The organism is Desulfarculaceae bacterium (assembly GCA_020444545.1).
Taxonomy (GTDB): Bacteria; Desulfobacterota; Desulfarculia; order Desulfarculales; family Desulfarculaceae; genus Desulfoferula.
In genome coordinates, this window is the sequence record JAHLKT010000004.1 from 338870 (window position 1) to 395890 (window position 57021).

A 57021-nucleotide genomic window follows, 5' to 3' on the forward strand; every position below is an offset into this window, starting at 1 on the left:
GAGGAATCCATGGCCAAGAAACAGCCCCAGCCCTTTTCCCTGCTCAGCGAGGACGACCTGTACCTGTTCAACCAGGGCAGCCATGCGGAGCTATACAACAAGCTGGGATCCCACCTGGTGGAAGTGGACGGCCAAGCGGGGGCCTATTTCGCGGTGTGGGCGCCCAACGCGCACATGGTCTTCGTCATGGGCGATTTCAATAGCTGGGACCAACACTCCGCGCCCCTGAAGGCCCGGGGCGCCTCGGGCATCTGGGAGGGCTTCGTGCCCGGCGTGGCCGCCGGGGCCCGCTACAAGTATCACATCGAGTCCGGAAACCTGGGCTATCAGGTGGACAAGGCCGACCCCTTGGCCCAGGCCGCGGAGGTGCCCCCGCTCACCGCCTCGCTGGTGGTGGACCCGGCTTACGAGTGGGGCGATGGCCAGTGGATGGCCGCGCGGGCCCAAGGCGACCCCCTGGACCGGCCCATGGCCATCTACGAGATGCACTCCACCTCTTGGCAGCTGGGCCCGGACGGCGAGATTCTGGGCTACCGCGAGCTGGCCGGGCGACTGGGCGACTATCTGGAAGAGATGGGCTACACCCACGTGGAGCTGATGCCCATCATGGAGCATCCCTTCGGCGGCTCCTGGGGCTACCAGACCACGGGCTACTTCGCGCCCACCTCCCGGCAGGGCTCGCCCCAGGACTTCAAGTTTTTGGTGGACCATCTACACCAGCGGGGCCTGGGGGTGATCCTGGACTGGGTGCCCAGCCACTTCCCCACCGACGGCCACGGCCTGAGCTTCTTCGACGGCACCCACCTCTACGAGCACGCCGACCCGCGCCAGGGCTTCCACCCGGACTGGAAAAGCGCCATCTTCAACTACGGCCGCGAGGAGGTGCGCTCCTTCCTGCTTTCCAGCGCCATGTTCTGGCTCAAGGAGATGCACGCCGACGGCATCAGGGTGGACGCAGTGGCCTCCATGCTCTACCTGGACTACTCCCGCAAGGACGGGGAGTGGATTCCCAACCAGTACGGGGGCAACGAGAACCTGGAAGCGGTGGAGTTCCTCAAGCGCTTCAACAAAGACACCTACGCGGCCAACCCGGGCATCATGAACATCGCCGAGGAGTCCACCGCCTGGCCCATGGTCAGCCGGCCCACCTATCTGGGCGGCCTGGGCTTCGGGCTCAAGTGGGACATGGGCTGGATGCACGACACCCTGGCCTATTTCCGCCAGAACCCCATCCACCGCCGGTATCACCACGACCAGCTCACCTTCCGCATGCTCTACGCCTTCACCGAAAACTTCGTGCTGGCCTTGAGTCACGACGAGGTGGTGCACGGCAAGGGCTCGCTGCTCAACAAGATGCCCGGCGACGACTGGCAGATGTTTGCCAACCTCCGACTGCTGCATTCCTACATGTACGCCCAGCCGGGCAAGAAGCTCTTGTTCATGGGCGGGGAGATAGGCCAGCGCAAGGAGTGGGACAACGAGGGCGTGTTGCAGTGGGATCTATTGCAATACGCTCCCCACGCCGGGGTGCAGCGTTTGGTGCAAGACCTTAACCGCCTCTACCGCCAGCAGCCCGCCTTGCATGTCGACCTGCATCCCGAGGGCTTCTCCTGGGTGGACTGCAATGACAATGAAGCCAGCGTCATCTCCCTGCTCCGGCGCAACCCCGGGCAAGAGGCGGACCTGCTGGCCATTTTCAACTTCACTCCCGTGCCCCGCCACGGCTACCGGGTGGGGGTGGACCGCCTTGGCCCCTGGCGCGAAGTGTTCAACAGCGACGCGCCGGAATACGGCGGCTCGGGGGTGGGCAACGGCGGCATGGTCGAGGCTCAGCCCCAGGCCATGCACGGCCGGAACGCCTCCCTGGAGCTGACCCTGCCGCCCCTGGGGGCCTTGTTCCTGGTGCCCGCCGAACCCGAGGCCTGAGCCCCTTGCCCCCGGCGAGGAGCGCGGCCGGCCTCCAGGCCGTGGTGTTCGCCCTGGTGGCCTCGGCCATCAACTCGGTCTATCTGACCCAGCCCACCCTGCCCCTGCTCAGCCGGGAGTTCAACGCCTCGGCCCCTAGGGTTTCGCTCACCGTGTCCATGGTCACCCTGGGGGTGTGCCTGGCCGGGCTGCCCTTTGGGGTGCTGGCCGACCGCTGGCGCATCAAGCCCATCATCACCTTGGGCGGGATAATGGTGGCCCTGTGCCTGGCGGCCGGGGCTCTGAGCCCCAGCCTGGAGTTTTTGGCCGGAGCCCGCTTCGTGCAGGGCCTGTTCGTGCCCGCCCTCACCTCCTGCCTGGCCGCGTACCTGGCCCGCAGCCTGCCGCCCCAGAGCCTGGCCATCACCATGGGGGCCTATGTCTCGGCCACGGTGGTGGGCGGCCTGCTCAGCCGCTTGCTGCCCGGCATCGTGCTGGCCGGCAACTGGCGGCTGGCCCTGAGTGTGGGCGCGGGGCTGGTGGTGGTCTTCACCCTGGTGGCCCTATTTCGCCTGCCCGCGGAGGGGCCCCGCCCGCCGCGCCACAGCGGGGACCTGAGCTACCTGGGCCTGCTCCGCTCCTGGCCCACCCTGGCCCCTTACCTGGCCACTTTTGGCAGCATGTTCGTGTTCGGCGGCATGTTCAACTACATCACCTTCCACCTCTCGGCCCCGCCCTATCTGGCCTCCACCGCCTTTATCAGCCTGATGTACCTCACCTACCTCATCGGAGTGATCGAGGGGCCCCTGGTGGGCCGCCTGGCCCGGCGCATCGGCGCGGGCAACACCCTGGCCCTGGGCGCGGCGGTGTACATGGCCGCTCAGGTGGTGTGTCTGCTGCCCTCGCTGACCGGGGTGATCCTGGGGCTGTGTTTAGTGTGCGCGGGGCATTTCATCATCCACGCCGGGTCCCAGGGTATGCTCAACACCCGCCTGCATGGCAGCCAGGGCCGGGCCAACAGCCTCTATGTGCTGGTCTACTATATGGGCGGCTGGGCGGGCATCACCTGCGCCGGCTTCTTCTGGAACCTGGCCCGCTGGCAGGGAGTGGTGCTGCTGGGCCTGACCGTATTAATCCTGCCCCTTAGCGTGGGGCTGGTGGACGCGCGAAAGGAAAAATAGGCATGGAGCCCATCGTCTACAACCCCATCGGAGTGCTGCGCACCCCCTTCGCCGACCCCAAGGGCGGCCCCATCCAGCCCCGGGGCGCGGACGGCGCCCAAGGCCGGGCCGAGCTGTTGCCCGAGCTGGCCCCGGCCCTGGCCGACCTGGAGGGCTTCTCCCACGTGATCCTCATCTACCACTGCCACCGGGCGGCGGGGTTCAAGCCCCGGGTGACGCCTTTCCTGGGCCGCGAGGATCACGGCCTGTTCTCCACCCGGGCCCCGGCGCGGCCCAACCCCATCGGCCTGTCGGTGGTGGCCCTGGAGGAGGTGCAGGGCTCGACTCTGCTGCTGAGGGGCGTGGACATGCTGGACCACAGCCCCCTGCTGGACGTGAAGCCCTACGTGCCCGGCTTCGACCACCCGGACGGAGAAATACGCACCGGTTGGCTGGGCCAGCGGGCCGGCGAGGCAGACACGGCCAAGGCGGACGATCGTTTTGCCTAGGCAGGGCGCCAGCTGCTAGACTAGGGCCACCAACTTGCCAAGCGAGGTCCGAGATGCCCTTTGACGTAATGGAACAAGGCGCGACGCGCGAGGCGCCGCCCGAGGTCAAGCAGACCCTGGCCTGGGCCGCCGGCCTACCCCCCCTGCCCGACCAGCCCATCAAGACGCCCTTTCTCAAGCGCTGCTTTGACATCGCCTTCTCGGGCCTGATCCTGGCGGCCACCCTGCCCCTGTTCGTCGCGGCCATGGCGGCCATCGCCCTGGAGAACCGCATGCGCGGGCAAAAGGGGCCCCTGTTCTATCTGGAGCCGCGCATCTCCCAGGGACGTGAGTTCCACTTCCGCAAGTTTTTCATCTTCAAGCCCGAGGTGATCCAGCGCCTCCATGACGAAGGCAAGTTCATTCACACCAAGTTCCTGGAGTGGGACGGGGTGAGCCTGACCAAGGTGGGGCGCATCCTGCAAAAGACCTATCTGGACGAGCTGCCCCAGATGATCAACATCTTCGTGGGCGACATCAGCGTGGTGGGCCCCCGCCCGGTGAACCTGGAGGTGTACCAGGAGGCCCTGGAGCGCGGGGTGCTCAATTGGAAGGTGACCCGCACCGGCATCACCGGCCCCTACCAGTCGCTCAAGGGACATGGCCTGGACCGGGCGGATCAGTATCTATTGGACCGCAGCTACATCGAGATCCTGCGCCACCAGCCGGGCAACGAGGTGCTGCGCGCGGACCTGAAGATGGTGGGGCGCACCTTCCTGGTCATGGTCCGCGCCCAGGGGCTGTAGCAGAGGCCGGCTTCGCCAGTCGGCGGGATGCCGCTGCCCGCTTTTCGTAATTTTTCTTGATTATCCCGTTCCAGGACAAGGCCCGGGGCTTGCCAGGCACCGGCACAGCCAGCCGTTGCCGGACAAGGCGACTGGCGAGCGAGGGCCGGAGGTGTAGCTGAAACTACGTCGAGGCCCGCGCGACGCCAGCAACGCCGTATGGCGTCGACTGGCGAAGCCGGGCTCCCCGCTGGCTACTTGTTGAACAATCCCTTGATAAGCCCCTCCACCGCCTTCTCGGCCCCCGGAGCCGCGCCCAGGTCGAGCTGAGGCACCGGATGCTCCACCGTGCCACCCAGCTTGATGGGGAAGGTTCCGTCCGGGGCCAGGAACTGCCGGAGGGTGTGGCCCACGGTACTGGCGTCGAACTTGAGGGTGGCGTCCAGGGCGTGGTCCAGCAGGTTGGTCTTGCCCAGGATCTGGGCGTCCATCTCGTCGTCGCCCGCCTTGAGGGCCACGTCGTAGTTCACCACCCCGCCGCCGATCTTGTACTTGGCCTCGAACTTGCCGAAACGCCGAGGCAGCTGGCCCAGGGCGCCTTGCCACAGGGAGGCCAGGCCGGCCACCTCGTCCAGGAAGGCCAGCTCAATGGTCACCCCGTCGCGGGCCACCAGGCTGCCGTCGCCTTTAAGCGAGCGGGCCAAGGCCTCGGAGGTGAGCCCCTCGCCCTTCATGGCCGTATCCAGGAAGAACACCCCGCTCAGGCCCGACAGAGGCAGGGCGAACAGGGGCAGATCCTGCTTGAGCTTGCGGAACACCTTGGGAGTGACCTGGAGCCCCTCGCCCTTGAGTTCCAGGATGCTGATCGGCGAGGCAGGGTTGAAATCCACCCCGGCCTTCATCTTGAGCCCGCCGTTCAGGAAGATGGCATGGGGCAGCTCCATCTCCACCTTGGCGTCCTTGATCCTGGCCTTGAGCTCCAGGTTCTTGAGCTCGTAGCCTGCCGCCTTGATCAGGCCCAGCTTGACCTCGGCCTCGGCGTCCACGCCCTGGAGGTCGCGGCGTATTTGGGCCGGGTCCGGAGCGGCCTTGCCCCCGCCCGAGCCCATGCCGCCGGCGGCCTTGCCTCCGCTGGAGCCCGCGCCGGGCGAAGCCTTGGCCGTGCGGTGGGGAGCGGCCTCGCCCTTGGCCCGGGGCGCGCCCATGGGCAGGCGCTCCAGGTCAAGATAGTCGCCCACCACCATGAGGCGCAGGATGGCCTGGTCGCCCTTGGCTTCCGCCTTGCCGGTGATGCCCAGCTTGGCAAAGGCGGTGTCCAGATCGAACTGCTTTATCTCCAGCTCCTTGGGGTCGTCCTTGATCAGGAAGCGGTACGCCGCGCGCATGTGGGCGTCCTTGAAGGGCGCGGGCATGGGCGGGCAGTAGATGTAGATGTCTTTGCCCTGGTTCTCGCCGCTTATCTCCAGCACCCCCGGCCCGGCTCCCTTGAAGCGCACCCGCTTGCTGGCCAGGCCCGAGGCCTTGACGGTCCAGGGCATCAGCGGCGAGACCAGCGAGGCCAGCTTGGCCAGGTCCACCCGTTGCTCGAACAAGGCGTCGCTCTTGCCCAGGGACTTACCCCAGCCGATGACCCCCTTCAGGCTCTGGGCGAAGCCGCCCTCGGGCGCGTTGAACTGGGCCTGCTTGATGTCGGCCAGTTCGCCGGGCAGGTCCAGGCTCATATCGGCCATGAACACTGCCCCGGGCAGGCTGAAGTAGCGCCTGCCCATGGCCGTGGTCTGGAGGCGCAGGTCCTTGGCCTGGCCCTGGGCCTGCACCGCCAGGGCCTTGGCCGGGCCGCTGGCCTTGCCGGTCATCTCGATGATGCCCCGCGCCTTGAGCCCGGGATAGAGCGGAGCCAGGCGCGCGGCCAGGGCGGCCAGGTCCAGCTTGAGGGCCAGGTCGCCCTGCTTGAGCACGAAGCTGTCGCCGTAGCCTTCGCTCTTGGCCGAGGATTGCACGCTAAGGCCGGGCATGGCCAGGGCAAGCTGTCCGCTGGCCCCGCCGAGGCCCAGGTCGCTGGACAGGCTGAGCTGCTCCAGAGGCAACTCGCTGGACATGCCGTTGGCCAGGTTCTTCAGATAAAGCTTGGAGCCCACGACCTGGAGCGAGCTGATCACCAGATGGCCGTCGTCGTCCTTTTCGTGGCGGCGCTCACGGTCACGGTCGCGTCCGTGCTCATCCTTCTTGCCCTTGGGCAGGTCTCGCCAGTTGAGGCGGCCGTCCTTGCCCCGCACCATGGAAAGCTCCAGGCTCTTGACCTCCACCTGGCGCACCACCAGGCTGCGGGCCAACAGGGGCATGAGGTCCGCCTCCACGGTGAGGGAGTCCAGCTTGACCAGGGGCCGCGAGCCATAGGCCGCCTTGTCCGCCACCACCAGGCCTTTGACCTGGGCCTTGAGCCCGCCCCACAGGCTGACCGAAACCTCCTGCACCGTGGCCTTGCGGCCCAGGCTGTCCTCCAGGGCCCCGGTGAGCATGGAGCCCCAGGGCATGAACATGGGGACAAAGGTTATGGCCAGCACCACCAGCAGGACCAGGGCGGCCACGATGATGCCGAGGATCTTGAAGAGCTTGCCCATGAAAACAGCCTTTCGCGTTAAAACCGGTTCAGCGCCCCCCCGGGCGGAAGATATGCCGTGCTTATCTAGAAATTATGAAAGCAAGCGCCGGGCGAGTAAAGGTGGGGGCCGCAAAAGGGGTGCGAAGATTTTTCTTGCCTATCGTTATTTTTTAATTAATATATCGCAAGACAAGGCCCGCGCGGGCGGACACCTCCCGGCGCGGGGTTTTTTAGAGCATCGTTATCTTTTGCATACTATAGCGAAACCAGCCGGAGGCCCCGGGACAACATGACCCAAGCACACCACCTAATCACGCCCGGGGCCTACTCCGGCTCCCGGTCTGGGGCCCGGCCATGAGCGCCCTGCTCCCCTGGCTCTACTACACCTCCCTGGCCGCCTGCATGGCAGCGGCCCTGCTGGCCTGGCGCGGGCCGCAATGGGCCTGGCGCGCGGCGGGCTGGGGTCTCGCCGCCCTGTCCCTGGCCCAGATCGCGGCGCTCGGCCTAGTCCTGAACCGCCCGCCTCTGGCCGGGGCCTATGAGACCGCGGCCCTGCTGCTTTTGTGGCTCTGCGCATTGGCCCTTTTGCCCTGCGGCGGCCCGGAGGCCCGGCGGCGCCTGTGCCTGTGGACCTGGGGCGGCGCCACGGTGGTGCTGGCCGTGGCCCTGCTGGCCGGACTGCGCCTCTACCCGGACTGGTACATGTACGAGCACCTCTGGTCGCGCCTGTTCTTCAGCTTCCGGGTGGCGGGCCTGGCCGTGTTCCTGCACGCCGCCATGGCCGCCCTGGCCTCCCTGGGGGCCGAGCCCAGCGACCGCACCAGCCTCCTGCGCTGGTCGCGGAACTTTCTGTTGGTGGGCACGGCGGTCTTCCTGGCCGGAGAGTTCAGCGGCTTCACCTGGCGGCTCTTGTGGCTGGGCGACTACTGGTGCTGGAACGCCAATTTCCTGGAAGCCACCATGTTCTTCCTGCTGGTAACCGGAGCGGCCCACCTGCCCCCCGCCTGGGCCGCCCGGCCCCGCCTGCGGGCCACGGCCCAGGCACTGCCCGGCCTGGTCAGCGTGGCCTTGTTCATGACCCACATGCTCATGGAATCCTGATGCAGCGTTTATCCTCACTCAAGTTCACCATGTACACCCTGTCCGGCCTCATCATCCTATTGGGCGTGGGCGTCATCCTGGGCCAACCCAAGCTCCTGGCCGCCTCCTTCGTGGACATGAACCGGATGCTCATCCGGGACTGGCTCCTGGGCCCGGCCTGGGAGCATCCCTCGGCCCCGCTGTGGTTCCTGGCCCTGTGCCTGGGCGTGGGGCTGATGCTGTTGAACCTGGGGGCCTGCACCATCACCCGCCTGTGGCCCCGCCTGCGCTCGGGCAACGCGCTCAAGGGATGGCTGCTCACCCTGGTGCATCTGGTGATGCTGGTGGTGCTGTTGGGCCACGGGGCCGAGATGGTCTTGGGCCACAAGCAGGAGGGTCTGAGCCTGGTGCCCGGCCAGGCGGCCGCCCTGCCCGGCGGCCTTCGCCTGGAGCTGGAGGACATGGCCTTTGTGGGCGACCGCTCAGCCCTTAACCTGCCCTATCGCAAGGCCCGCTGGGTGTGGACCCGGGAGGGCTTTCAGCGCGAGCACAACTGGGCCCGCCTGCGCCTGAGCCGCGAGGGCCGCGAGCTGTGGCGCGGCGAGCTGCGCATCCTGGAGCCGGTGGAGCTGGAGGGCCTGCGCATCACTCTCACCGATTTCCACGCCCCCACGGGCAAGGGCGCGCCGCCGGTGGGCATCCAACTGGCCGTGGTGCACAACCCCTTCACCACCCTTTTCTTCGTCGCCTATGGGCTGTGGATTTTCCTCTACGCGGCTCTGGCGGCGGTCACCTGGCGAAGCGGGCCCGCCAACGGGGCCGCCAAAAACAGTTAACCTAGACAACAGGGCAAGGCGGGGGCCGCTTTGCCGGCGAGGTAGGCGCAAAATGAAATTCAAACAAATTACTTGGGGAATGGCCTTGGCCCTTTGTCTGTGGGCCGCGCCGGCCATGGCCGAGGCTCCGGAGCAGATGGCCAAGGCCCCGGCGGGCAAGGACTACCAAGTCTATCAGCTGGGCGAGGTGGTGGTGGCCGGCCAGGGCGACGAGGTCAACCAGACCACCGACGTTTACTCCATCACCGCCGAGGACATCAGCGACAGCCATGCCCTCACCGTTCCCCAGGCCCTGTCCTATGCCCCGGGCGTGGTGGTGAGCTATGGCCGCAAGAACGAGCCCAGCGTGAGCATTCGCGGCTTCAACCAGCACGAGGCCCTGATCCTCATCGACGGCGTGCCCTACTATGAGACCAACTACGGCAAGCTGAACCTCAACCAGCTTCCCACAAGCATGGTGGCGCGCATCGACATCATCAAGGGCGCGGCCTCGGTGCTCTACGGCCCCAACGCCATGGCCGGCGTGATCAACATCATCACCAAGAAGCAGGGCCTCAAACCCTCCCTGGACGCCCTGGCCGAGATCGGCGAGGACGGCGCCTACCACCTGAACGCCTCCCACGGCAACAGCCTGGGCAAGTTCAAGTACTGGATCAACGTGGACCAGCGCGAGGCCGACGGCTGGTATCTCTCCGACGACTACAGCCCCAGCCTGGGCAGCACCATCAAGAAGCCAGGCGGCACCACCAGGGAGGTGATCCAGGGCGAGGGCGAGCGGCTCAACTCCGGCTTCAACCAGACCAGCGTATGGGGCAAGATGGGCCTGGAGCTGGCCAAGGATTCCGCCTACTACCTGAGCGGCTATTACATCGATTCCAACTGGGGCATGCCGCCCTCCACCATCTCCAACATGGTCTACCCCAGCCGCCCCGCCTTTTCGCAGTACGGCACCATGAGCAAGTACGAGGACTGGGGCCTGGACCTGAGCGGCGAGCAGGGCATCGCCAAGAACTTCGCCCTGCGCGGCAAGCTTTTCTATCACAACCACATGGACGACTACACCAGCTACGCGGACAAGAACTACGGCGAGGTGATCGCGGTAAGCCGCTACAAGGACTACGTGGCCGGCGGCGCCCTGTTCGGCGATTGGGAGATCGTGCCCCAGGACACCCTGCGCTTCTCCCTGCACTACCGGGGCGACAGCCACAAGCAGCGCGACGATTCCTATCTGCCCTTTGCCGAGAGCTTCTCCTACACCGGCTCGGCGGGCCTGCAGAACGACTGGAAGCCCTGGGACAACTTCGCGATCATCGCGGGCATCAGCTACGACTGGTTCAACGTGACCAAGGCCGAGAGCGTGGAGACCGACAAGAGCGGCAACTACACCGGCACCGACGACCTGGAAACCCCCGGCACCAGCGACAGCTTCAACCCCATGCTGGGGGCCACCTACACCTTCGGGGACCAGACCAGGCTCTTCGGCTCGGTGGCCCGAAAGACCCGCTTTCCCACCCTGCAACAGCTCTTCGGCTCTCGCAGCGGCAATATCGAGCTGGACCCGGAGCACAGCACCAACTTCACCCTGGGAGTGTCCCGCCCCTTTGGCAAGATCTTCTACGGCGAGGCCTCGGTGTTCTACAACGACATCGACGACCGCATCTCCCGCGACGGCCCCTATCCGGACTCCATGTATCACAACTACAGCAAGGTCCGCATGTACGGCTTTGAGCTCATCGGCGAGCTGAACCCCTGGGAGAGCCTGATGATCAAGGTGGGCTACACCTTCCTGAAGGCCAAGGACGAAAGCGACGACCGGGTGACTGACGACGTGGTGAACGCGCCCGAGAACAAGCTGGACATCAAGGTGCAGTACACCATCCCCAAGCTGCTCACCCGGCTGGACTTCATCGGGGTCTACATCGGCTCGCAGTACAGCCAGCTGCCCACTCCCTCCAGCCCGGACACCGCGGTGCTGGACAACAGCGGCTACTTCCTGGCCAACTTCAAGCTCAGCCAGCCTCTCTGGGACAACTTCGAGGTGTTCGGCTACGTGAGCAACCTCCTGGACAAGGACTACGAGAGCGATAGCGGCTTCCCGGGCGAGGGGCGGGCCTTCTGGGCCGGCATAAGGACGCGCTTCTAAGGGATCAATTCGGTTACGTTGCGATAAGAGCCGCCCTCCGGGGCGGCTCTTGCTATTGCGCCCAAGGTGCGCCTGGGGCAGGATGATTAATATGGGCAGCCACGGGGGCTTCCCGCCAAAGACACAGAGGGAGGCTGGCATGGCCGGCAAAAAAACCGATTACTTCGAGGCCCTGTACCAGGTGGCCAAGGTGGTCAACTCCTCCTTGGACCCCAAGAAGGTGCTGGGCGAGATCGTCAAGAGCGTGAGCCAGGCCCTGGGCGCCAAGGCCTGCGCCATCCGCCTGCTGGATCACCGGCGCAAGGAGCTGGTCATGGGCGCGGCCCACGGCCTGTCCCAGGGCTATGTGCGCAAGGGCAAGGTGCTGGTGGACAAGAGCGGCTTGGACAAACAGGCCCTGTCTGGCGGCGCGGTGTGCCTCATGGACGCCCAGAGCGACCCGGCCTTCCAGTACGGCGCCCGGGCCAAGGCCGAGGGCATCCGCTCCATCTGCGTGCTGCCGCTGCGTGCGGGGCGCAAGACCATCGGGGTCATCCGGGTCTACTCGGACAAGAAGCGGGAGTGGACCGACCAGGAGGTGCGTTTCCTGGAGGCGGCGGCCAACCTCAGCGCCATCGCCCTGGACAACGCCCGCCTGCACCGGGCCCTGAAAACCGACTACAACCTCCTGGTGGCCCACGAGTACCGCCTGGACGACAACTAAGGGAGACGATCCCATGGTGCGCATCGGCATAAACGGCTTCGGCCGCATCGGACGCCAGGTGGTAAAAGCGGTCCTGGAGCGCCACCCCGACGAGCTTCAAGTGGTGGCCATCAACGACCTCTTCGACGCGGAAACCAACGCCCACCTGTTCAAATACGACACCAACTACGGCCGCTGGCCCGGCAAGGTGGAGGCCAAAAAGGGCGCCATCGTCATCGACGGCTCGCCCCTGACCAGCTTCGCCATGCGCGACCCGGCCCAGATCCCCTGGGACGAGGTGGGCGTGGAGCTGGTGATCGAGGGCACCGGCCTGTTCCGCACCGGGCCCCTGGCCGAGGCCCATCTGGAGGCCGGGGCCAAGCGGGTGATCATCACCGCCCCGGGCAAGGAGGTGGACCTCACCGTAGTCATGGGGGTGAACCACCGCGACTACCGCAAGACCAAGCACTACATCGTGTCCAACGCCTCCTGCACCACCAACTGCCTGGCCCCGCCGGCCATGGTGCTGCACAAGAAGTTCGGCATCGTCAAGGGCCTGATGACCACGGTGCACTCCTACACCAACGACCAGCGCATCCTGGACCTGCCCCACAAGGACCTCCGGCGGGCGCGGGCCGCGGCGCTGAACATGATCCCCACCTCCACCGGCGCGGCGCGGGCATTGGGGCTGGTGATCCCCGAGCTGGCCGGGCGCTTCGACGGCTGCTCGGTGCGCGTGCCCACCCCCACGGTGAGTCTGGTGGATTTCACCGCCCAGCTGGCCAAGCCCACCGACACCAAGGGCCTGCGCGCCGCGCTCAAGCAGGCGGCGTCCCGGAGCCTCAAGGGCATCATGGCCGTGGACGAGGGGCACCTGGTGTCCATGGACCTGAAGGGCGACCCGCACTCCTCCATCGTGGACCTGGAGTTCACCCAGGTGCTGGAAGGCGACCTGGCCAAGGTGTTGGCCTGGTACGACAACGAGTGGGGCTATTCCTGCCGGGTGGCGGACCTGGCCGCCTTCATGGCTTCCAAGGGGCTGTAGGGGATAGGCGAAGCAAAAGCAAGGGCGAGGCCCCGGCTCCGGGGCACGAGAAATAAGGAAAGGGCGGCAGGCGATGCCGCCCTTTTCTATTGGCTATCCGAGATCAGCTTTGCAGGGCGCGGGTGGCTTGGGCGGCATCGGGGAACATGCGGAACACCTTGTCCAGGCGGGTGAGATGGAACAAGGACCCCAGGTTTTCATCCACCCCGCACACCACCAGCTCTCCCTTTTTGCCGTCCAGGGCCTTGAGGGTGGAGATGATCACAGTGAGGCCGCTGGAATCCATGAAGTGCACGGTTTCCAGGTCCAGCACCACCTTGTGATGCCCGTCTTCCACGAAATCCCGGAGCTTTTGCTTGAGGGAACCGGCCACGCTGGCGTCAAGGCGTTCATGGCGTGGGGCCACCACCAATACATCGCCCAGGACCTTGTGATCCAAGTTCATGCAGGTGTCTCCCAGCCCCAGGCATCAAGTGTGTGATAAAGGTCTGTATCCGGGAACCCGCCTGGGTTAAGCTGTTTATGCTTTAAAGTCTAGCACAGCCTGGGAGATGAAATTCATGGCCGACATCGCCTCCAAGGCCATGCCGCCCAACCAGCCTGACGCCCAAAGCCGCCTCTGGGCCACCCTTGTGCGCTTTGTGCTGCTCTTCATCCCCGTGGCCGCCTTCCTCACCATAACTGTCTATATCTTCTATCAAATCGAGGCCAACAACGAGCGGCGCCTGCTCATGAGCGAGCAGCACAACCAGGTGCAGCTGGAGCGGGAGACCCTGGCCACCATCCTGGAGGATGTGGTAACCGACACCCTGGTGCAGGCCCAGCACCATCTGCTCCGGGACTGGCCCACCCCCCCCACCCTCACCGCCCTGCGCCGCCTGAGCGAAGAGTTCATGGGCTTCGCCGAAACCACCCGCATGTACGGGCGCATCAGTTTCATCGACACCAAGGGCACCGAGCTGGTGCGGGTGGACTACCGGGGCGGCCGGGCCCACCTGACCCCCGAGAGCCTGGCGGTGGATTTGGCCGACCGCCCCTGGGTCCAGCGCGCCTTGGCCTTGCAGCCGGGCCAGGTCTACATCTCCCCCCTGGTCCTCAACAGCTCGTCGGCCCTGGAGCCGATCATCCGGGTGGCCGCGCCGGTGTTCAGCCAGCTGGGCGTGCGCCTGGGCCTGGTGGTAATGGACTACAAGGCCGCGCGCGCCCTGAAGAAGCTGGCCGGCCTGCGCCCCGAGCGGGGCATGAGCATGCTCCTGGGCCAGGAGGGCCGGCGCTTGATGATCGCCGACGCCACCAACCGGGAGAGCCAGAACAAGGAGCGCGGCTTTGCCGAGACCTGGCCCCAGGCCTGGCAGCGGCTCTCCAGCGAGGAGCAAGGGCAGTTCTTCGAAAAGGCCGGCCTGTTCACCTGGGCCACGGTGCGCCCGCCCGTGGAGGGCTCGGGCCATCCTTGGTGGAAAATCGTCTCCCTGGTGCCAGAGGCCCAGGTGGACGCGGCGGTGGGCATCTACCTGATGCAGCTCACCCAGCTGCTCACCGTGGTTCTGTTCGTGGCGGGCATCATCTGCTGGTTCCTGGCCTGGGCCCAGGTGCGCCACCGCCAGGCCCAGCGGGCCCTGGCCCAGAGCGAGCAGCGCCTCCGGGACATCCTCACCTACTCCCCGGCGGTTATCTTTCTGAAGGACCTGGAGGGGCGCTACCTGCTAATCAACCGGCGCTACGAGGAGCTGTTCCACATCCCCCAGGCCGACGTGGTGGGCATGACCGACGCGGACCTGTTCCCCGCGCCCATCGCCCAGAAGTTCCGCGAGAACGACAAGGAGGTGCTGGCCAAGGGCCGCCCCCTGCACCGCGAGGAGCAAGCCCCCCAGGACGACGGCCTGCACACCTACCTCTCGGCCAAGTTCCCCCTGCGCGACCTCCGGGGGGTGAATTACGGCGTCTGCGGCATCAGCACGGACATCACCTCCCTGAAGCAGGCTCAGGCCCAGCTGAGCCAGGCCAAGGAAGAGGCCGAGGCGGTGAATCGGGAACTTTTGGAGAAGCAGGGTCGCCTGGACGAGGACCTGAAGGCGGCGGCCGGCATCCAGCGCACCCTGCTGCCCTACAACCTGCCCCGCTTCCCCCATCTGGAGCTGGCCTGGAAGTTCGCGCCCAGCGAGGTGATCGGCGGCGACCTGTTCCACGCCCAACCCCTGGGGCCGGATCACTTGTGCCTGTACATGCTCGACGTGGCCGGCCACGGGGTGCCCGCCGCCCTGGTCACGGTTTCGGTGCACGAGACCCTGGACCCGGCCAGCGGACACGTGATGCGCATGGACCAGGACGGCCGGGTGCGGGTGACCCCGCCCGGCGAGGTGCTGGCCATCCTGGACCGGGAGTACCCCCTGGAGCGCTTCGAGAAGAGCTTCTCCATCGTGTACATGCTCTTGGAGATGAACAGCGGCCGCCTGACCTACTCCAGCGCGGGCCACCCTCCGCCCATCCTGATGCGCGCCGGGGGCGGCCAGGAGCAGCTGGAGGCCGGGGGCACCCTCATCGGCCTGGACGGGGCGGTTCCCTTCGAGGAAGAGAGCCTGCAACTGGCCCCGGGCGACAAGCTCATCTTCTACACCGACGGGGTGGTGGAGTACGGCGAGCCCGGCAAAGAGCTGTTCGGCATGGAGCGCTTCCTGCGCTATCTGGAGCGGCGCGCCGCCCGGCCGGTGTCGGCCCTGCTGGAAGGCATGTGGCAGGAGCTGTTGGCCTTCGGCCGGGGACGGCCCCCGGCCGACGACGTGAGCCTCATGGGTCTGGAGTACAAGGGACGGCGGGACTCATAGGTTGGACCGCGCCCATTGCACGATGCTCTCCGCGGGCAGGGCCCCGGAGGTGCGGGCTATCTCGCGGCCGCCCCGGAACATGATCATAGTGGGGATGGAGGAGATGCCCAGGGAGGAGGCCAGGGCCTGCTCCTGCTCGGTGTTCACCTTAATGAGGCGCACCGCAGGGCCCAGCTTGGCGGCGGCCTGGGCAAAGGCCGGGGCCATCATCTTGCAGGGGCCGCACCAGGCGGCCCAGAAGTCCACCAGCAGAGGCAGGGACTCGGAGCTCATCATCTTTTGAAAGGTGGCGGTGTTCACCTCCACCGGATGGGCGGGCAACAGCTCGCCCTTGCAACGGCCGCACACCGGCCCCTGCGCCAGGCGCTCGGGGGGAACGCGGTTGGTGGCGGCGCAGGCGGGGCATACAACGTGAATGGCATCGGACATGTCTTTTCCTCCTGGGTTCATGGGCCCGCCGGGGCAGCGGCGTCATATAAAATAATAAGTCGCCTGAATGTGCTTTGCAGCCCCGCGTCCTGGGTTTAGGCTGAAAAAATGACCTCCAACCCCACCCCCGCGCCCAAGCCCGGTCTGGCCGCCATCGTATTGGCCGCTGGAGCCTCTCGCCGCATGGGCCGCTTCAAACCCCTGCTGGACCTGGGCGGCCTCAGCGTCCTGGACCGGGTGGTGGGCCTGCTCCAGGACAGTGGCGCCCATCCGGTGCTGGTGATCACCGGCAACCGGGCCGAGGAGCTGGCCCCCGTGGCGCGTGGCCTGGGGGCCCTGCCGATCCATAACCCGGCTCACGGCGAGGGCATGTTCACCTCCATCCAGGCCGGGGTGGCCGCCCTGCCCCCCGGCACGGAGGCCTTCTTCCTGCTGCCCGTGGACATACCCCTGGTGCGGCCCCACACCCTGGGCCGCCTGCTGGCCGCCCGCGCGGGCGGGCTGGGGCCGGTGCTCCTGCCCTCTTATCAAGGCGAACCCGGCCACCCCCCGCTCATCGATGCCACCCTGGCCCCGGCCATCGCCGCCTGGGACGGATCCGGCGGGCTGCGCGGCTTTTGGCTGGCCAATCCCGAGCTGACCGTGCCGGTGCCCGTGGCCGACCGCTTCGTGCTGCGCGATCTGGACACGCCCCAGCAGTATGAGGGCCTCTTGGCCGAGCTGCCCGGCCGCGCGGTGCCGGACCGGGAGGAGTGCCTGGCCCTGCTGAGCCAGGTGGCCGGGGCCAATGACGAGCTGGTGGCCCATTGCAGGGCGGTCGGGGCGGTGGCCCTGGCCCTGGCCAACGCCCTGAACGCGGCAGGCCACGGGCTGGACCAGCGCCTGGCCCTGGCCGGGGGCCTGCTGCACGACGTGGCCAAGGGCGCGCCGGGCCACGCCGAGGCAGGCGCGGCCATGCTGCATGACCTGGGCTATGCGAAGGTGGCGCCTCTGGCCGCGGCCCACATCGACCTGCCGGAGGGGGCGCCCCTGGACGAGGCAGCCCTGGTGCATTTGGCCGACAAGCTGGTGGCGGGCAGCAGGCTGGTGGATTTGGATGATCGCTTCGCGGGCAAGCTGGGCGCGCCCCGCCTGGAGGCCGAGGTGCGCGCGGCCATCATGCGCCGCCGGGACAGGGCGCGGGGCCTGGTGCAAGAGGTGGAGCAAACCACGGGGCGCGGCCTGGATGAGATCCTGGCGGGCCTGGACCTGCGCTTGGGGGAATAACAGACATGATCTATCTGCTCAGGCATGGCGAAATAACCCAGAGCAAGCCGCGCCGCATGGTGGGACAGGCCGACCTGCCCCTGACCGAGCTGGGCCGCGCCCAGGCCGGGTGGTGGCGCGGCGAGCTGGCCGGGCACCAGTTCCGCGAGATCGTGTGCAGCGACCTGTCGCGTTGCGTGGGGACCGCCGAGATCGTGGCGAATGGGCGGCCGGTGCGCCAAGACCCGGCCTGGCGCGAGGTGTCCCTGGGCGAGTGGACCGGTCTGAGCCACGAGGAGATCGAGGCCCGCTTCCCGGGGGAATGGGAGCAGCGCGGGGCCAACCTGGCCCAGCACCGCACCCAGGGCGGCGAGAGCTTCGCCGAGGTGGCCGCCCGCGCCCTGCCCGCCCTGGAGGCCCTGGCCCAAGGCGAAGGCGACGTATTGGTGGTGAGCCACTCCGGGGTGATGCGCGCCCTGGTCTGCGCCGTGCTGGGCATACCCCTGGGCCGCCTGCTCAGCCTGGAGATCGGCTATGGCGGGCTGTGCCTCTTGGAGCGCCACCCCACCCGCTGGGTGCTGCACGGCCTCAACCTGCGGCCCGAGGTGTGATGGCCCCGTCCCGTCCCCGCTTTTGTTCGGTCATGGCCCTGGCTTGTCTTTTGGTCTGCCTGTCGGCGGGGCCGGGCGGCCGGGCGCGCGCCGCCACACCGGGCTACCTCACCGACGAGATCACCATCCCGGATTCGGTCTACCAGCGGCCCACCCCCCTGAGCAACCTTTTCGCCCCGGAGCGGGCAGAAGGCCTGCGCGTACAATTAGAGGAGAATTTGAAGGATCTGCCGCCCTTTTGGCGCGACAGCAAGCTGCACCTGAACCTGCGCTCCTTTGTGTTCTATACCCACAGCGACCCCGGCGGCCTGGGCCGGGACTGGGCCCTGGGGGGCCGGGCGGAGTACACCTCCGGGTGGCTGGCCCAGCGGCTGCAAGTGGGCCTGGGCCTGTACACCACCCAGCCCCTCTACGCTCCGCAAAACGACCTGCCCACCCTACTGCTCTCTCCAGACGGCGAAGGCATCACCGTGCTGGGCCTGGCCTACCTTCGCGTGCGGCTAATCGAAAAGACCGACCTGTACCTGTTCCGGCAAAGCTTTGACCTGCCTTTCCTGAACCGCCGCGACAGCAAGATGATCCCCAACACCTTCGAGGCCTACACCCTTCTCAGCCAGACCTGGCCGGTCTGCCATTTCATCTTGTCCCAGGTGACCCGCATAAAGCAGCGGGACGCCGCCAGCTTCGTGAGCATGTCTCAGGCCGCCGGCGCGGCGGGCAGCGACGAGGGGCTGTCCCTGGGCGGGCTGGTTCTATCCCCCCTGCCGGGGTTCAAGGTGGGGTTCGTGAACCAGTATTCCTGGGAGGTGACCAACACCCTCTACGCCGAGGCGGACTATGAGAACCGTCTGGGTCCGCTGGAGTACAAGCTGTCGCTGCAATACACCGACCAGCGCAGCGTGGGCGAGCAACTGGTGGGCCCCTTCACCAGCAACGCCTGGGGAGTGCAGCTCCATGCCGGCCTGGCCGGAGCGGTGCTGTCGGTGGCCTACACCGAGGTGGACCCGGAGGCCGGGCTGATCCATCCCTACGGCGGCTACCCCGGCTTCACCTCGCTGATCGTGCAGAGTTTCAACCAGGCCGGTGAAAGGGCCTGGGTGGCCGGGCTGTCCTACGACCTGGCCCGGCTGGGCCTAAAAGGCTGGAGCGCCTTTGCCAACTATGCTCAGGGCAGCACCCCCAGTTCCGAACCCGACGAGCGCGAAGCGGACCTCACCGTGGACTACCGCCCACTGGAAGGTCCGCTCCAGGGCTTTTGGCTGCGCTTGCGCGGGGCCCATGTGGAGCAAAGCGGCCCCGGCGCAAGCGACACCCAGCAGTACCAGCTAATCTTGAACTACGACCTTAACCTGCCCTAAGGCGGCGGCCTAAACCAAGCGGCGGGCGATGGTGATCTTCTCCGCCTCCTTGGCTCCCTCGTAAATCTCCAGAATCTTGGCGTGGCGATAGAAACGCTGGATATCGTACTCATCGATGTAGCCGTAGCCACCGTGCATCTGCAAGGCCTTGTCCGCCACCCACACCGCGGTCTCGCCGGCGTAGTACTTGGCCATGGCGTTGAGCTTGGGATCCAGCTTACCCTGGTCGATGAGCCAGGCCGCCTTGTAGCAGGCCAGGCGGGCCAGCTCGATGCGGGTGGCCATCTCGGCCAGCTGAAACTGGAGGCCCTGGTTCACGATGAGCGGCTTGCCGAAGGCGATGCGCTCCTGGGTGTACTTGAGGGCCAAGTCCAACGCGCCCTGGGCCAGGCCCACGCCTTCGGCGGCCACGGCGGTGCGGGTCACGTCGAAGAAGTGCATGAGCTGGTGGAAGCCGTGTCCGGCCTCGCCCACCAGGTTGGCCACCGGCACCCGCACCTGCTCGAAGCTCACCTCGGCGGTGTCGCTGGCCCGGATGCCCATCTTGCCGTGGATCTTGTTGGCGCTCACCCCCTCCCGGTCGGCCTCCACGATGATAGTGCTGTGGCGGGCGTAACGGCCGGCCTCCTCGGGCTCGGTGATGGCGAAGACCAGGTAGTAGTCGCAGATGGTGCCGTTGGTGATGAACATCTTGTTGCCGGTGATCACGAACTCGTCGCCTTCGCGCACCGCCTTGGTGCGGGCGGCGGCCACGTCGGTGCCCGCGTCCGGTTCGCTGAAGGCCCCGGCGGCCACCATTTCGCCGGTGACCAGGGGCGGCAGGAACTTCTGCTTCTGCTCCTCGCTGCCGTAGAAGTGGATCAGCTGGGAGCCGAAGGAGCGGGCCTCGACGCACTGGCCCACGCCCAGGTCCACCCGGCACAGCTCCTCGGTGATCAGGGCCTGCTCCAAAAAGCCGTAGCCCGCGCCGCCGTATTCTTCGGGGATGGTGGGGCCCACCAGGCCCACCTCGGCCGCCTTGAGGCACACCTCGGTGGGGTATTTCTCTTCGCGGTCGTACTCGGCGGCGATGGGCGCTATCTCTTGGCGGGCAAAGCGCCGCGCGGTTTCCTGGATCAGGCGTTGTTCCTCGCTAAGCTCGAAATCCATGTCAGCCTCTCTTTTGACAAGGGCCATGCGGCCGATAACAGATCATCGTTTTGCCGGACCGCGGCCATAGTAGGCGGCCAGGGCCGCCCAGGGCGTGTCCGGATAGCGCCGCTCAACGTCGGCGTAGGCAATCCGCGCCTTTTCGCCGCCCAGGGTCAGGTGCTCCACCCGGGCCTGCAAGTAGGCGCGCTGGGCTTCCTCCAGCCCGGGCAGGGTGGCCACCGCCAGGCTGATCAACCCCCGCTCCCAAGAGGCGGGCAGCCAGCCCCAGGCCCGCCATAGCCAGCGCCGGGGCGCGGGCCATCCGGCCAGGGGCCGGTTGCACAGGGCCAGGCGGGGCGGACGGCAGAACCAATCCCGGTCCACTTCTTTCAAGCGTGGCTGGTAGCGCCCCGCGCAGATGTTCTGCGGCGAGGCCGGCTCTCCGCCCGGCCCTTGGAAGGTGACGCCGTAATAGACGTCCACCACCATGGCTCCGCCGCGTAGGCCGGGCCAACCCGGGGTAGGCCCCGCTCCGGGGGCCAGCAGGGCCACGCTGTGCGGGCTTTTGCCTTGGGCGTCTTGCAGAAAAGCCAGGCAGCCGCGCACCCCCCAGGGCTCGACCAGGCGCAGGTAGATGTCGCACTGCTGGTCGCACCAGCCCTTGCCGTTGAGCAGAACCCTGACCGGGCCCAGGTCTTGCTCCCGGCCCACCGGGCGCACCAGGGCGTGCACGTAATCGCGCAACGCGGCCAGGGCCTGGTCATGCCCCGCGCCCGCGGGCAGGCGGCTCTCCACCGCCCGCAGGGCCGCATGATACACCAGGCCGGCCTGATGGCTGAGTAAAAAGCGGGCGGCCAGGCCGGACCACACCACCAGGACGGCCATGGCCAAAACCAGGGCCAGGCCCCGGATGGCCCAGGGTCCGGGCCGCCTCGCTTGGGCGGGCCCGGCCCTCATGGCCGCCTAACCCTCGCGGCGGCTCTTTTCCTCGCCGCGCACCTCGCGCCGCAGGAGCTTGCCCACCTTGGATTTGGGCAGCATGTCGCGGAACTCGATGTACTGGGGAATCTTGTACCCCGCCAGGCGGCCGCGGCAGAAGGAGATGAGATCATAGCCGGTGATCCCCTTGATGTCCTTCTTGAGCACCACGAAGGCCTTGATGCGCTCGCCCACCTTCTCGTCCGGGATGCCCACCACGCAGGAGGCCACCACCGCTTGGTGGTCCTGGAGCACGCACTCCACCTCGGAGGCGCTGACCCGGTAGCCCTTGTGCTTGATGGTGTCCACGGTGCGGTCCACGAAGTAGAGGTAGCCCCCCTCGTCGCGGCGCACCACGTCGGCGGTGCGGTAATAGGTCTTGCCCTCGATCTGCACAAAGGCTTCGGCCGTCTCTTCGGGCTTGTTCCAATAGGCGTCCACCATGGGGTCGGAGTGGACCAAGAGCTCGCCGGCCTCGCCGTCGGGCACCTGGCTCATGTCCAGCGGGTCCACGATGCGAACATCCTTGGAAGGCAGGATCAGGCCCATGGAACCGGCCGGGTTCTCGCGGTCGGCCGGGCTCATGCACACGCCGCCCACCGTCTCGCTGGCCCCGTAGCCGATGTAGATGGGCCAGCCGAAGTGCTCTTTCCAGCGGGAGGCCACGTCCTGGGGCAAAACGTCGCCTCCGCAGAAACAGTACTTCAGCGAAGAGAGATCGTAAAGCTCCAGGCGGTCGTGCTCCAGGATCATGCGGTACAGAGCGGGCACGCCCACGAAGGTGGTGGCCTTGTGGCGGGTCACCGCGTCCATCATGGCGTCCAGGTTCACCTTGGGTTGCAGGACCATGGAGCCGCCGTGCACCAGGATGGTGCCCAGACCGGTGGTCTGACCCAGGATGTGGAACAGGGGCGCCGCACCCATGACCATGTTCTCGCGCACCTTGAACAGGGCCGCGCTGGTGGATATCTGCTCGTGGGCGCAGTTGAGCAACAGCCTATGAGTGATTGGCACGCCCTTGGGGTGCTTGGTGGTGCCGCCGGTGTAGATGATCTCGGCGATGTCGTCCGGGTCGCGTTCCACCGGGGGGGCCGGGCTGGAGCCCTTGATCAGGTCCACCAGCCAGGTGGTGTGGGCCTCCTTGCTGGCCCGCCCCTTGGGCACCTTGTCGAAGGCCCAGCCGAAGAAGCGCTTGAACCCGGGCAACACATCTGCCATGCCGGAGACCACCACCGCCTGGAAGGGATGCTCCTTCATCACCCGCTTGACGTAGCCGTAGTTACGGTCGGTGCACACGATGGCCTTGGCCCCGGTGTCGCCCGCGATGTAGGCCACGTCGTAGGGGGTGTAGATGGGGGTGATGGGCACGGCCACCGCGCCCGCCTTCTGGATGCCCAGCCAGGCCACCAGCCACTGCACGCAGTTGGGCAGATAGAGCATCACCTTGTCGCCCGGGGCGATGCCCTTTTTTATCAGCCCTCCCGCGAAGCGGTCGGCCATGTCCTTGAGGCGCTCGTAGGTGAACGGGGTGCCCAGATACCAGGCGGCCGGCTTGTCGGGCTCCAGGGCCACCACCCGGTCAAAGGTCTGGGGAATCGTGCTCAGCTCCACCGGAGGCTTCATAGCTTGTATCCTCTACACGCCGAAGTAGGCGCTCTTGATCTCGGGGTTGTCCATCAGCTCGGGCCCGGGCCCGGTCAGGGTGAGCATGCCGTTCTCAATGACGTAGGCGAAGTCCAGCCAGGGCAACAGGGGCCGGGCGAACTGCTCGGCGATCACCAAAGTGACCCCGGTCTGGCGGCGCACGTCCTTGATGGCCTCCACCACCTGGGTCTGCATGGCCGGGCTGAGGCCCAACAGCGGCTCATCCAACAAGAGCAGCTTGGGGCCGACCATCATGGCCATGCCGATGGCCAGCATCTGCTGCTCGCCTCCGGAGAGGAAGCCGGCCTTGCGGCTGCGGTGGCGGGCCAGGTTGGGGAACAGGTCGAAGCTCAGTTCGATGCCCTTTTTCACCTCGGCCCGGTTGCGCAGATAACCCGCTATCTTCAGGTTCTCCACCACGCTGGAGTCCGGGAACACCGGATGGCGCTCGCGGCAGAGCACGATGCCCTGCTGAGCCCGGCGAAAGGCGGGCAGCTTGCTGATGTCCTCGCCCATGAAGTGCACCGTGCCCATCACCGTGATGCGCTCGCCGCCCTTGCGCTGCTCCTTGATGAGCATGTCCCAGATCAGGCCGCTGAGGGTGTTCATCAGGGTGGTCTTGCCGGCGCTGTTGGAGCCGATAACCCCCACGATCTGGCCCTCGCGGACCTCCATGGACAGGTCGTTGACCGCGATGGCGTTTTCGTAGAAGACGATGAGGTCCTTGACCGTTAGCACGATTATTCCTCCGCCTCGCTGCCCAGGTAGGCGCCGCGCACCTGGGGGTCTTCCATAACCTCGGCGGGAACGCCCTCGGCGATCTTCTGCCCGAAGTTCAACACGATCACCCGGTCGGCGATGCGGAACAGCTCCTTGAGGCGGTGCTCGATCATCACCAGGGTCTTGCCTTGGGCCACCAGCTTTTCGATCACCGGCACCATGGAGGCCACCTCGGCCAGGGACAGGCCGGAGAACAGCTCGTCCAGGACGATGATCTCCGGCTGCAAGGCCATGCACTTGGCCAGCTCCAGCCGCTTGAGGTAGCCGTGGGGCAGGCTCGCCGCCTGGTGGGTGATCACCCAGGAGTCGCGCTCGAAGCCCACCTCTTCCAAAAGGTCCTTGGCCATGGCGTCGCGGTCGCCGTAGCGCCCGCCGGAAAGCCGCCGGAGGCGCGGAGAGAGTAGGGCCACGTTGAGGTTCTTGAAGGCCGGCAGTTGGTAGAAGGGCTTGACCATCTGGAAGGACCGGGCGATCCCCAGGTCGGCCACCTTGTAAGGCGGCAGCTTGGTGATGTCCTTGCCCTCGAAAACCACCTTGCCCCGGCTGGGCTTCACGAACCCGGTGATGAGGTTGGCCAGGGTGGTTTTGCCGGAGCCGTTGGGGCCGATGACCCCCAGCACCTCGTTGCGCTTCAGGGAGAAGCTCACCCCGTCCACCGCCTTGACCCCGCCGAAGTTCTTGGAGAGGTCGTTTACTTGCAGGATGGTTTCCGCGCTCATCGTTCCACCTTCACCCAACGCTCGAACTGGTTGTACTTGCGCGACAGGTAGTGGAAGACGCCCTCCGGCAGGCCCACCGTGCACACCACCAATATCACCGCGTAGATGACCACCCGGAGGCCGCCCAGCCCGCGCAGAAGCTCGGACAGCGGCACCAGGATGAAGCTGCCCAGCATGGGCCCGGCCAGGGTGCCCGCCCCGCCCACCGCCACCGAGGCGATGGGGATGATGGAGTAGTCCAGGGCGAACACCGGCATGCCCACGAACTGGTAGGCGTGGGTCATGAAGGCCCCGGCGAAGGCTCCCACCGACGAGGCCATGAACAGGGCCTGGGCCTTGTAGTAGTAGATGTTCATGCCCGCGCTCATCACCGCCCGGTCGTTGTCGTTGATGCCCTTCAGGAGCAGGCCGTAGTCGGTGCTCATCATGCGCCGGAAGCCGAACAGGGCCGTCCAAACCACCACCGCGGCCACCACGAACTCGATGTGCACGCTGCCCAGGGTCTTGATGCCGCTGATGCCCTCGGTGCCCCCGAAGATCTTGGTGGCCTCGACGATGCGCTCGATCATCAGAGGCAGGATCATGGTGACCATGGCGAAATAGATGCCCCGGAGCCGAAGCACCGGCAAGAGCACCAGGGTGGAGACCAGCCCGCCGCCGATAGTGGCGATGGGTATGGTCAGCCAGGGGGAAATCCCTAAATAATAGTTCAGAGTGCCGGCGATGTAGGCCCCGATCCCGAAGAACAGGGACTGGCCCAGGGAGACCATGCCCGCCGAGGCCAGGATGTCCCAGCTCATGGCCAACAGGGCGAACATGCAGGTGGTCACCAGCACCCGCTCCCAGTAAACGCTGGCCACCAGTACCAGGATGAACAGCGCCAACACCGGAAACACCCTGGGGGCGGCCAGGTAGGCCATCTCCCGCCAGGAGGTCAGCGCGAAAACGTCGTCGGAGCGTACCTTGATGCCCCGGTCTATTCTCTCCCTACGCTGTGCCATCAGATGCGCTCCTCAAGCTGCTTCTGGTGACCGAAGAGCCCGGAGGGCTTGATCACCAGGATCGCCAGGATGGCCACCAGGCTTACGATCATCATCCAGGAGGTCTCCAGGTAGGTGGCGGTTAGGATCTGGGCGAAGCCGATCAGGAAGCTGGCCACGATGATGCCCACCGTGGAGCCCAGGCCGCCCACGATGCACACGGCCAGGGCGTTGACCAGCACGTTGTAGCCCTCGTTGACCGCGATGGTGCCCAGGGGCAGGATGACCAGGGCGGCCAGGGCGGCGTAGCCCGCGCCGAAGGCCACCGACCAGGCGGCCACCTTGTCGGCGTTGATGCCCAGGGTGAGCGAGGTGCGCTCGTCCTGGGCGATGCCCCGGAAGGCCAGCCCGGTCTTGGTGTAGTGGGTGAAGAACCACAGGAAGGCGGCCAGGACGATGCCCGCGCCCACGATGCACAATCGCTGGGCGTCCACGTAGGTGTCGCCGATCATCACCGAGGCGTCGATCAGCGGCGGCAGGGTGTACTCGAAGCCGATGAAGCCCAGGTAGCGGAACAGCTCCAGGATGGCCAGGCCCACGCCGAAGGTGGCGATGACCTCGCTGACCACCAGGCCGCGCACCCGGAGGAGGATGAACCAGTAGATCATGGCCGCCACCCCAGCGGTGATGGCCACCGCTCCCGGCGCGGCCAGCCAGAAGGGCAGGCCCAGGGAGTGCAGCCCCAGCCAGGTCAGATACCCGGCCATGACGTATAGCGCGCCGTATGCGAAGTTGGCCACTCCGCTGATGCCAAAGGTGACCGAGAATCCCAGGGCCACCAGCATCAAGATGACGCTGTTGATAAAGCCGTAAATCAGGGTGCCTTGCAGCATGGGAAGTCCGTACCTCGCCGGCGCGGGCGCGTGGGGCCCGGCCCAACTGGGGTTCTCGGGGAGCCGGGGGAGGGAGCGGGAACTGGTGCTCCCTCTCCCCGGCGTCGGTTACCGGTTAGAGCGTTACTTGGCCGACTTCATGCCCTTGGGCAGCATGATCTTGCCTTCGGCGATGGCCGGGGGATAGACGATGACCCGCTTGCCGTCGTCGGTCCACTGGAAGAAGCAGCCCAGGGCCTCCTTGGTCGGGTCCTTGCCGTAGATCACCTGGTTGCCCTTGGTGAACTTGATACGGCCCATCACGCCCTCGGCGTCGGTGGCCCGAAGGGCCGCCACGATGGCGTCCGGGTCCAGGCTGCCCGCCTTCTCGATGGCCGCCTTGAGCAGGTACACCGAGGCGTAGGCCGGGGCCGGGCCGTGGCCGGCCTCGATGGGCTTGCCGTACTTGGCCAGGTAAGCGTCGTAGAACTTCTTGGACGGGGGATACTTGGCGCTGGGGATGCTGCCCAGCTCGAACACCGAGTTAACCACGCCGCCGATCTTGCCGTCAAAGGTCTTCCAGGCGGTGGGGCCGGTGATGGGGCTGATGAAGCCGGCCATGACCGCCGGAATCCTCATTGCCTTCCACTGCTTGATCAGGATGCCGCTCTGGGGCATGTCGAACACCGGCATGATCACCTGGGCGCCCTTCATCTTGGCCTTCATCAAGGCCGGGGCGAAGTCGCTGGCGCCGGTGGGGAAGGTCTCGTGACCGACCACGTCCCACTTCAGCTTGCCCTTGAAGATCTTGGTCATGATGCCCGCGGTGGCCCGCGCCCAGGCAACGTCCTGGTTCATGATGAAGACCTTCTTGAAGCCGAATTCCTTGTTCATGAAGCCCATGACGCCGGCGATGTAGCCGACGAAATACTTGGCGTCCAGGCTGACGCGGAACACGTACTTATACTTGGGGTTCTTGGCCACCATGGCCTCGGTCTTGGGGCTCATGGCGATGGTGCCCAGCAGGGGCACCTTGTGCTTGGAGAGCATGTCCATGGCCGCCAGCAGGGCCTCGGAGCGGAAGGGGCCCACCACCAGCGCGTTGGGCTTCTTTTCCAGGATCAGCTTTTCGATGCCCAACAGAGCCTCGGGCACGGGCACGCCGGGCGCCGCGTCGCGGATGTCGATGGACTCGATGGCAAAGGGCAGCATCTTGCCGCCGACCTTCACGCCGCCGGCCTTGTTGATCTCTTCAACCGCCATCTTCACCGAGTTGTTGGCTTCCTTGCCTTCCAGGAAGTTCAAGGAAGTGGTCACCCCAAGGACGACTTTGTCAGCCGCCAGGGCGCCGGTCGGAGCCAGCAATAGCCCGGCCATCAGCATGGTAATGGCCAAAATGCAGGTCAATTTCCTCATCTAAAGTCCCTCCCTTTAGTTGTGAGGTTAAAAAACTCTAAAGACCTGTTGTCCGCGTTTTGGACGCCCGTACCATGCTGTGGTCGTAAAAATGCCCGGGGCGTTGTTCCAATATCATGCAATTAGCGGTCCACCCCGCTGAATGCTATTCAACTCTCTGTATTTAAAGGCTTTTCTACAAAACGGCCCAAAGAGGCCTTTTGTAACCTATGGTTACACCTAGGCTGGAGCGGCCAGGTGGCCCGCCGACGGCGTAGCTACTTAGTGGCTAAACAGGGCGGTTTCCGGGGTATGTGAAGCTATGTAACGGTAAAAGCGGCTTGTGGGAAGTTTGGTAACACCATCAGGGGCCGGGCACGAAAGCGGGCAGCTCCACGTCGCCCTCGGCGATGGCCGGGGGGAACACGATTCGCCGCTTGCCCGAAGGGGTCCATTGGATCACCGCGGCCAGGGCCTCGCGGGCGGGGTCGTCGCCGAAGATGGCCTGGTGGCCGTGGGTGAAGGTGATGCGGCCCATGCACCCCTGGCGGTCGGTGGCCTCCAGGGCCTTGACCATGGCCTCGGGCTCCAGGCCTCCGGCCCGCTCGATGGCCTGGGCCAGGATGTACACCGCCTCGTAGGAGGGGGCCGGGCCGTGGCCCGACTGCACCGGGCGGCCGTAGTGTTTGGCAAATGCCCGGTAAAAGCGCGCCGCAGCCTCGTAACGGGTGGAGGGCACGTTGCCCAGCTCGAAGATCACGTTGAGGCTGCCCGCGATCTGGCCGGAAAAGGCCTGCCAGGCGCTGGGCCCCACGATGGGCGAGATGAAGCCGCAGAGCAGGGCCGGCACCCGCAGGTGGCGCCACTGATAGGCCAGGCGGCCGCTGGAGGGCGAGTCGAAGATGCACAGCAGGGCCTGGGCTCCCCGGGCGCGGGCCTCTTCCAGGGCCCCGCTGAAGTCGCTGGCCGTGCTGGGGTAGGTGCGCTGGCCCAGGACCTCCCAGCCCGCCCGCCGAAAGTACAGGCGCAGCATCATGGAGGCGGTGGTGCGGGCCCAGGCCACGTCCTGGTTGAGGATGTACACCCTTTTAAAACCGAAGCGCTGCTTCAAAAAGCGCATGTTGCTGATGAGATAGTCCACCAAATAGCGGGCGTTGAGCCCCACCCGGAACACAAAGCGGTTGGCCGGCTCCCTGAGCACCAGGGCCTCGGACACCGGGGTCATGGCGATGCTGCCCAGCAGAGGAAGGCGTCTCTCGGCGATGAGCCCCATGCTCTCCAGGAGCACCTCGGAGCGGAAGGGCCCCACCACCAGGGCGTGCAGGTGGTGCGTGTCCAAAAAGCGGCGGAAGGCGCCCACCGCGCTTTCCACCGCCACGCCGGTGTCCGCGCCTTTCAGGTCCGCGGACACCACCCTGAGCGGCAGGCGGTCCGCTCCCACCCGCACCCCGCCCGCGGCGTTTATCTCGGCCACGGCCAGACGCACGGCCATGAGGCTCTCGCGGCCCTCCAGCATGGATAGGCTGGTGGGCACCCCGATGACCACCTCACGGGGCGCGGCCCCGGCCGGCCCGGCCAGCGCGGCCAGGACCAGCAGCAGGCCCAGCAGTCTAGTCGCCGTCTTCCAGGCCATAGCGCTCGATCTTCTCGTAAAGCCCCTTGCGCGAGATGCCCAGGCGCTTGGCCGCCTGGCTCTTGTTGCCTCCGCACTTGGCCATGGTTTTGGCGATCAACTCCCGCTCCACCTCCTTGATGGTCACCCCCTCCTCGGGCAGGCCGGTGATCACCCCGGCTCCGGGCGCGGCCGGGGCTCCCCCGGTCAGCTCGTCGAAGTCCTCGGCTTGCAGGCGCTGGTTTTTGCTCAGGATCACCGCCCGGGCCATGACGTTTTCCAGCTGGCGCACGTTGCCCGGCCAGGGATGCTCCAGGAGCACCCGCATGGCCCCGGGGCTGACCCCCACCACCGCCTTGGAGTAGCGCCCGGCCATGCGCCGCCGGAAGTGCTCCACCAAAAGAGGGATATCCTCGCTGCGCTCGCGCAGAGGCGGCAGGTTAAGGGCGATCACCTCGATGCGGTAGAGCAGGTCCTCCAAAAACTTGCCCGCCTTGATGTGGCGGCCCAAGTCCAGGTTGGTAGCGGCCAGCAGACGCACCTCCACCCGGCGCGGGGTGTTGCCCCCCACCGGCTCGAAGGTGCGCTCCTGCAAGAAGCGCAAGAGCTTGGCTTGCAGGCCCAGGCTCATGTGGCCGATCTCGTCCAGGAACAGGCTGCCCCCGTGGGCCAGCTCCAGACGGCCCTTCTTGTCGCTGTTGGCCCCGGTGAAGGCCCCCTTCACGTAGCCGAAGAGCTCGGCCTCCAGGAGGGTCTCGGTCAGGGCCGCGCAGTTGATGCACACCAGGGGCCCGGCCGCGCGGGGGCTCTCGGCGTGCAGGGCGCGGGCCAAGAGCTCCTTGCCCGTGCCGGTCTCGCCGTGGATCAGCACCGAGGCGTCGGTGGGGCCCACGGTGCGCACCAGGTCGAAGATGCGCTGCATGGAAGGGCTTTCGCCGATGATGCCGTGGAAGGAGCCCTCGGGGCTCACCCGGGAGCGCAGGTCGGCCAGCTCGCGGGACATGCGGCGCTGGCGGATGGCCTTGTCCAGGACGATGGAGAGCTCTTCGTAGTCCAGGGGCTTGAAAAGATAGTCGGACACGCCTTCCTTGAGCGCCTGCACCGCCGAGGTGGCCGTGGCGTGGGCGGTCATGATCACCAGGGGCGGGCAGTCGCCCAGGGCGTTCATGGACCGGTAGAGCTCCAGGCCGTTCATGCCCGGCATCTTCAAATCGGCCAGCACCACGGCCAGGTCCGGGTGCTCCTTGAACAGCTCCAGGGCCTCGTCGCCGCTGGTGGCGGCGAGCACCTCATAGCCCTCGTCGGCCAGGATGGCCATGAGCACCTTGAGGGCGTTGATGCGGTCATCCACCACCAGGATCTTCTTGGACTCAGGCATGGGCCGCCTCCTCTTCCGGAGGCGCGGGGCGGAAGGGCAGCTTGATGCTGATGGTGGTGCCCTTGCCCACCGCGCTGAGCACCTCCATGGCCCCGCCGTGGCTCTGCACGATGCCCAGGCTCAGGGTGAGCCCCAGGCCGGTGCCCGCGTCCTTGGTGGTGAAGAAGGGGTCGAAGATGCTGGCCTGCTGCTGGGGCGCGATGCCCACGCCGTTGTCCTCCACGCTCAGGCGCACCCAGCCTTCCCGGCCGGGGGCGGGCAACTGGCAGGCGGTGGTGAAGGTCACGTAGCCTCCCCGGGGTAGCGCGTCCATGGCGTTGATCATGAGGTTCACCAGCACCTGCTCCATCTGGTGGGGGTCCAGCATCTGGCGGGGAAGGGCCTCGTCCAACAGGCTGTGCAGCCGGATGCCCCGCTTTTCGGCCTCGGGCCCGAATAAAGTCTGCACCGAAGCGCACAGGCTGTTCAAGTCCGTGGGGGCCAGGTGGGGCGGGGCCTGGCGGGCGAAGTAGAGGAACTCGGTCACAAAGCGGCCCAGCCGCTCGATCTCCTCGCTGATGATCTTGCCATATTCGCTTATCAGGGGATCGTCGGGGCGGCGGCGCTGGAGGTGCACCATGGCCCCGGCCATGGCGCTCAGGGGGTTTCTAATCTCGTGGGCCACGCCGGCCGAGAGCCGCCCCAGGCTCACCAGCTTCTCATTGCGTACCAGCTCGTCGCGGGTGCGCTCCAGGTTGCGGCTCATGCGGTTGAAGGCCCTGGTCAGCTCGCCCAGCTCGTCGCGGGAGGTGACCGGCAGCTCCTGGGCCTGGCCGCCCTCGGCCAGGCGCTCGGTGGCCGCGGCCAGGCTGCGCACCGGCTTGAGCAGGTTGTAGGAGAGTATGCTCACCCCGGCCACGGCCAGAATGAGCACGATCACCACCACCTGCAACACCCGGGTGCGGATGGCGTCGGCCTCCTGGCGGAACTCCTTCACCGGGATGGTGGCGGCCACCGACCACTTCAGCTCGGGCACCGGGGCGTAGGCCGCCACCTTGTCCTCGTTCTCGAAGTGGTAGCTCTGCCAGCCGGTGCCGCCCTTGGTCATATCCTCGAGCATGTCGCGCAGGCTGGCCGGGCCGCTCTCCGGCCCCAGGCTGTAGGGCGCTTGCTGCGGGTGCACCAGGTTGCGCCCCTCGCTGTCCACCAAAAAGGCGTAGCCCTTGTGCCCCACGTGGATGGCCCGCACGATGGCGGTGATGCGCTCGAAGTCCAGGTCGATCACCACCACCCCGGTGAAGCGCTCCCAGGGGTTTGCCGTGGCCTTGGCGCAGCGCAGGAGATAGCCGCCCCGCGCCTTGGATTCGGTGAGCGGCGAAAAATAGATGTTCCCGGCCGGGTGCTGTTTAATCGCCGCGAAGAAGGGCTGCCCGGCCACGGAGGCCAGCTCCCCTCCCCCGCCCCGGCGCACCTTGATCAGCTCCCGGCCGCTGCCGTCGATGTAGCGCAGCTGCCAGTACGACGGGGTGCGGGCCAGGAAGTCCTTGAACAGGCGCACGATGTTGTCGTGGTTGAACTCGGCCTCGGCCCGGAGGCGAAAAGACCGGGCCAGGTTGTACTGTTCGATGAGGGGCAGGCCGGTGATGGTGGTCAGGTCGATGCGGGTGTTGTGCAGCACGTCGTCGATCTTTTTGGCCGCCGACTCCACCTGCACCATCTGCTCCTGGCGCACCAGGCGGTTCACCCGGTCCACCGAGGCCTGGATGGCGAAGTAGCCCACCAGGGCGATGGGCAGGCACACCAAGGGCAGGATGAAAACCAGCAGCTTGAAAAAGATGGAAGACTTTAGCTTCATCAAAGGCCTCGCCTGGGTTGCGAGGCCCACCATAGCAGATTTGACCGCGCCAGGTTAATGGCCCTTCTCATGGCGGCATCTCCCCGAGCCACCGCCGCTGCTCCACTCCTTCACCCCGCATCACCTCCGGCACAGCCAGGGAGTGGCAGACAAGGCGGTCGGCCGGCGAGGGCCGGAGGCGTAGGCTGACCTACTTCGAGGCCCGAGCCCAGGCCGACAACGCAGGATGCCGCTTCCTGGCGAAGCCGGCCCCGTCTATACCATGAGGTACTTGCGGCGGACTTCCTCGTTGGCCTTCAGTTCTTCGATAGAACCCGAGAAGCGGATCACTCCGTTGTCGATGATGTAGCCCCGATCGGCCAGCCCCAGAGCCACTTCCTGGTTCTGCTCGGCCAAGAGCACGGTGAGCCCGGTGGATTTGAGCGCCGCGATCTGCTCGGCCAGGAGCCTCACCACCAGCGGGGCCAGGCCCTCGGTGGGCTCGTCCAGGAGCAGGAAGTCCGGGTTGACCATCAGGGCGCGGCCTATGGTGAGCATCTGCTGCTCCCCGCCGCTCAGGAACCCGGCCCTGCGGCCGTCGATGGCGGCCAGGGGCGGGAAGAACTCGTATACCCGCTCCTTGGTCCAGGCCTCGTCCCCCGGGCCGGGGCGGGCCACGATCTCCAGGTTTTCGCCCACGGTGAGGTCCGCGAAGACCCGGCGGTCGTCGGGCACGTAGCCCAGGCCCAGACGGGCCCGCAGGTGGGGCTTGACGCCGGCCAGATCCTGGCCCTTGAACACGATGGAGCCCTTCTTGGGCGGGGTCAGGCCCATGATGGAGCGCATGGTGGTGCTCTTGCCCGCGCCGTTGCGCCCCAGGATGCAAACCGCCTCGCCGCGCTCCACCTTGAGGCTTACGTCGAAGAGGATGTGGCTCAGCCCGTAGTAGGTATGGATGCCCTTGACCTCAAGCATCGCCGTGGCCTCCCAGATAGGCGAGCTGCACCTGCTCGTCGCAGCGCACCTCGTCGCAGGTGCCCTGGGCGATGGTGCGCCCCTGCTGCATGACCATGATGCGGTCGGCCAGGCCGAAGACCAGCTCCATGTCGTGCTCGCAGAATAGTATGGTCAGGCCCAGCTCCTTGGTGAGCCGCTGGATCAGGGCCATGGTGGAGCGGGTCTCGTCCGGGCTCATGCCCGCGGTGGGCTCGTCCATGATCAACAGCTCGGGCCGGTTGCCCAGGGCCACGGCCAGCTCCAGCACCTTGCTGTCCCCGTGGGAGAGCGTCCCGGACACGCGATGGGCCTTGTCTTCCAGACCCACGCTTTTGATTATCTCCCAGGTCTCGTCCATGGCCACCCGGGCCGCGGGAGTGAAGAGCTTGAGCACCTTTTTCTGGCGGGCCAGCACGGCCACCTGCACGTTTTGCAATACGGTCATGCGGGAGAAGAGGTTCACCACCTGGTAGCTCAGGCTGATGCCCCGGCTGCACACCCTATGCGGCTTGAGCCCGCCGATATGCTCACCCTTGAACAGGATCAGCCCCTTGTCCGGCTTGAGCTGGCCGGTGATCAGTTTGAACAGGGTGGTCTTGCCCGCGCCGTTGGGGCCGATCACGGCCACCATCTGCCCGGCGGCCACCTCCAGGTTGGCATCGGACACGGCCATGAAATCGCCGAAGGACTTCTTTAGATTCTGCACCGACAGCATGGCTAGCTCTCCTCCCCGCCGGCGCGCTTGCGGCCAAAGAGGGCGGTGAAGTAGCCCAGCACCCCATCGGGCAGGAAGAAGATCAACAGCATGAGGATGATGCCCAGGACTAGGGTCCAATAGTCGGTGTAAATGCCCACCACGGTGCGCAGGATCACGATGATCGCCGCCCCCAGCATGGGCCCCAGGAAGGTGAACCACCCGCCCAGGAGGCACATGATCAAGATCTCCAGGGACAGGGTCCAGAACATCATGTCCGGGAACACGCTGCCTTCCACGGTCACGAACAGCGTGCCCGCCACCCCGCCGAAGAAGCCCGCGATTACCAGGCCGATGAGCTGGTGGCGCATCACGTTGACCCCCACCGCCTCGGCCCGCTCGGGGTTGTCCCGGATGCCCTGGAACACCCGCCCGAAGGGCGAGTTCACGATGAGGTACATCACCGCCAACGAGACCACGGTCACGATCAAAGTGAACCAGTAGGCCCCGTCGATGGAGCCGATGAGGCCCGGCACCGGCACCCCGTGCATGCCGTCGTCGCCGCCGGTGAAGGAGTACCAGCGGAACACGATGGCCCACACCAGGCTGCCCAGGGAAATCTGCAACATGCCGAAGTAGAGCTTGCTCAGGCGCACGCAGATGATGCCCATGACCAGGCTGAGGGCGGCGGCCACCAGGGGGCCCAGCAGATAGCCCCACCAGGGGTTCAGCCCGCCCCGCACCGTCAGGAGGGCGGCGGCATAGGCCCCGGCCCCGTAGAACACCGCGTGGTTGAACTGGTACATGCCGCCGAAGCCCAGCACCATGTTCAGGCTGCTGGCCAGCAGGCCGGTGACCAGGATCAAAGCCACCAAGTAGGTGTAGTAACGGGTGGCCAGGGCCGGCCAAAAGGCCAGCACCACCAGGATCACTCCGGCCAGGATGAGGCCGCGCGGGCTTACAATTTTCTCTCGCACCGCTCGCCTCCCCTCACCAGGTGGATTTCAGCAGGCCCTTGGGCCTGAGCAGGAGCACGATGACCACGGCCACGTAGGGGAAGACGATGGCGAACTGGGGCCACACCAAGATGCCGATGGAGGAGGTGAGCCCGAAGATGAGCGCGCCCAAGAGAGCGCCCCACATGTTGCCCAGGCCGCCGATGATCACGATAAGAAAACACTCCATGACAATGGCGTGGTCCATGCCCTGGGTGATGTTCTGGGTGGGGGCCACCAACGCGCCGCCCAGGCCGGCCAAGAGGCAGCCGATGCAAAAGACGAAGGCAAAGACCCAGCTCACGTTGATGCCCATGGCCGCCACCATCTCCCGGTCCACCGCCGCGGCCCGCGCGATCTTGCCGATCTTGGTCTTGTTGGTGAGGAACCAGAGGCCAAAGGCCACCAGCGGCCCCACCAGGAGCAAGAAGGCGTTGTAGCGCGGGAAGGGCAGATTGCCCAGGGAGAAGGAGCCCTGCAACATGACCGGCGCGGCCAGGGAGCGGTAGTCCGAGCCGTAGGTCAGCTTCACCAAATCGCCCAGCACCAGCATGAGCGAAAAGGTGAACAACAGGAGCATCAGATGCTCCCGTTCGTAGAGGTGGCAGAAGATGCCCCGCTCCACCAACAGGCTCAGGAGCCCCACCGCGATGGGCGCCAGGACCAAGGCCACCCAGAATCCGGCCGAGCCTCCCACGAAGCTGGCCACGCTGTAGGTGAAAAAGGCCCCGATCATGTACAGGGAGCCGTGGGAGATGTTGGGGATTCTGAGCACCCCCAAGATCAGGCTCAGGCCCGAGGACACGATGAACAAGATGGTGGTGCGGCTAAGGCCCACCAGCACCTGCTGTCCCAGGGCGGCCAGGGTTATGTGACTGGCGATTTCCATGCGGCTGCGATGGCCTCCGCGCCAGGGCCCGCCGGGGCGGAGAGGGGCTCCGCCCCGGCGGGTTGGTTCATGCCAATACGGCGGGCGGTCTTACTTGCCGCGGGCCTTCTTGATCTCGTTCACGTCGGGCGCGGCTTCGGCCGGAGTGATGTCGATGATCCCGTCGGCCACCAGGAAGTCGTACTTGTCCGACTTCTTGGTGGTGCCCAAGTACATGGGCAGCAGGGCCTGATGGTCATAGGCCCTAAGCTCCACGGTGCCCACCGGGGTGTTCACCTTCATGCCTTCCACCGCGTCCACGAACTTGTCGCCCTTCATGGTCTTGGCCTTCTGATAGGCCCCGGTGATGAGCTGAGCGGTGATATAGCCGTAGAGCGCCCCCACGGTGGGGATGCGGCCATAGGCGTCCTGGAACTCCTTGGCAAAGGCCTTGTTGGCCGCGCTGTCGGGATAATAGAAGTGGTAGTTGCTGGTGCCCATCACGCCCTCGGGGGCGCCCTTGCCCACCGGGCGCAGGGTGGCCAGCTCGGTGGCGGTGTGCATGTAGAAGGGGACCTTCTTGTTGAAGCCGGTGGCCTGCGCGGCCTTGAGGAAGGGCACGCAGTCGCGGCCGCCGGTGGCCACGATCACCGCGTCGGGCTTAGCGGCCAGGATGGCGGTGATGTAGGGGGTGAAGTCGGGCTCGCCGACCTTCCACCAGCTCTGGCCCAGCAGCTTCACTTCGGGCTTGAGCTTCTTCAGGTTCTGCCACACGCCGTCGGCCACGGCGTGGCCGTACTCATAGTCGTCGCCCGCGATCCAGTACTTGATGTAGGGCTTCTTGGCCAGGCCCGCCGCGGCGGCCTTGCCGATCATGGCCGTGTTCTCGGTGATCTGGAACACGTAGCGGTGGCCCTTGGCCCCGCTGATCTTGGCGCTCTTAGAGAAGGTGGCGAAGAAGGGGATATTCTCCCGCTGGGCCAGGTCGCTGATGGCCAGGGCCAGGCCGGAGTTGATGGTGCCCACCAGGGCCGAGACGCCCTCGCGCATGATCAGCTCCTTGGCGGCGGCCAGGCCCAGGTCCACCTTGAACTTGCTGTCGCGGGTGAGCACCTCGAACTTGTTGCCCCAGACCCCGCCCTTGGCGTTGACTTTCTTGATGTAGAGCTTGAAGGCGTCGCGCACGTCGTTGGTATAGGTGCTGGGCGGTCCGCTGTAGCAGTCCACCATGCCGATCTTGATGGTTTTGGCCATCGCCGCGCCGCCCAGGGCCAGGCCCAGGGCCGCGGTCAGGGCCAGAATCAGCCAAAGCTTGCCTTTCATTTTCTTTCCTCCCCTTATGTGGGAAACGTCTTTCGCTCCAACCATGGCTCCCCGCGCCGCCTTCAGGCCCGGCGGGCGCGCGGATCAAGGTATTGATAATGACCCAAGTATCGCGAAATCTCCCCCGCCGCGTCCATGGCCTTGCGCACCAAGCCGGGCAGCTCGGCCTCGCCCAGGCGCTGGGGCTCGCCGTTTAGGCTGATGGCCCCGCAGACCTGCCCGCCCTCGCCGAACAGGGGCACCCCCAGGCTGTCCAGGTTCAACAGGAACTCCTGGCGGGACAAACAATAGCCCCGCTCGCGGGAAAGCTCCAACTCGGTCCGCAGCTCCTCGGGGTCCACCACGGTGTGGGGGGTGTACTTCACCAGTTCCACCCGTTCCAGATAGCCATCGAGCACCTCGGGCGGCGAGAAGGCCAATATGGCCCGGCCCATGGAGGTGCAAAAGGCCGGGGCCGCCGCGCCGATGTAGGGCGCGGCGTAGGAGCTGCCCAGGGGCATGGTGTCCAGGGTGACCACCAGCACGTCGCGCTCCAAGACCCCCAACCGCCCCACCAGGCCGGTGTCGCGGGCCAAGTAGCCCAGCGGAATGGTGGCCTTCTGGTTCAGCTCCAGGGTGGCCATGTGGATGGAGCCCAGCTCGTGCAAACGCATGCCCAGGCGGTATTGGCGGGTCTTGGGGTCCTGGGCCAAAAAGCCCTCTTCTTGCAGGGTGCGCACCAGGCCGTGCACCGTGCCCACGGGCAGGCCCATCTCCTTGGCCATCTCGCTGACCCCCATCTGGGGGCGGGCATAGGAGAACAGGGACAAAAGACCGGCAGCGCGCTTTATGGACTGATTCGGCATTCAGGAATGCCTTTCGAATATTTCGAATTAATTTGGCTATATTTTTCATATTATAATCGAGGCGCCCATGTCAAGCCCCCTTCTCATAGTTTTGCCAGACTTGACACCCCGCTTCGTCGCCTCTAGGATGGCATTTATTCGGCATATGCGTCTTGGTTTCGACAATGCCGAACTTACCGGCAACCGATGGACCTCTCTGGAGCCGATTTTGCCGCGCATCGCCATACCCATGGGCCGCGACTTCGTGGAACTGGCCCTCACGCCCGAGCAGCAAGAGCGCGTCACCCTCTTGGAGGGCACCGCCCTGCCTCCCCTGCCCGATCCCGTGGGCGCGGTGGCCGCTTCCCTGGCCGCGCCTTTGGGCGGGCCGCCCCTGGCCCAGCTGGCCCGGGGCAAGCGTAGCGCCTGCGTGGTGGTCAGCGACATCACCCGGCCGGTGCCCAACCCGCTCATCCTGCCGCCCCTGTTGGCCGCGCTGGAAAACGCCGGTATGCCGCGAGAAGGCATCACCATACTCATCGCTACGGGCATGCACCGGGCCAACACCGGCCCCGAGCTCATCGAGCTGTTGGGGCCCGAAGTGGCCGGGGCCTATCGCGTGGTAAACCACGACTGCCGCGACGCCGGGGCCCTGGCGGAGATCGGCCGCATCGACGGCAACCCCATCGCCCTCAACCGCCTGTACCTGGAAGCGGAGCTAAAAATCGTCACCGGGCTCATCGAGCCCCATCCCTTTGCCGGTTTCTCGGGCGGGGCCAAGTCCATCCTTCCCGGCGTGGCTAGCCTTGAGAGCATGAAGCACATGCACTCCTACGCCATGGTGGCCGACCCCCGCCTGGCCGGGGGCCGCCTGGAGGACAACCCCTTCCAGGAGCAGGTGCGCCGCATCGGCGCCAAGGCGGGCCTGGACTTCCTGCTCAACGTGGTCATCGACCGTGAGCGCCGCCTCCTGGGCATTTTCGCCGGGGCCTTCCCCGAGGCCCACGACCAAGGCTGCGCCCTGGCCGCCCGCCAGAGCGTGGTGCGGGTGGATCAGCCCTTCGACCTGGTGGTGACCAACGGCGGGGGCCACCCCCTGGACGCCACCCTGTACCAGGCCTCCAAGGGCCTGCTCGCGGCCCGGCCCATAACCCGGCCCGGCGGCGCGGTGCTCTGGCTGGTGGCCGCCAGCGAAGGCCTGGGCAGCCCGGAGTATTGCGCCATGGTCACCCGCTGCGGCGACGCGGCCGGCTTCCGCGCGGCCCACGGCGCGCCGGAGGACTTCGTGGTGGACCAGTGGGGGGCCCAGTGCTACTTCCAATGCCTGGATCACATGGAGCGGGTGTTGTTGCATTCCCCGGGCGTAACCCCGGAACAGGCCGCCGCCTTCGGTCTGGAGCAGGTTCCCGACCTGGGCGCGGCCTGGCAAGAACTGCTGGCCGCCTATCCCCGCGTGGCGGTGATGCCCGAGGGCCCCTATCTTTGCCCGGTGCTTGCCGTCTGAGCCGCGCAATCATCGGCCCTTGCCTTCCCGATAATTCCCTGCTATTTTGGCCCAATTGTAGGCGGCGCCCCCACCGCTCCGCCCGCAAGCCAGGGGGCCTCCGGAAGGACGGCTAGCCCTGTCTTTTTTTCCGGCCCGCTTCAATCCATCAAAATTCAGATAAACAGCAGCCCCGGGTGGGGTGGAGGAGGCTTTCATGGGGGGGATCGGTCATTGGCTGACGCGGCGGGCCGTGCTCAGCGCCGAGCGCATCGCGGTAATCGACGGAGAGCGCCGCATCAGCTACTCGCGGCTCAACCAGCGGGTGAACCAACTGGCCCGGGCCCTGGCCGAGGGCGGCCTCCGGCGGGGCGACCGCCTGAGCATGTTGGCCCTCAACTGCCTGGAGTGGGTGGAGGCGGTGATGGCCACGGCCAAGCTGGGGGTCATCCTGGTGCCGCTCAACTGGCGGCTCACTCCGGCCGAGCTGATCTATCAGCTCAGCGACAGCCAGACCCGCCACCTCATCTTCGCGCCCGGCCTTGAGGACCTGGCCGCCCAGATCACCCCGGCCGCCAAGCTGGAGCGGCTGTGGGTGCTGGGAGGCGAGGACCATGGCGAGGCCGGCTCCTACGAGGCCGCCCTGGCCGCCCAGTCGGCTGAAGAGCCCGAACTGGACTACGCGGTGGACCTCACCTGCCCCCACCTCATTGTCTACACTTCGGGCACCACCGGCCGCCCCAAGGGCGCGGTGCTCTCCCAGGCCAACAGCATGTGGAACGCGCTCAACCTGCACGTGGACCTGGAGTTCACCAGCGCGGACCGCGAGCTGGTGGTGCTGCCCATGTTCCACATCGGAGGCATCGGCCTGTTCACCCTGTCGCTCATCTACGTGGGAGCCTCGGTGGTCACCCAGCGCGACTTCGACCTGGCCCAGATCATGCGCCGCCTGCGCGAGGAAGAGGTCACCCTGTTCTTCGCGGTGCCGGCCATGTATCTGCTGCTGATCCAGTCGCCGGATTTCGACCCCGGCGCTTTTGACAAGGTGCGCATGTGCTTCAGCGGCGGGGCTCCCCTGCCGCCATCGCTCATCGAGCAGTACCATGAGCTAGGCATCACCTTGCAGCAGGGCTACGGCATGAGCGAGGCCTCGCCCTCCACCACGGTGCTCTTGCCCCAATACGCCTGGGCCAAGCGGGGCTCGGTGGGGCGGCCCCACATGCATGTGCGCCTCAAGATCGCTGGCCCCAAGGACCAGGAGCTGCCCGTGGGCTCGGTGGGCCAGGTGTTGCTAAAGGGCCCCAACATCATGCAAGGTTATTGGAACCAGCCCGAGGCCAACCGGGAGGTGTTCGCGGGCGGTTGGTTCCACACCGGCGATTTGGGCCGTTTGGACGAGGACGGCTTTCTGTACATCGTGGACCGCCAGAAGGACATGTACATCAGCGGCGGCGAAAACGTGTACCCGGCCGAGGTGGAGCACGCCATCTTTGAGTTGGAGGATGTGGCCGAGGCGGCGGTGGTGGGGATGCCCGATCCCCGCTGGGGCGAGACGGGCATGGCCTTCGTGGTGCCCCGCCAGGGAGCCGAGCTGACCCAGGAGCGCATCCTGGAGCATCTGCGCACCCGCCTGGCCAAGTTCAAGCTGCCTCGCCAGGTGGTGTTCGTCCAGGCCCTGCCGCGCACCGCCTCGGGCAAGGTGATCAAGAACCGGCTGCGCGAGGGCTCCGCCTAGACGGGCCCCGCGCCCAGGAAGCAGACCATGGCCCCCGTTCAAGCGCCCCCGCCAAAAGACGAGGCCCCGGAACAGCCCCACTGGCGCCGCTGGCTCAAGTGGGGCGCTCTGGCCCTGTTGCTCATGGGCCTGGCCGCGGTGTGGCGCTTCACGCCCCTGGACAGCCTGCTGCAGGAATCCACCCTGGCCGCCTGGGCCGCCAAGCTCAAGGGCACCCATCTGGCCTCCCTGGCGGTGATGGCGGTGTACATGGCCGCGGGCGCGGCCATGGTGCCGGTGGCCATACTCACCGGGGCCTGCGGGCTCATCTTCGGCCCTTGGTGGGGCGCGGCCTACGCCCTCCTGGGCTGCATGGCCAGCTCGCTGATGCTCTACGCGGTGGGCCGGGCGGCGGGCCGCCACAAGGTGGGCCGGTGGTCCGGCGGCAGGCTGGGCCGTCTGACCCAACGCCTGGCCGACCACAGCCTGAGCACCATCATCCTGGCCCGCATCCTGCCGGTGGCCCCCTTCACGGTGGTCAACCTGGCGGCCGGGGCCACCAGGGTCGCTCTCTGGCCCTATGTGCTGGGCACCTTTCTGGGCGTGTTGCCCAACACCCTGGCCATCACCGTGTTCGCCGACCGGCTGCACCGCCTCTGGCGCGAGCCCCATTGGCAGGACGCACTGGTGGGCCTGGCGGTGCTGGCCGCCCTGGCCTTGCTCACCTGGGCCCTGCGCCGCTACACCCGCCGCCGCAAGGCGGCCCCGGCCTAGCCGGGGCCTTTATTTTCCGGGATAAAGCACCCGCCTACTCGGACAGGCGGCAGTGGTCCGGCCCCCTTATGATGAGCACCGGGCAAGGGCTGTGGCGTTGCACTTTCTCGGCCACCGAGCCGAAGAGCACCCCGGCCACGTCGCTGCGGCCCTTGCTGCCCACCACCAACAGATCGGCCTTTTCGTCCTTCACCGCCTTGATCACCTGCTCCCAGGGCAGCCCCTCGCGGAACACCAGGCGGGTGGGCACACCCTGAGTCTGGGACAGGAATTTCTTCTCAATGGATTCGCGGCGGCTGTCCTGCGCCTCGGCAATGGCCTTTTCGCGGTCAATGCCCAGCCCCGCTCCGCCGTAGCGTTCCACGGTATCCAGATAGCGGGTGTTGATCACATTGACCAACACCAACTCGGCCCCCATCCCCTTGGCCAGGACCAGGGCGTGCTCAAAAGTGTCCTTGGAGTACTTGGAAAGGTCGATAGCGGCCATGATCTTTTTGTACTGTACTTGGCAATCATCCATCTTCGTTACCTCTTTGGTGGTGCCGCGTAGGAAGTGTCGTTTATACCTTGATGATATATAGCCTTTTCAGGAGCCGTCAACTTTAAAGCCCCTTGATGGCTCGGGCCGTCTACAATGGTACATTAAATCCAGGTTCGCCCGCCGCCCCCGGGCAGCCGCCTACCCCACTCGCGCCCAGGAGCAGAACAGGTCTCATGTCAGGCAAGCCCCAAATCGCTCTGATCAACCCCGGTCTGGAATACGCCTCCAACCGCGGCCTCTCCTACACCCCCACCGGCCTGGCCATCCTGGCCGCCGTGCTTCAGAAGCAGGGCTTCGAGGTGGCCTGGCTGGATATGCAACTGGCCGAGCCACAGGAGCTGGCGCCCCTGGTGCGCTCCTTTTTGCGCGATTACCGGCCGGTCATGGTGGGCGTGGGCGGCACCAGCAACACCCGCTTCGAGAGCTTTGCCATCGCCCAGGCGGCCAAGGCCGAGCACCCCGAGACCCTGGTGGTCTTCGGGGGCAGCCACGCCACCTTCACCGACCTGGACACCCTGGAGCACGTCCCGGCCATCGACTGCGTGGTGCGCGGCGAGGGCGAGGATACCTTGAGCGAGCTGGCCGACCAGGTGGCCGGCGGCGGCCGCGACTTCGGCCCCATCAAGGGCCTCACCTGGCGCAACGGGGCGGGCATCGCGGTGAACCCCGGCCGCGAGCGCATCAAGGAACTCTCCCGCCTGCCCTGGCCGGACTATGACCTGATTCAGGGCCACCGCTACATCAGCCCCATGCAGATCAGCGAGGAGCCTGGGCTCTCCACCCTGTCTTCGCGGGGCTGCCCCTATGGCTGCGCCTTCTGCTCCTCCACCGCCATGTGGGGCAGCAGCTACACCGCCCGCGAGTCGGCCGACGTGGTGGACGAGATCCTCATGCTCAAAGAGCGCTACGGCATCAAGGGCATCAAGTTCTACGACTCGATCCTATCGCTCAACCGCAAGCGCCTGGTGGAGCTGTGCACCCAGCTCATCGACCGGGGCGCCCAGGTGCATTGGGAGTGCGACGTGCGGGCAGACACCGTGGACCCCGAGCTGCTGGACGTCATGCGGGAGTCGGGCTGCTACATGATCTCCATGGGCCTGGAGTCGGCCGACGAGAACGTGCGCCAGTGCATCGGCAAGAAGCTCCGGGTGGAGCAGCTGGAGCAGGCAGCAGCCTGGGCCAAGGAGCGCGGCATCTTCGTCAAGGCCTTCCTGATGGTCGGCAACCCCGGCGAAACCCTGGCCTCGGCCCACAAGACGGTGGAGTTCATCGACAGCCACGTGGGAGTCATCGACCGCATGCCCCTGGGCCCGGCCAAGATCTACCCCGGCACCCTCCTGGAAAAGATCGCCATGGACAAGGGCTACCTTCCGGCGGACTGGTCCTGGTCGGAGTATTACAAGGTGGAGGCCCACGCCAACGTGTGGGGCGAGCTCTACACCCCCTTGTTCCTGCAACCCGGCTTCGGCTTCGAGGAGATCAACAAGGCGATGTACCACTACTTCGAGGTGCATCAGCGCCACTTCCCGGACCTGCCCCAGGCCCTGCCCAACCTCAGCCCGGGCAGCCTGCTCAAGCGCCTGAAACGGGTGCGCTCGGCCGGCGAGGCCGCCGAGCTGGTAGTCAAGGGCATAAAAGCCCTGCGCCAGAAGCTCAACCGCAGCCTGTAGCGGCGGTGAGGCGCGGCGAAAGCGCATAGGGTAGAAAAGATTAAGAGGTTGGGGGAAAAGGGGGGATGCGGCGGATTGCTCTACTGGGGCGCACCTGTTCGGCCGTTCAATTACCCAGCCCGAGGGGAGCCATCCCCGGCATAACAAGGTTTTTTCTGGCCGCGCATATCCCCCTGTCGGCCATAGCCGTCACGCTCCCGTGGCGGGTGGACCAAACCGCACACCCCTCCACGGCCTAGCGCCGCCCCGGCGGCCTTCCCCTTCCAAACTTCTTTTTTATATGATGCCGCCCCGGCGCGGGGCTTCGGATCTTGCTAGCGCCTCAGGCTTCCTTGAGGTTCTCGAAGTAGTCGATCACGAAGTTGATGTGCGAGCGCATGTAGTCAAAGGCCGCGTGGGTGTCGTGGGCCTTGATGGCCGCCAGCACCCTCTCGTGCTGGAGATGCACCAGGTCAACGTTGACCAGGTCCTGGTAAAGGATCTGCAAGTTCTCGCGGATGCCCGCGGCCATGTAGTCATAGAAGTGCTTCATGAGCTGCACTTGCAGGCGGTTCTTGGTGGCGTAGGCGATGCGCATGTGGAAGTAAACGTCTTCCGAGCTGCCCAGGCCGCCCTTTTTTATCTGGGCGTTCATCTCGGCCAGGCTGCGCTCCAAGAGGACGATGTCCTCCTCGTTGGCCCGACGGGCGGCCAGCACCGCGCTGTTGCACTCCAGACCCAGGCGCACCTCCAAGAGCTCGGTAAGGCTCAGGGATTGGCCCTCGATCATCAGGCCCAATGGGTTGCGTTCCAGGCCCTCGTGATGGTTGGCCACGAAGGTCCCCTGCCCCTGGCGCTGCTCCACCAGGCCTAGGCTTACCAAACGGCTCACCGCGTTGCGCACCGTGGGCCGGCTCACCCCCATCTGCAGGGCCAGCTCCCGCTCCGGCGGCAGCTGATCCAGGGGCTTCAGCTGGCCCCGGAAGATCATGTCCCGCAGCTGCTCGAAAACCTGATCCGAGATTTTTTTGGGTTGCACCGGCTTGAAGCGGCTCATCATGGCTCCCGGCGTTAGGGGCTACGCCTAAATTGGTAATACCTTACACCACCTTATTCGCGCAGTAAATCTTATTCAGCTCCGGCTAGCCCTAGCCGGCCCGCCCAGGCCGTTTCGCCCCGTGACTCCACTCCCAGGCCCGGCCCAGGCTGTGCATTTTCTCGCATAATGAGATGCGCACCCGTCAAACAGGGCCAATGGTATGTTACATTGTCCTTAATACCTCCTTACCTTACCTTTCGATCATACTGATTATTTCCAGCTATCCAACATATTAGGCCGTTGGGCTAAAATTTTTCGGTTGACAGACGCGGGGGTTTTTACGTATCCCTAAATTGGTCTTACCAATTGACCGTAAGTAACCGGAAGGCTGCTTGCCCTGCCTGCTCGGCCCTTGGCAGGCCCTCCGAAGACTCTGGCCCAGGCCGAAACCGATGCGCCGCATTGAGGCGTTTCGTCCATATAAACCCGCCGCGCCTTGTGCGGCGGCTCCCTGCGGGAGCCTCCGGCCGGGCGGGCAAGTGACCTGAAAGCCAATGTACGAAGGGAGGAAGGCATGCGCAAAGCAGCCAAACTTTTGACCCTGGTGATGGCCCTCAGCCTGCTGATGGCCGCGCCCGCCCTGGTCTCGGCCAAGGAAAAACCCGTTCTGCTCAAAGTCCCGGTCACCTTCTCCACCGAGCTGCCCGGCTTGGGCTCCACCATCAAGTGGGTCTCCGAGCGCATCGGCACCCTGAGCGGCGGGGCCATCAAGATGAAGGTCTACGAGCCCAAGAAGCTGGTGGCGCCTTTCGAGATTCTCGAGTCCGTGTCCAAGGGCAAGGTCAACGCCGGCTACTCCATGAGCGCCTACTGGGCCGGCAAGATCAACGCCGCTCCCATCTTCTCGGCCATCCCCTTCGGCCCCGACGCCAGCGAGTACCTCGCCTGGATGTACTACGGCAACGGCCTGAAGTTCTGGCAGGAGATGTATGACAAGAACGGCTACAACGTCCACGTCCTGCTCTGTGGGGTCATCGCCCCGGAGACCTCCGGCTGGTTCAACAAGGAGATCAACACCCCCGAGGACCTGAAGGGCCTGCGCATGCGCTTCTTCGGCTTCGGCGGCAAGGTCATGCAGAAGATGGGCGTGTCCACCAGCCTGCTGCCCGGCGGCGAAATCTTCCCGGCCCTGGAGAAGAAGGCCCTGGACGCCACCGAGTTCTCCATGCCCGCCATCGACAAGCGCCTGGGTTTCTACAAGGTCGTCAAATACAACTACTACCCCGGTTGGCATCAGCAGGCCTCCCTGTTCGAGCTCTTGATCAACAAGGACACCTGGAACTCCCTGAGCAAGCATCAAAAGATGTGCCTGGAGATCATCACCCGCGCGGCCACCGCCGACTCCCTGGCTTTCGTGGAGTCCCTGCAGGCCCCGGTCATCAAGGAAAACGTGACCAAGCGCGGCGTTATCAACAAGTACTGGTCCCCCGAGATGCTGGCCGCCTACAAGAAGGCCTGGCTCGAGGTGGTCGAGGAAGAAAAGAAGAAGGACCCCTTCTTCGCCAAGGTGTGGGACGACCTGAGCAAGTTCCGCGAGGAGTATGAGTACTGGTCCTCGGTGGCTTTCCTGCCCCGGCCCGCGCCCAAGCTCAAGTAAACCCGGCCCCAAGGGGCTTTCCCCTCCTGGCGGGGCGGCGGCCTGCGCCGCCGCCCCGCTCCCTCGCCCAGACCCCGGCCCGTCCGGGGCATTCGGAGACGGCTCATGAGCGGCGATTCTCACCAACCACCGGCCATTTGTAAAAAGTTGGACCGGTTTGTCATCAAGGTGGGCAAGGTGGCTGCCTGGAGCAACTGCCTATTGGTGCTGGCCATCATCCTCAACGTGGTGCTGCGCTATGCCTTCGGCAAGGGCCAGGTGTGGCTGGAGGAGCTGCAATGGCACCTCTACGGCCTGGCAGTGATGATCGGCCTGTCCTACTCCCAGGCCATGGACTCGCCCATTCGGGTGGACATCATGCACCAGCGCTTCTCGCGCCGGGGCAAGGCCTTTTGGGAGATCGTGGGCTCCCTGTTGTTCCTGCTGCCCTGGGTAGCGGTGCTCATCTACATGGGCGTTGATTTCTGGACCGAATCCTGGCGGGTCAACGAGGCCTCGGACTCTCCCCTGGGCCTGCCCTTCCGCTGGATCATCAAGGCGGTGATTCCCATCTCCTTCGCCCTTTTGGGCACGGCTGGCATCAGCCGCTTCATAGCCAGCATCGCGGTGCTCGCCGCGCCTCGGGGGGATCGCCATGCCGGTTGAAGACTATCTCGTCATAGCCATGTTCCTCACCTTCGTGGCCTTCCTGTTCACCGGCTACCCGGTGGCCTACGTGCTGGGCGGGGTGGGCGTGTTGTTCACGGTGGTGGGCTATTTCTCGGACATGTATTTGGGAACCCTCACCGGCCTGGATTTGATGACCCTGGGCATGTCGGTGAACCGGGTCTACAAGTTCATGGACAACTGGGTGCTGGTGGCGCTGCCCATGTTCATCTTCATGGGCCTGATGCTGGATCACTCCGGCATCGCCGAGAAGATGATGAACGCCATGCAGAACCTCTTCGGCAAGGTGCGGGGAGGCCTGGCGGTCACGGTCACCATGATCGGCATCATCCTGGCCGCCTCCACCGGCATCATCGGCGCCTCGGTGGTGCTGTTGGGCCTGCTGTCCATGCCGGCCATGATGGCCCAAGGCTACTCGCGGCCCTTGGCCCTGGGCACCATCGCGGGCTCGGGCACCCTGGGCATCCTCATCCCCCCGTCGATCATGCTGGTGATCATGGCCGACCAGCTCGGCCTGTCGGTGGGCGACCTGTTCATGGGCGCGGTGGTGCCCGGCGTCATCCTGGGCGCACTCTACATCACCTTCATCCTGGTCTACTGCTTCTTCAAGCCCGACGCCGCCCCCCTGAGCCCGGACCGCAAGCCCTTGCAGTGGCGCATGGTCTGGGACGTGTTCAAGACCATCCTCCCGCCCGCCGCCCTGATCCTGGCCGTGCTGGGCTCCATCTTCGCGGGAATCACCACCCCCACCGAGGCTTCCGGCGTGGGCGCCCTGGGGGCCACCCTGTTGGCCGCCTACAACAAGAAGCTCAGCTTCAAGGTCATCAAGGAAGTGACCTTCGCCTGCTTCAACACCACGGCCTACATCTTCGCCATCTTCCTGGGGGCAACCACCTTCGCCCTGGTGCTCAGGAGCCTGGGCGGCGACGAGTTCATCTCCGCCGCCCTCACCGGCATCCCCCTGGGGCCCCACGGCATCATGTTCGTGGTCCTGGCGGTGATCTTCATCCTGGGCTTCTTCCTGGACTGGATCGAGATCACCCTTATCGTGCTGCCGCTCTTGGCCCCGGTTATCAGCTCCCTGGGCATCCACGTGGACGGCCACGGCGTGGTGGAAAACCCCGAGCTGGTGTGGTTCGTGGTGCTGGTGGCGGTCAGCCTGCAAACCAGCTTCCTCACGCCACCGGTGGGCTTTGCCTTGTTCTATCTGAAAGGCGTGTGCCCACCGGACGTGCAGCTAGTCGAAATCTACAAGGGCGTGGTGCCCTTCATCATCCTGCAGCTCATTGGCCTGGTGATGGTGGCCATGTGGCCTCAGCTGGTCATATGGCTGCCCACGGTGGCCTACCAGTAGGCAGCGATTAGGAGGGCCCCATGGCGGTCAAGATTCTGTTGGCGGTGGATTTTTCCGGCTACAGCGGCGACACGGTGAAGCTGGCCGGCGAGCTGGCCAGCTGCCTGGGCGGCGAGCTGGTGGCGCTGAACGTGCTGCACCAGCGCGTTGTGGACGAGCTCCGCTTCATCCAAGGCACCACCGAGCTGCTTGACTGCGAGCAGGCGGTGGCCCAACGCAAGCAAGGCCGCCAGCAGCGCCTGGAAGAGCTGGTGCAAGAGTACGGCCTAACGGCCCGCTGCCTGGTGGAGATCGGCGTGCCCTGGGAGGCCATCCTGGACGTGGCCGCCCGCGAGGAGGCGGCCTACATCGTCATGGGCACCAAGGGCCGGGGCGACTTCGCCCGCACCATGCTGGGCTCCAACGCGGACAAGGTGTACCGCCATAGCCCGGTGACCGTGGTGTCGGTGCGCGGCGACAAGCACCGCGAGCACCTTGGCCGTGCGCGGGGCGCGGGGGCCTGATGCGCCGCCTCCTGCCCATAGGCGGGCTGTTCCTGGCCGCGCTGGTGCTGGTCCTGGCTTGGTCCGCTCCGGCGGCGGCCATGGCCAAAGCCGACGCGGCCTGCCTCCAGTGCCACGCCTCCGAAGGCCTGGCCGACGGCAAGGGCCAAGACCTGGGCCCGCACGCCGAGCTTTCCTGTGTGGAGTGCCACCAAGGCGCCCAGCAGGTGCCTCACGAAAACATCACCCTCGCTTCCTGCACCGACTGCCATCTGCCCCACAACGAAGAGGCCAGCGGCGACCTGCACGCCGGGGTGTCTTGCCAGGCCTGCCACTTCGGCGGCGAGGCCGGTCCCCACGCTCTGGTGCCGGTAAAGAACCAGGCTTCGTGCAAGCGCTGCCATTTTGAGGGCAACCAGATTGGCGCGCCCGCCGCGGTGCTGCCCCCCAAGAGCGCGCTGTGCCTGGCCTGCCACACCGCCACCCTCAGCCTGGCCGACTGGCCCTCGCGCATCGCCCTGGCCTTGCTGCTTCTGGGCTTCGTCGGCTCGCTGGCCTTCTGGCTCAGCGGCGGCGGCGCGGGCCCGGCCCCGAATCACAAAAGCGCCTGGCGCATCGGCCCGGCCCTGAGCGCTCTGCTCCTGGACGGCCTGTTGCAGCGCCGCTTGTGGCGTCTGTCGCGGGGCCGCTGGCTGGTGCACGCCCTGATTTTCTTGCCCTTAGCCGCGCGCCTAGCCTGGGCCTTGGCAGCCCTGGTGCTGGGGCGCTGGGCCGTGGGCAGCTATTTCACCCAAGCTCTCTTGGCCAAGAACCACCCGGCCACGGCCCTGTTCTTAGACCTCACCGGCCTGATGATCCTGGCAGGCGGCCTGCTGGCCCTGGGCCGCCGTTTGGCCCGGCGGGGCGCGGCCCTGCCCGGCCTGCCCCGGCCCGACTGGCCCGCCCTGGCCCTCATCGGGCTCATCGTGCTCAGCGGCTTCATCACCGAGGGTGCGCGCCTGGCGCTCACCGGACACGGCGGCGCGCCCTGGGCTTTAGTGGGCGCGGCGCTTAGCCACCTGTTCACGCCGGGCCCGGCCCTGCAAAGCGCCTATGCCTGGCTGTGGTACGGCCACGCCATCTGCTACGCCGCCTTTGTGGCCTATCTGCCCTTCAGCCGTTTGCGCCATATCCTGCTGGCCCCCCTGTGGCTGGCTATCCGGGCGGGCGGCGAGACCAAACATGGAAAGTGACATGACACCCGAGATCAAGGACAAGCTCCGCTCCATAGTGGGCGAGGCCAATTTCAGCGACCAGCTCATCGACCTGGTGAGCTACTCCTCCGATGCCTCGGAACACGCCCACCGGCCTGACGCGGCGGCGTGGGCCGAGAGCGCCGAGCAGGTGCAGGCCATCGTGGCGCTGGCCAACGCCGAGGGCTTCCCGGTCACCGTGCGCGGCGCGGGCACCGGGCTCTCGGGCCTGTCGGTGCCGGCCCAGGGCGGCCTGGTCCTTGACCTCAGCCGCATGGACCAGATCATCGATATCAGCATCGGCGACCGGGTGGCCGTGGTGCAGCCCGGCGTGGTCTACGCCGACCTGGCCAAGGCCCTGGAGCCGCACGGTTACGTGTTCCCGCCCGACCCGGCCTCGGGCAAGGCCTGCACCCTGGGGGGCAACGTGGGCACCAACGCGGGCGGGGTCAAAGGCGCCAAGTACGGTACCACCCGCGACTACGTGCTGGGCCTGACCGTGGTGCTGGGCGACGGCCGCCTGATGAAGACCGGCAACCGGGCCATGAAGAGCGTATCGGGCTTCGACCTCACCCGCCTGTTCGTGGGCAGTGAGGGCGCCCTGGGCATCGTCACTGAGATCATCCTCAAGATCAGCCCCAAGCCTCTGGCCACGGCCACCACCCTGGCCATCTTCGACGACCTGGAAGACGCGGGCCGCGCGGTGAGCGGGGTCATGGCCAGCGGGGTCATCCCCAGCGTGCTGGAGATCCTGGGCCGCGAGACCCTCAAGGCCATCAACCAGAACACCGAGCTCAACCTGCCCGAGGTGGACGCCATGCTCCTGGCCGAGACCGACGGCTACACCCAGGGCGAGGCGGACTACCAGATGGAGCGGGTGGTGGCGCAGTTCCAGGCCCACAACGCCCGCGAGGTGAAGCAGGCGGAAAGCGCCGAGCAGGCGGCCGGGCTGTGGAAGGCGCGCAAGAGCTGCTATGCGGTGCTGGCCCGCATCCGGCCCAACTTTTCGCTGGAGGACATCACCGTGCCCATGAGCCAGGTGGCCCCCATGCTGCGCGGGGTGCAGGAGATCGCCGCCAGGCGCAAGGTGCAGATCGCCACCTTCGGCCACGCCGGGGACGGCAACCTGCACCCGCAGTTCCTCTACGACGCCAAGGACCCGGCCGAGAAGGAGCGGGTCGAGGCCGCGGCCGGCGACCTGTTCCAGCTGGCCGTGGACCTGGGCGGCACCCTCACCGGCGAGCACGGCATCGGGCTGTCCAAGGCGCCCTACATGGCCATGGAGCACGACCCGGTTGCTCTGGACCTGATGCGCTCCATCAAAAAGGTCTGCGACCCTCACAACATCCTCAACCCCGGCAAGATGGCTTTGGACGAATAAGCATGTCTGACGAACATCCCTTGTTGGAAAAATTCCGCGATCAGATTCAGCGCTGCTCGCGCTGCGGTTTCTGCCAAGCCCACTGCCCGGTGTTCGGGGGCACCCGACGGCCGGCCCTGAACGCGCGCGGCAAGATGCTGCTACTCAAGGAAGTGCTGGACGGACGCCTGGAGTTGGGCGAGGAACTGGTGGAAAGCCTGTTCCAATGCACCACCTGCGCCTCCTGCGCTACCAATTGTCCCTCTGGGGTGGATGTGCCCGCCATCATCAAGGCAGCGCGCAAGGAGATGGTGGGTCTGGGCACTTGCCACCCCGCATTTTCCGGCATGGACCAGGTGCTGGACGACCACGACAACATCTACGCCGAGGACGACCCCGAGGACTTCGACCGCGAGCGGGGAAACCGGGCGGAGGTGGTCTACTTCATGGGCTGCGTGGGCCAATACCGCGAGGAAGAGGCCACCGAGGCGGCCCTGGACCTCCTGGACCACCTGGAGGTGCACTACACCCTCATCGACGAGGTGTGCTGCTCCGGGGTCTTGGAGGACGTGGGCTTCAGTCTCAAGCCCCGTCTGGCGAGCGCCAACATCGAGCGCATCCTGGCCACCGGAGCCAAGACCGTGGTCACCGGCTGCCCCTATTGCTATCGCACCTTCAGCGAGCAGGATGCCTACGCCCCCTTGCGCGAGGCGGGCCTGGAGATAATGCACCTGAGCCAATTCCTGACCGGGCGCGACCTGGGCCTGACCAGCGACCTGAAGGTGACCTACCACGATCCCTGCGACCTGGGCCGCCATTGCGGCATCTACGACGAGCCGCGCCGGACCATCAAGGCCGTGGCCCCCAACTTCGTGGAGCTGGCCGACAACCGCCAGGACGCCCTGTGCTGCGGGGCCGGGGGCGGGGTGCGCGGGGCCTATGCCAAGAACTCCCTGGCCATGGCCCGCCGCCGTTTGTCGCAGGTTGAGGAAAGCGGCGCTGAGGTGCTCTTAACCGAGTGCAACTCCTGCGTGCACAACCTGTCCAACGCCAAACTGCGCGCTCAAAAATTCCGAGTTATGACCACCCCTCAGTTCCTCATGGAGCTGATCGAAGATTCCGAATAAGTACGAGGTGCCTGTCATGGAAATTAGCGGCTACAACTTCCCGGACGAGCTTTACTACGACCCGGAGCACTACTGGGTGCGCGTGGAGGGCGACGAGCTGGTCATGGGCATGGACGATTTTGCCCAGAAGCTGGCCGGAGACATCGTGTTCGTGCAGCTTCCTGACGAGGGCAAGAAGCTCAAGAAGGGCAAGAAGCTGGCCAAGGTGGAGTCCGGCAAGTGGCTGGGCAAGATCCTCTCTCCGGTCAACGGCGAGCTCATCGCGGTCAACGAGGAGCTGGAGCTGAATCCCGAGCTGATCAACCAGGACTGCTACGGCGCGGGCTGGATGTATCGCCTGCGGGCGGGCGACCTGAGTGAGATCGAGGATCTCATGCACGGGGAGGCGGCGGTGCGGCCCTGGGTGGAGGCCGAGATCGCCAAGCACGCCAACGAAGGCTAGAACTTTGGACAACCGTCTCTATAGCAAGGGGCAGCTCATGTCCCTGGAAGCCTGCACCGGCTGCGCCGCCTGCGTGGATGCCTGCCCCGCGGTGAACGCCTCGGGCGACGGCAAGCTCTCGGGTTTCTACCGTTTGGACTGGCAGCGGAGGGCGGGCCGAACCGGCAGCGGTTGGCTGCGGCGGCTGTTCGGCGGGCGGCCTCCCAGCGAGGATGAGTGGCGCGCGTTTTCGGAGACGGTGTTCCGCTGCACCTTGTGCGGCAACTGCGCCGAGGTCTGCCCCTCGGGCATCGGGCTCAAGGAGCTGTGGCTCAACCTGCGCCAGGAGTTGGTGGAGCAAGGGGCCTACCCCTCCAAGGTGGACCTGATCCTGGAGAACCTGGCCGAGAGCCACAACGTGTTCGGCGAGGAGCCCGACGAGCGGGCCGAGTGGGTGGAGGACCTGGACGACCCGCCGGACGACCTGTTCATCAAGGACCAGGCCGAGGTGGTCTACTTCACCGGCTGCGTGGCCTCCTACTTCCCCCTGGCCCAGCAGATACCCGTGGCCCTGTCCGAGGTGCTGCAGACGGCGGAGGTGGACTTCACCCTCCTGGGCGAGGACGAATGGTGCTGCGGCTTCCCCCTGCTCAGCGCGGGCAACCTGCCCGTTGCCCAAGAAATGATCGAGCACAACCTGGCCGCCATCAAGGACAAGGGCGCCCACGAGGTGGTCTTTGCCTGCCCCTCTTGCTACATGATGTGGCGCGAGCACTACCCCAAAGCCGGACTCAAGCTTCGCCACGCCACTCAGTTTTTGGATGATCTTTTGGCCTCGGGCCGCCTGCCCCTGGCCGAGCGCAAACTAACCGTGACCTATCACGACCCCTGCGACCTGGGACGGGCCGCGCGGGTCTTCGAGGCCCCCCGGCGGGTGATCCGCGCCTTGCCTGGGGTCGAGTTGGTGGAGCTGGCCGATAACCGCGAGAATTGCCTGTGCTGCGGGGGTGGGGGAAATTTGGAGATGATCGACCAGCAGCTCAACGCGGGGATCGCCCGGCGCAAGGTTGAGCAGGTGCTGGCCACCGGGGCCTCGACGGTGGTCAGCGGCTGCCAGCAGTGCCTGCGCACCATGGCCACCCACGCCCGGCGCAACAAGCTGCCCCTCAAGGTAATGGACGTGGCCCAACTGGTGCGGGCCTCCCTGGACATTTGATCTGGCTTAGGTGGGGAGCATGAAAGACCAAGCGCGGGACCAAGAGCTTGCCAAACGCCTGCACACCTTCGATGGGTGGGTGCGGGAAGGAAAGATACCCAGCTCCTCCAAGATCATCCCGGTGCGGCAGTCGGTGGAGTGCTTGCAGTGGGTGTTGCCCACCCAGCAGGTGCTGGAGATACTGCGCAATGCGCGCTCCTTCGCCCTGGCCGACTGCCTGTGCCGCACCACCTACCAGCGCTGCGACAACCCGCGCGAGACCTGCTTCTACCTCAACGACGTGGCTGACCAGAAAGTCGAGAAAGGCATGGCCCGGAGGGTCAGCCTGGCAGAGGCCTCCGAGGTGCTCAAGCTGGCCAACCAGCACGGCCTGATCCACCTGACCATCTACAACCCCGAGCAGCACGTGTACGCGCTCTGCAGCTGCTGCGAGTGCTGCTGCCACGACATCGCTTTCATGAAGCAGTTCGGGCGGCCCGATCTGGTGGCCCATGCCGACTACGTGGCCGAGGTGGACCCGGAGGCATGCGTGCAGTGCGGCGCGTGCGTGGAGCGCTGCGTTTTCGGCGCCCAGAGCGGGGAGCCGGGCGCGGTGGTTTTCCGGCCGGACAAATGCTACGGCTGCGGGCTGTGCGTCACCACCTGCGCTGCGGGCGCCATCCACATGGCGCTCCGGGCGCGGCAGTAGAATAAGCCCATGCCGTCTTCACGCCGCGGCGCGATGCACCTATATCGCCTGGGTTCGGTCTCCTGGCAGGAGAGCCAGCTGGCCTACCACGCCCTGGCCCACCTGGGCCGCGAGGGCCTGGTGCTCTGCTCGCCGGAGCGGCCTTATCTGTCGGTGGGCTACTTTCAGGACCCGGCCCAGGAGCTGGACCTGGACTACTGCGCCAGGGCCGGGCTGCCGGTGTTCCGCCGCGAGGTGGGCGGCGGCGCGGTGTACCTGGATCGCAACCAGCTCTTCTGGCAGGTGGTGCTTCGGCGTGAGCATCCCTTGGTCAGCCTCAACCGCCAGCGCTTCTATGCGCGCCTCTTGGCCCCGGTGGTGGCGGCCTATGGCGACCTGGGCGTGACCGCCCGGGTGGCCCCGGTCAACGACGTGGCCGTGGGCGAGCGGCGCATCGCGGGCACCGGCGCGGGCGAGATAGGCCAGTGCGTGGCCTTTGTGGGCAACCTCATGCGCTCCTTTGACTGCGCGGCCATGGCCCGGGCCCTGCGCGCCCCGGGCGAGGCCTTTCGCCGCTGCTTTCAGGCCTACATGGAACAGCAGCTCACCTCCCTCAGGCGCGAGCTGGGCCCGGAGCGCGAAGCCGCCCTTGACGACGAGGCGCTCTACCAGCGCATGGCCTATCGCTTCGACGAGGTGCTGGGCCCCCTGGAGGAGCACCCCCTGGACGATGAGCTGCGCGGGGCCATGGAGCGTCTGGGCCGCCGCCTGCTCTCGCCGGAGTGGACCTTCAAACCCCGCCGCGCCCGGGCCCTGCGCCAGGTCAAGGTGCGGGCAGGACTCTATCTGCACCACTGGGAGGGCGGCCAACCCCAGGCCCCGCTACGTGCCCACTTCATCAGCCAGGACGGCAAGGTGATCGAGCTGCACCTCACCGGCCGGGCGGACCTTGCCGCCGAGCTATCCCGCCAGTTCCTGGGCGCGGACGTGCGCGGTCTGCAAAAGTACCTGAACAGCCTGGCCGCAAGCGCCTAAGCGTTCGCCTCGCTCCCCGCGAATTTCTTGTAGTACAACGCGTAGTAGGCCACCGGCACCACCAGCAGGCTGAAGGCGGTGGAAGCGGCCAGGCCGAAGATGAGGGCCCAGGCCAGACCCGAGAAGATGGGGTCCAGGGTGATGGGCCAGGCCCCAAGGGCCGTGGTGGCTGCGGTGAGCACGATGGGCCTAAAACGCACCGCTCCGCTGGCCAGCACCGCGTCCTTGAAGCCGCGCCCCTCGTCCATCTCGTTGTGCACGAACTCTATGAGCACCACCGAGTTGCGGATCACGATGCCGCCCAGAGCGATCATGCCGATCATGCTGGTGGCGGTGAAGAACACCGGGTTGGGCCAACCGGCCACCGCGTCCCCGGCCACCAGGTTGAGTAGCCAGAAACCGGGCATGATG

51 protein-coding genes (1 of these 51 running past the window's edge) are annotated in these 57021 nt (G+C 66.2%); 28 read left to right on the plus strand and 23 right to left on the minus strand.

Annotated elements, in window-relative coordinates; translation table 11 throughout:
- Window positions 1-9: 9 nt before the first annotated feature.
- The 4 genes from glgB to KQH53_13430 are packed head-to-tail and all read left to right on the plus strand — an operon-like array spanning window position 10 to window position 4359.
- Window positions 10-1926: a 1,4-alpha-glucan branching protein GlgB gene (glgB, locus tag KQH53_13415; GenBank protein ID MCB2227671.1), complete on the plus strand. Its 1917-nt coding sequence runs from the start codon at window positions 10-12 to the stop codon at window positions 1924-1926.
- Between the two features lie 5 nt (window positions 1927-1931).
- Complete coding sequence (locus KQH53_13420; GenBank protein MCB2227672.1) at window positions 1932-3086, plus strand: MFS transporter; 1155 nt, start codon at window positions 1932-1934, stop codon at window positions 3084-3086.
- On the plus strand, window positions 3083-3574 hold the full coding sequence (gene tsaA, locus KQH53_13425; GenBank protein ID MCB2227673.1) for a tRNA (N6-threonylcarbamoyladenosine(37)-N6)-methyltransferase TrmO: 492 nt from the start codon (window positions 3083-3085) through the stop codon (window positions 3572-3574). Before KQH53_13420 ends, tsaA begins: the two co-directional genes overlap by 4 nt.
- Before the next feature lie 53 nt (window positions 3575-3627).
- Window positions 3628-4359, plus strand: coding sequence for a sugar transferase (locus tag KQH53_13430; GenBank protein ID MCB2227674.1), 732 nt, complete (start codon window positions 3628-3630; stop codon window positions 4357-4359).
- Between the two features lie 233 nt (window positions 4360-4592).
- Here KQH53_13430 and KQH53_13435 read toward each other — a convergent pair whose 3' ends face one another.
- A complete protein-coding gene (locus KQH53_13435; GenBank protein ID MCB2227675.1) occupies window positions 4593-6959 on the minus strand; it encodes an AsmA family protein in 2367 nt (788 codons plus the stop codon).
- Window positions 6960-7294: 335 nt separating this feature from the next.
- Between KQH53_13435 and KQH53_13440 the strand changes: the two genes are divergently transcribed.
- The 5 genes from KQH53_13440 to gap all read left to right on the plus strand — a co-directional run bounded on the left by KQH53_13440 (window position 7295) and on the right by gap (window position 12726).
- The gene (locus KQH53_13440) at window positions 7295-8041 is read left to right on the plus strand and encodes a hypothetical protein (protein MCB2227676.1); all 747 of its coding nucleotides are present in this window, start codon (window positions 7295-7297) and stop codon (window positions 8039-8041) included.
- Window positions 8041-8856 carry a hypothetical protein gene (locus KQH53_13445; protein ID MCB2227677.1) on the plus strand — a complete coding sequence of 272 codons (816 nt, stop codon included), beginning with the start codon at window positions 8041-8043 and terminating at the stop codon, window positions 8854-8856. The genes KQH53_13440 and KQH53_13445 overlap by 1 nt, the downstream gene beginning before the upstream one ends.
- A 52-nt stretch (window positions 8857-8908) precedes the next feature.
- Entirely contained in the window at window positions 8909-10999 is a 2091-nt protein-coding gene (locus KQH53_13450; protein MCB2227678.1) for a TonB-dependent receptor, read from the plus strand.
- A 139-nt stretch (window positions 11000-11138) separates the two neighbouring features.
- Window positions 11139-11702 (plus strand): GAF domain-containing protein, encoded by a 564-nt coding sequence (locus KQH53_13455; GenBank protein ID MCB2227679.1) that lies wholly within the window; start codon window positions 11139-11141, stop codon window positions 11700-11702.
- Between the two features lie 13 nt (window positions 11703-11715).
- Window positions 11716-12726, plus strand: coding sequence for a type I glyceraldehyde-3-phosphate dehydrogenase (gap, locus tag KQH53_13460; GenBank protein ID MCB2227680.1), 1011 nt, complete (start codon window positions 11716-11718; stop codon window positions 12724-12726).
- A gap of 103 nt (window positions 12727-12829) precedes the next feature.
- Here gap and KQH53_13465 read toward each other — a convergent pair whose 3' ends face one another.
- Window positions 12830-13171: an STAS domain-containing protein gene (locus KQH53_13465; protein MCB2227681.1), complete on the minus strand. Its 342-nt coding sequence runs from the start codon at window positions 13169-13171 to the stop codon at window positions 12830-12832.
- Window positions 13172-13286: 115 nt separating this feature from the next.
- Between KQH53_13465 and KQH53_13470 the strand changes: the two genes are divergently transcribed.
- Window positions 13287-15548 carry a SpoIIE family protein phosphatase gene (locus tag KQH53_13470; GenBank protein MCB2227682.1) on the plus strand — a complete coding sequence of 754 codons (2262 nt, stop codon included), beginning with the start codon at window positions 13287-13289 and terminating at the stop codon, window positions 15546-15548.
- Here the strand turns inward: KQH53_13470 and trxC are convergent.
- Entirely contained in the window at window positions 15543-15977 is a 435-nt protein-coding gene (gene trxC, locus KQH53_13475; GenBank protein MCB2227683.1) for a thioredoxin TrxC, read from the minus strand. The genes KQH53_13470 and trxC overlap by 6 nt on opposite strands.
- A 108-nt stretch (window positions 15978-16085) precedes the next feature.
- Between trxC and KQH53_13480 the strand changes: the two genes are divergently transcribed.
- The 3 genes from KQH53_13480 to KQH53_13490 are packed head-to-tail and all read left to right on the plus strand — an operon-like array spanning window position 16086 to window position 19191.
- Complete coding sequence (locus tag KQH53_13480) at window positions 16086-17243, plus strand: NTP transferase domain-containing protein (GenBank protein ID MCB2227684.1); 1158 nt, start codon at window positions 16086-16088, stop codon at window positions 17241-17243.
- 5 nt (window positions 17244-17248) lie between these two features.
- Window positions 17249-17833 (plus strand): histidine phosphatase family protein, encoded by a 585-nt coding sequence (locus tag KQH53_13485; GenBank protein MCB2227685.1) that lies wholly within the window; start codon window positions 17249-17251, stop codon window positions 17831-17833.
- A complete protein-coding gene (locus KQH53_13490; GenBank protein ID MCB2227686.1) occupies window positions 17833-19191 on the plus strand; it encodes an OprD family porin in 1359 nt (452 codons plus the stop codon). Before KQH53_13485 ends, KQH53_13490 begins: the two co-directional genes overlap by 1 nt.
- 9 nt (window positions 19192-19200) lie before the next feature.
- Here the strand turns inward: KQH53_13490 and KQH53_13495 are convergent, their stop codons facing one another.
- The 17 genes from KQH53_13495 to KQH53_13575 all read right to left on the minus strand — a co-directional run bounded on the left by KQH53_13495 (window position 19201) and on the right by KQH53_13575 (window position 38214).
- Entirely contained in the window at window positions 19201-20340 is a 1140-nt protein-coding gene (locus tag KQH53_13495; protein ID MCB2227687.1) for an acyl-CoA dehydrogenase family protein, read from the minus strand.
- Window positions 20341-20382: 42 nt separating this feature from the next.
- Window positions 20383-21279, minus strand: a complete 897-nt coding sequence (locus tag KQH53_13500) for a hypothetical protein (protein MCB2227688.1) — start codon at window positions 21277-21279, stop codon at window positions 20383-20385.
- Between the two features lie 6 nt (window positions 21280-21285).
- Window positions 21286-22923, minus strand: a complete 1638-nt coding sequence (locus tag KQH53_13505) for an AMP-binding protein (GenBank protein ID MCB2227689.1) — start codon at window positions 22921-22923, stop codon at window positions 21286-21288.
- A gap of 12 nt (window positions 22924-22935) precedes the next feature.
- Complete coding sequence (locus tag KQH53_13510; protein MCB2227690.1) at window positions 22936-23682, minus strand: ATP-binding cassette domain-containing protein; 747 nt, start codon at window positions 23680-23682, stop codon at window positions 22936-22938.
- Between the two features lie 2 nt (window positions 23683-23684).
- Window positions 23685-24443 (minus strand): ABC transporter ATP-binding protein, encoded by a 759-nt coding sequence (locus tag KQH53_13515; protein MCB2227691.1) that lies wholly within the window; start codon window positions 24441-24443, stop codon window positions 23685-23687.
- A complete protein-coding gene (locus KQH53_13520) occupies window positions 24440-25444 on the minus strand; it encodes a branched-chain amino acid ABC transporter permease (protein ID MCB2227692.1) in 1005 nt (334 codons plus the stop codon). Before KQH53_13520 ends, KQH53_13515 begins: the two co-directional genes overlap by 4 nt.
- On the minus strand, window positions 25444-26316 hold the full coding sequence (locus KQH53_13525; protein MCB2227693.1) for a branched-chain amino acid ABC transporter permease: 873 nt from the start codon (window positions 26314-26316) through the stop codon (window positions 25444-25446). Before KQH53_13525 ends, KQH53_13520 begins: the two co-directional genes overlap by 1 nt.
- A 123-nt stretch (window positions 26317-26439) precedes the next feature.
- The gene (locus KQH53_13530; protein ID MCB2227694.1) at window positions 26440-27711 is read right to left on the minus strand and encodes an ABC transporter substrate-binding protein; all 1272 of its coding nucleotides are present in this window, start codon (window positions 27709-27711) and stop codon (window positions 26440-26442) included.
- A 343-nt stretch (window positions 27712-28054) separates the two neighbouring features.
- Complete coding sequence (locus KQH53_13535; GenBank protein MCB2227695.1) at window positions 28055-29323, minus strand: ABC transporter substrate-binding protein; 1269 nt, start codon at window positions 29321-29323, stop codon at window positions 28055-28057.
- Window positions 29301-30680, minus strand: a complete 1380-nt coding sequence (locus tag KQH53_13540; protein MCB2227696.1) for a sigma-54 dependent transcriptional regulator — start codon at window positions 30678-30680, stop codon at window positions 29301-29303. The genes KQH53_13535 and KQH53_13540 overlap by 23 nt, the downstream gene beginning before the upstream one ends.
- Window positions 30673-32514, minus strand: a complete 1842-nt coding sequence (locus KQH53_13545) for a HAMP domain-containing protein (protein MCB2227697.1) — start codon at window positions 32512-32514, stop codon at window positions 30673-30675. The genes KQH53_13540 and KQH53_13545 overlap by 8 nt, the downstream gene beginning before the upstream one ends.
- A 255-nt stretch (window positions 32515-32769) precedes the next feature.
- Window positions 32770-33468 (minus strand): ABC transporter ATP-binding protein, encoded by a 699-nt coding sequence (locus KQH53_13550; GenBank protein MCB2227698.1) that lies wholly within the window; start codon window positions 33466-33468, stop codon window positions 32770-32772.
- Window positions 33461-34204, minus strand: coding sequence for an ABC transporter ATP-binding protein (locus tag KQH53_13555; protein ID MCB2227699.1), 744 nt, complete (start codon window positions 34202-34204; stop codon window positions 33461-33463). Before KQH53_13555 ends, KQH53_13550 begins: the two co-directional genes overlap by 8 nt.
- 2 nt (window positions 34205-34206) lie before the next feature.
- On the minus strand, window positions 34207-35160 hold the full coding sequence (locus tag KQH53_13560) for a branched-chain amino acid ABC transporter permease (GenBank protein MCB2227700.1): 954 nt from the start codon (window positions 35158-35160) through the stop codon (window positions 34207-34209).
- A 13-nt stretch (window positions 35161-35173) separates the two neighbouring features.
- Window positions 35174-36067, minus strand: a complete 894-nt coding sequence (locus KQH53_13565; protein ID MCB2227701.1) for a branched-chain amino acid ABC transporter permease — start codon at window positions 36065-36067, stop codon at window positions 35174-35176.
- Window positions 36068-36157: 90 nt separating this feature from the next.
- Window positions 36158-37369, minus strand: coding sequence for an ABC transporter substrate-binding protein (locus tag KQH53_13570; GenBank protein MCB2227702.1), 1212 nt, complete (start codon window positions 37367-37369; stop codon window positions 36158-36160).
- A gap of 62 nt (window positions 37370-37431) precedes the next feature.
- Window positions 37432-38214: an IclR family transcriptional regulator gene (locus tag KQH53_13575; GenBank protein ID MCB2227703.1), complete on the minus strand. Its 783-nt coding sequence runs from the start codon at window positions 38212-38214 to the stop codon at window positions 37432-37434.
- Window positions 38215-38422: 208 nt separating this feature from the next.
- Here KQH53_13575 and larA point away from each other — a divergent pair, with 208 nt between their 5' ends.
- The 3 genes from larA (at window position 38423) to KQH53_13590 (ending at window position 42164) form a co-directional block, all read left to right on the plus strand.
- A complete protein-coding gene (gene larA / locus KQH53_13580) occupies window positions 38423-39697 on the plus strand; it encodes a nickel-dependent lactate racemase (GenBank protein MCB2227704.1) in 1275 nt (424 codons plus the stop codon).
- 196 nt (window positions 39698-39893) lie between these two features.
- Window positions 39894-41411: a long-chain fatty acid--CoA ligase gene (locus KQH53_13585; GenBank protein MCB2227705.1), complete on the plus strand. Its 1518-nt coding sequence runs from the start codon at window positions 39894-39896 to the stop codon at window positions 41409-41411.
- A gap of 27 nt (window positions 41412-41438) precedes the next feature.
- On the plus strand, window positions 41439-42164 hold the full coding sequence (locus KQH53_13590; GenBank protein MCB2227706.1) for a TVP38/TMEM64 family protein: 726 nt from the start codon (window positions 41439-41441) through the stop codon (window positions 42162-42164).
- Window positions 42165-42198: 34 nt separating this feature from the next.
- Here the strand turns inward: KQH53_13590 and KQH53_13595 are convergent, their stop codons facing one another.
- The gene (locus KQH53_13595; GenBank protein ID MCB2227707.1) at window positions 42199-42684 is read right to left on the minus strand and encodes a universal stress protein; all 486 of its coding nucleotides are present in this window, start codon (window positions 42682-42684) and stop codon (window positions 42199-42201) included.
- Between the two features lie 194 nt (window positions 42685-42878).
- On the opposite strand from KQH53_13595, the gene KQH53_13600 reads away from it, so the two are divergent.
- Window positions 42879-44375 (plus strand): B12-binding domain-containing radical SAM protein, encoded by a 1497-nt coding sequence (locus KQH53_13600; protein MCB2227708.1) that lies wholly within the window; start codon window positions 42879-42881, stop codon window positions 44373-44375.
- A gap of 322 nt (window positions 44376-44697) precedes the next feature.
- Here KQH53_13600 and KQH53_13605 read toward each other — a convergent pair whose 3' ends face one another.
- Window positions 44698-45411 carry a FadR family transcriptional regulator gene (locus KQH53_13605; GenBank protein MCB2227709.1) on the minus strand — a complete coding sequence of 238 codons (714 nt, stop codon included), beginning with the start codon at window positions 45409-45411 and terminating at the stop codon, window positions 44698-44700.
- 556 nt (window positions 45412-45967) lie between these two features.
- On the opposite strand from KQH53_13605, the gene KQH53_13610 reads away from it, so the two are divergent.
- From KQH53_13610 to KQH53_13660, 11 genes are all read left to right on the plus strand, one after another.
- A complete protein-coding gene (locus KQH53_13610) occupies window positions 45968-47050 on the plus strand; it encodes a TRAP transporter substrate-binding protein (GenBank protein ID MCB2227710.1) in 1083 nt (360 codons plus the stop codon).
- 105 nt (window positions 47051-47155) lie between these two features.
- Entirely contained in the window at window positions 47156-47695 is a 540-nt protein-coding gene (locus KQH53_13615) for a TRAP transporter small permease subunit (protein MCB2227711.1), read from the plus strand.
- A complete protein-coding gene (locus KQH53_13620) occupies window positions 47685-49070 on the plus strand; it encodes a TRAP transporter large permease subunit (GenBank protein MCB2227712.1) in 1386 nt (461 codons plus the stop codon). The genes KQH53_13615 and KQH53_13620 overlap by 11 nt, the downstream gene beginning before the upstream one ends.
- Window positions 49071-49090: 20 nt before the next feature.
- Window positions 49091-49573 carry a universal stress protein gene (locus KQH53_13625; GenBank protein ID MCB2227713.1) on the plus strand — a complete coding sequence of 161 codons (483 nt, stop codon included), beginning with the start codon at window positions 49091-49093 and terminating at the stop codon, window positions 49571-49573.
- A complete protein-coding gene (locus KQH53_13630; GenBank protein ID MCB2227714.1) occupies window positions 49573-50784 on the plus strand; it encodes a respiratory nitrate reductase subunit gamma in 1212 nt (403 codons plus the stop codon). The genes KQH53_13625 and KQH53_13630 overlap by 1 nt, the downstream gene beginning before the upstream one ends.
- Entirely contained in the window at window positions 50774-52165 is a 1392-nt protein-coding gene (locus tag KQH53_13635; protein ID MCB2227715.1) for an FAD-binding protein, read from the plus strand. The genes KQH53_13630 and KQH53_13635 overlap by 11 nt, the downstream gene beginning before the upstream one ends.
- A 2-nt stretch (window positions 52166-52167) precedes the next feature.
- Window positions 52168-53271 carry a (Fe-S)-binding protein gene (locus KQH53_13640; GenBank protein MCB2227716.1) on the plus strand — a complete coding sequence of 368 codons (1104 nt, stop codon included), beginning with the start codon at window positions 52168-52170 and terminating at the stop codon, window positions 53269-53271.
- 16 nt (window positions 53272-53287) lie between these two features.
- Window positions 53288-53713 (plus strand): glycine cleavage system protein GcvH, encoded by a 426-nt coding sequence (gene gcvH / locus KQH53_13645; GenBank protein ID MCB2227717.1) that lies wholly within the window; start codon window positions 53288-53290, stop codon window positions 53711-53713.
- A 37-nt stretch (window positions 53714-53750) separates the two neighbouring features.
- Complete coding sequence (locus KQH53_13650; protein MCB2227718.1) at window positions 53751-54908, plus strand: (Fe-S)-binding protein; 1158 nt, start codon at window positions 53751-53753, stop codon at window positions 54906-54908.
- Window positions 54909-54927: 19 nt separating this feature from the next.
- The gene (locus tag KQH53_13655; protein ID MCB2227719.1) at window positions 54928-55596 is read left to right on the plus strand and encodes a 4Fe-4S binding protein; all 669 of its coding nucleotides are present in this window, start codon (window positions 54928-54930) and stop codon (window positions 55594-55596) included.
- A gap of 9 nt (window positions 55597-55605) precedes the next feature.
- Window positions 55606-56610 (plus strand): lipoate--protein ligase family protein, encoded by a 1005-nt coding sequence (locus tag KQH53_13660; GenBank protein ID MCB2227720.1) that lies wholly within the window; start codon window positions 55606-55608, stop codon window positions 56608-56610.
- On the opposite strand, the gene KQH53_13665 is transcribed toward KQH53_13660, so the two are convergent.
- Window positions 56607-57021 carry the end of an efflux RND transporter permease subunit gene (locus KQH53_13665; protein ID MCB2227721.1) on the minus strand. The gene runs 2852 nt beyond the window's last position, so only the last 415 of its 3267 coding nucleotides appear in the window; its start codon lies beyond the right edge, outside the window; its stop codon occupies window positions 56607-56609. The genes KQH53_13660 and KQH53_13665 overlap by 4 nt on opposite strands.

Excerpts from the sequence above, each read along its gene's own strand:
- glgB (MCB2227671.1), top strand. The coding sequence starts at position 10 with ATGGCCAAGAAACAGCCCCAGCCCTTTTCCCTGCTCAGCGAGGACGAC.
- KQH53_13430 (MCB2227674.1), top strand. The coding sequence starts at position 3,628 with ATGCCCTTTGACGTAATGGAACAAGGCGCGACGCGCGAGGCGCCGCCC.
- KQH53_13435 (MCB2227675.1), bottom strand. The coding sequence starts at position 6,959 with ATGGGCAAGCTCTTCAAGATCCTCGGCATCATCGTGGCCGCCCTGGTC.
- KQH53_13440 (MCB2227676.1), top strand. The coding sequence starts at position 7,295 with ATGAGCGCCCTGCTCCCCTGGCTCTACTACACCTCCCTGGCCGCCTGC.
- KQH53_13445 (MCB2227677.1), top strand. The coding sequence starts at position 8,041 with ATGCAGCGTTTATCCTCACTCAAGTTCACCATGTACACCCTGTCCGGC.
- KQH53_13450 (MCB2227678.1), top strand. The coding sequence starts at position 8,909 with ATGAAATTCAAACAAATTACTTGGGGAATGGCCTTGGCCCTTTGTCTG.
- KQH53_13455 (MCB2227679.1), top strand. The coding sequence starts at position 11,139 with ATGGCCGGCAAAAAAACCGATTACTTCGAGGCCCTGTACCAGGTGGCC.
- gap (MCB2227680.1), top strand. The coding sequence starts at position 11,716 with ATGGTGCGCATCGGCATAAACGGCTTCGGCCGCATCGGACGCCAGGTG.
- KQH53_13465 (MCB2227681.1), bottom strand. The coding sequence starts at position 13,171 with ATGAACTTGGATCACAAGGTCCTGGGCGATGTATTGGTGGTGGCCCCA.
- KQH53_13470 (MCB2227682.1), top strand. The coding sequence starts at position 13,287 with ATGGCCGACATCGCCTCCAAGGCCATGCCGCCCAACCAGCCTGACGCC.
- trxC (MCB2227683.1), bottom strand. The coding sequence starts at position 15,977 with ATGTCCGATGCCATTCACGTTGTATGCCCCGCCTGCGCCGCCACCAAC.
- KQH53_13480 (MCB2227684.1), top strand. The coding sequence starts at position 16,086 with ATGACCTCCAACCCCACCCCCGCGCCCAAGCCCGGTCTGGCCGCCATC.
- KQH53_13485 (MCB2227685.1), top strand. The coding sequence starts at position 17,249 with ATGATCTATCTGCTCAGGCATGGCGAAATAACCCAGAGCAAGCCGCGC.
- KQH53_13490 (MCB2227686.1), top strand. The coding sequence starts at position 17,833 with ATGGCCCCGTCCCGTCCCCGCTTTTGTTCGGTCATGGCCCTGGCTTGT.
- KQH53_13495 (MCB2227687.1), bottom strand. The coding sequence starts at position 20,340 with ATGGATTTCGAGCTTAGCGAGGAACAACGCCTGATCCAGGAAACCGCG.
- KQH53_13500 (MCB2227688.1), bottom strand. The coding sequence starts at position 21,279 with ATGAGGGCCGGGCCCGCCCAAGCGAGGCGGCCCGGACCCTGGGCCATC.
- KQH53_13505 (MCB2227689.1), bottom strand. The coding sequence starts at position 22,923 with ATGAAGCCTCCGGTGGAGCTGAGCACGATTCCCCAGACCTTTGACCGG.
- KQH53_13515 (MCB2227691.1), bottom strand. The coding sequence starts at position 24,443 with ATGAGCGCGGAAACCATCCTGCAAGTAAACGACCTCTCCAAGAACTTC.
- KQH53_13520 (MCB2227692.1), bottom strand. The coding sequence starts at position 25,444 with ATGGCACAGCGTAGGGAGAGAATAGACCGGGGCATCAAGGTACGCTCC.
- KQH53_13525 (MCB2227693.1), bottom strand. The coding sequence starts at position 26,316 with ATGCTGCAAGGCACCCTGATTTACGGCTTTATCAACAGCGTCATCTTG.
- KQH53_13530 (MCB2227694.1), bottom strand. The coding sequence starts at position 27,711 with ATGAGGAAATTGACCTGCATTTTGGCCATTACCATGCTGATGGCCGGG.
- KQH53_13535 (MCB2227695.1), bottom strand. The coding sequence starts at position 29,323 with ATGGCCTGGAAGACGGCGACTAGACTGCTGGGCCTGCTGCTGGTCCTG.
- KQH53_13540 (MCB2227696.1), bottom strand. The coding sequence starts at position 30,680 with ATGCCTGAGTCCAAGAAGATCCTGGTGGTGGATGACCGCATCAACGCC.
- KQH53_13545 (MCB2227697.1), bottom strand. The coding sequence starts at position 32,514 with ATGAAGCTAAAGTCTTCCATCTTTTTCAAGCTGCTGGTTTTCATCCTG.
- KQH53_13550 (MCB2227698.1), bottom strand. The coding sequence starts at position 33,468 with ATGCTTGAGGTCAAGGGCATCCATACCTACTACGGGCTGAGCCACATC.
- KQH53_13555 (MCB2227699.1), bottom strand. The coding sequence starts at position 34,204 with ATGCTGTCGGTGCAGAATCTAAAGAAGTCCTTCGGCGATTTCATGGCC.
- KQH53_13565 (MCB2227701.1), bottom strand. The coding sequence starts at position 36,067 with ATGGAAATCGCCAGTCACATAACCCTGGCCGCCCTGGGACAGCAGGTG.
- KQH53_13570 (MCB2227702.1), bottom strand. The coding sequence starts at position 37,369 with ATGAAAGGCAAGCTTTGGCTGATTCTGGCCCTGACCGCGGCCCTGGGC.
- KQH53_13575 (MCB2227703.1), bottom strand. The coding sequence starts at position 38,214 with ATGCCGAATCAGTCCATAAAGCGCGCTGCCGGTCTTTTGTCCCTGTTC.
- KQH53_13585 (MCB2227705.1), top strand. The coding sequence starts at position 39,894 with ATGGGGGGGATCGGTCATTGGCTGACGCGGCGGGCCGTGCTCAGCGCC.
- KQH53_13590 (MCB2227706.1), top strand. The coding sequence starts at position 41,439 with ATGGCCCCCGTTCAAGCGCCCCCGCCAAAAGACGAGGCCCCGGAACAG.
- KQH53_13595 (MCB2227707.1), bottom strand. The coding sequence starts at position 42,684 with ATGGATGATTGCCAAGTACAGTACAAAAAGATCATGGCCGCTATCGAC.
- KQH53_13600 (MCB2227708.1), top strand. The coding sequence starts at position 42,879 with ATGTCAGGCAAGCCCCAAATCGCTCTGATCAACCCCGGTCTGGAATAC.
- KQH53_13605 (MCB2227709.1), bottom strand. The coding sequence starts at position 45,411 with ATGAGCCGCTTCAAGCCGGTGCAACCCAAAAAAATCTCGGATCAGGTT.
- KQH53_13610 (MCB2227710.1), top strand. The coding sequence starts at position 45,968 with ATGCGCAAAGCAGCCAAACTTTTGACCCTGGTGATGGCCCTCAGCCTG.
- KQH53_13615 (MCB2227711.1), top strand. The coding sequence starts at position 47,156 with ATGAGCGGCGATTCTCACCAACCACCGGCCATTTGTAAAAAGTTGGAC.
- KQH53_13620 (MCB2227712.1), top strand. The coding sequence starts at position 47,685 with ATGCCGGTTGAAGACTATCTCGTCATAGCCATGTTCCTCACCTTCGTG.
- KQH53_13625 (MCB2227713.1), top strand. The coding sequence starts at position 49,091 with ATGGCGGTCAAGATTCTGTTGGCGGTGGATTTTTCCGGCTACAGCGGC.
- KQH53_13630 (MCB2227714.1), top strand. The coding sequence starts at position 49,573 with ATGCGCCGCCTCCTGCCCATAGGCGGGCTGTTCCTGGCCGCGCTGGTG.
- KQH53_13635 (MCB2227715.1), top strand. The coding sequence starts at position 50,774 with ATGGAAAGTGACATGACACCCGAGATCAAGGACAAGCTCCGCTCCATA.
- KQH53_13640 (MCB2227716.1), top strand. The coding sequence starts at position 52,168 with ATGTCTGACGAACATCCCTTGTTGGAAAAATTCCGCGATCAGATTCAG.
- gcvH (MCB2227717.1), top strand. The coding sequence starts at position 53,288 with ATGGAAATTAGCGGCTACAACTTCCCGGACGAGCTTTACTACGACCCG.
- KQH53_13650 (MCB2227718.1), top strand. The coding sequence starts at position 53,751 with ATGTCCCTGGAAGCCTGCACCGGCTGCGCCGCCTGCGTGGATGCCTGC.
- KQH53_13655 (MCB2227719.1), top strand. The coding sequence starts at position 54,928 with ATGAAAGACCAAGCGCGGGACCAAGAGCTTGCCAAACGCCTGCACACC.
- KQH53_13660 (MCB2227720.1), top strand. The coding sequence starts at position 55,606 with ATGCCGTCTTCACGCCGCGGCGCGATGCACCTATATCGCCTGGGTTCG.